Annotated in this window: 27 protein-coding genes and 1 pseudogene; 15 read left to right on the plus strand and 13 right to left on the minus strand. The window is 59.7% G+C overall.

Annotated elements, in window-relative coordinates; all coding sequences use genetic code 11:
• Window positions 1–17 precede the first annotated feature (17 nt).
• From HMPREF9166_RS07390 to HMPREF9166_RS07410, 5 genes are read right to left on the minus strand one after another with little or no spacing between them, the layout of a single operon-like run.
• Window positions 18–770: a PP2C family serine/threonine-protein phosphatase gene (locus tag HMPREF9166_RS07390; protein WP_009753358.1), complete on the minus strand. Its 753-nt coding sequence runs from the start codon at window positions 768–770 to the stop codon at window positions 18–20.
• Entirely contained in the window at window positions 767–1,534 is a 768-nt protein-coding gene (locus HMPREF9166_RS07395) for a VWA domain-containing protein (RefSeq protein ID WP_009753359.1), read from the minus strand. Before HMPREF9166_RS07395 ends, HMPREF9166_RS07390 begins: the two co-directional genes overlap by 4 nt.
• Window positions 1,535–1,549: 15 nt before the next feature.
• Complete coding sequence (locus HMPREF9166_RS11710; protein ID WP_009753360.1) at window positions 1,550–3,745, minus strand: zinc-ribbon domain containing protein; 2,196 nt, start codon at window positions 3,743–3,745, stop codon at window positions 1,550–1,552.
• A complete protein-coding gene (locus tag HMPREF9166_RS07405) occupies window positions 3,745–5,034 on the minus strand; it encodes a hypothetical protein (protein WP_009753361.1) in 1,290 nt (429 codons plus the stop codon). Before HMPREF9166_RS07405 ends, HMPREF9166_RS11710 begins: the two co-directional genes overlap by 1 nt.
• Before the next feature lie 49 nt (window positions 5,035–5,083).
• The gene (locus HMPREF9166_RS07410) at window positions 5,084–5,692 is read right to left on the minus strand and encodes a DUF4352 domain-containing protein (RefSeq protein ID WP_009753362.1); all 609 of its coding nucleotides are present in this window, start codon (window positions 5,690–5,692) and stop codon (window positions 5,084–5,086) included.
• A 363-nt stretch (window positions 5,693–6,055) separates the two neighbouring features.
• Here HMPREF9166_RS07410 and clpX point away from each other — a divergent pair, with 363 nt between their 5' ends.
• A complete protein-coding gene (gene clpX, locus HMPREF9166_RS07415) occupies window positions 6,056–7,351 on the plus strand; it encodes an ATP-dependent Clp protease ATP-binding subunit ClpX (protein WP_009753363.1) in 1,296 nt (431 codons plus the stop codon).
• A 378-nt stretch (window positions 7,352–7,729) separates the two neighbouring features.
• Here clpX and HMPREF9166_RS07420 read toward each other — a convergent pair whose 3' ends face one another.
• The 3 genes from HMPREF9166_RS07420 to HMPREF9166_RS07430 all read right to left on the minus strand — a co-directional run bounded on the left by HMPREF9166_RS07420 (window position 7,730) and on the right by HMPREF9166_RS07430 (window position 12,059).
• A complete protein-coding gene (locus HMPREF9166_RS07420) occupies window positions 7,730–8,482 on the minus strand; it encodes a nucleoside/nucleotide kinase family protein (RefSeq protein ID WP_254655017.1) in 753 nt (250 codons plus the stop codon).
• Window positions 8,483–8,841: 359 nt separating this feature from the next.
• Window positions 8,842–11,106, minus strand: a complete 2,265-nt coding sequence (locus HMPREF9166_RS07425) for an anaerobic ribonucleoside triphosphate reductase (protein ID WP_039981194.1) — start codon at window positions 11,104–11,106, stop codon at window positions 8,842–8,844.
• Between the two features lie 182 nt (window positions 11,107–11,288).
• Window positions 11,289–12,059: a class I SAM-dependent methyltransferase gene (locus HMPREF9166_RS07430; protein WP_172664511.1), complete on the minus strand. Its 771-nt coding sequence runs from the start codon at window positions 12,057–12,059 to the stop codon at window positions 11,289–11,291.
• Window positions 12,060–12,270: 211 nt separating this feature from the next.
• Here HMPREF9166_RS07430 and trpS point away from each other — a divergent pair, with 211 nt between their 5' ends.
• The 14 genes and pseudogenes from trpS (at window position 12,271) to HMPREF9166_RS13015 (ending at window position 33,648) form a co-directional block, all read left to right on the plus strand.
• Window positions 12,271–13,275, plus strand: a complete 1,005-nt coding sequence (gene trpS, locus HMPREF9166_RS07435; protein ID WP_006690867.1) for a tryptophan--tRNA ligase — start codon at window positions 12,271–12,273, stop codon at window positions 13,273–13,275.
• Window positions 13,275–13,994: a phosphocholine cytidylyltransferase family protein gene (locus HMPREF9166_RS07440; RefSeq protein ID WP_039981683.1), complete on the plus strand. Its 720-nt coding sequence runs from the start codon at window positions 13,275–13,277 to the stop codon at window positions 13,992–13,994. The genes trpS and HMPREF9166_RS07440 overlap by 1 nt, the downstream gene beginning before the upstream one ends.
• 104 nt (window positions 13,995–14,098) lie before the next feature.
• A complete protein-coding gene (gene aepX, locus HMPREF9166_RS07445) occupies window positions 14,099–15,394 on the plus strand; it encodes a phosphoenolpyruvate mutase (protein WP_009753368.1) in 1,296 nt (431 codons plus the stop codon).
• Between the two features lie 32 nt (window positions 15,395–15,426).
• Window positions 15,427–16,134: a trans-aconitate 2-methyltransferase gene (locus HMPREF9166_RS07450; RefSeq protein WP_009753369.1), complete on the plus strand. Its 708-nt coding sequence runs from the start codon at window positions 15,427–15,429 to the stop codon at window positions 16,132–16,134.
• Between the two features lie 3 nt (window positions 16,135–16,137).
• The gene (locus tag HMPREF9166_RS07455) at window positions 16,138–17,232 is read left to right on the plus strand and encodes a 2-aminoethylphosphonate aminotransferase (RefSeq protein ID WP_009753370.1); all 1,095 of its coding nucleotides are present in this window, start codon (window positions 16,138–16,140) and stop codon (window positions 17,230–17,232) included.
• Between the two features lie 41 nt (window positions 17,233–17,273).
• A complete protein-coding gene (locus HMPREF9166_RS07460; RefSeq protein ID WP_009753371.1) occupies window positions 17,274–19,382 on the plus strand; it encodes a sulfatase-like hydrolase/transferase in 2,109 nt (702 codons plus the stop codon).
• Between the two features lies 1 nt (window position 19,383).
• Window positions 19,384–21,537 (plus strand): sulfatase-like hydrolase/transferase, encoded by a 2,154-nt coding sequence (locus HMPREF9166_RS07465; protein ID WP_009753372.1) that lies wholly within the window; start codon window positions 19,384–19,386, stop codon window positions 21,535–21,537.
• 30 nt (window positions 21,538–21,567) lie between these two features.
• Window positions 21,568–23,715 carry a sulfatase-like hydrolase/transferase gene (locus tag HMPREF9166_RS07470; RefSeq protein WP_039981685.1) on the plus strand — a complete coding sequence of 716 codons (2,148 nt, stop codon included), beginning with the start codon at window positions 21,568–21,570 and terminating at the stop codon, window positions 23,713–23,715.
• A gap of 27 nt (window positions 23,716–23,742) precedes the next feature.
• The gene (locus HMPREF9166_RS07475; protein WP_009753374.1) at window positions 23,743–25,872 is read left to right on the plus strand and encodes a sulfatase-like hydrolase/transferase; all 2,130 of its coding nucleotides are present in this window, start codon (window positions 23,743–23,745) and stop codon (window positions 25,870–25,872) included.
• A gap of 1 nt (window position 25,873) precedes the next feature.
• A complete protein-coding gene (locus tag HMPREF9166_RS07480) occupies window positions 25,874–28,033 on the plus strand; it encodes a sulfatase-like hydrolase/transferase (protein ID WP_009753375.1) in 2,160 nt (719 codons plus the stop codon).
• A 27-nt stretch (window positions 28,034–28,060) separates the two neighbouring features.
• A pseudogene (locus HMPREF9166_RS07485) lies at window positions 28,061–30,174 on the plus strand (sulfatase-like hydrolase/transferase).
• A 20-nt stretch (window positions 30,175–30,194) separates the two neighbouring features.
• Entirely contained in the window at window positions 30,195–32,306 is a 2,112-nt protein-coding gene (locus HMPREF9166_RS07490; protein ID WP_009753378.1) for a sulfatase-like hydrolase/transferase, read from the plus strand.
• Window positions 32,307–32,321: 15 nt separating this feature from the next.
• The gene (aepY, locus tag HMPREF9166_RS07495; protein ID WP_009753379.1) at window positions 32,322–33,437 is read left to right on the plus strand and encodes a phosphonopyruvate decarboxylase; all 1,116 of its coding nucleotides are present in this window, start codon (window positions 32,322–32,324) and stop codon (window positions 33,435–33,437) included.
• A gap of 85 nt (window positions 33,438–33,522) precedes the next feature.
• On the plus strand, window positions 33,523–33,648 hold the full coding sequence (locus HMPREF9166_RS13015) for a secretion protein HlyD (RefSeq protein ID WP_071586101.1): 126 nt from the start codon (window positions 33,523–33,525) through the stop codon (window positions 33,646–33,648).
• Window positions 33,649–33,709: 61 nt separating this feature from the next.
• Here the strand turns inward: HMPREF9166_RS13015 and csaB are convergent, their stop codons facing one another.
• From csaB to secA, 5 genes are all read right to left on the minus strand, one after another.
• Window positions 33,710–34,807: a polysaccharide pyruvyl transferase CsaB gene (gene csaB / locus HMPREF9166_RS07500; protein WP_039981200.1), complete on the minus strand. Its 1,098-nt coding sequence runs from the start codon at window positions 34,805–34,807 to the stop codon at window positions 33,710–33,712.
• A gap of 373 nt (window positions 34,808–35,180) precedes the next feature.
• On the minus strand, window positions 35,181–37,232 hold the full coding sequence (locus tag HMPREF9166_RS07505) for a DUF5693 family protein (protein WP_009753381.1): 2,052 nt from the start codon (window positions 37,230–37,232) through the stop codon (window positions 35,181–35,183).
• 274 nt (window positions 37,233–37,506) lie between these two features.
• Window positions 37,507–38,181 (minus strand): DUF2993 domain-containing protein, encoded by a 675-nt coding sequence (locus HMPREF9166_RS07510; RefSeq protein ID WP_009753382.1) that lies wholly within the window; start codon window positions 38,179–38,181, stop codon window positions 37,507–37,509.
• Window positions 38,182–38,482: 301 nt separating this feature from the next.
• Complete coding sequence (prfB, locus tag HMPREF9166_RS07515) at window positions 38,483–39,589, minus strand: peptide chain release factor 2 (RefSeq protein ID WP_009753383.1); 1,107 nt, start codon at window positions 39,587–39,589, stop codon at window positions 38,483–38,485.
• Between the two features lie 441 nt (window positions 39,590–40,030).
• Window positions 40,031–42,694: a preprotein translocase subunit SecA gene (gene secA / locus HMPREF9166_RS07520; RefSeq protein WP_039981202.1), complete on the minus strand. Its 2,664-nt coding sequence runs from the start codon at window positions 42,692–42,694 to the stop codon at window positions 40,031–40,033.
• Window positions 42,695–42,811: the final 117 nt, after the last annotated feature.

Below are 42,811 nucleotides of genomic sequence, written 5' to 3' on the forward strand. Positions count from 1 at the left end.
ACTTTTTGTCAACTTTTTTACATTCGCACCATCAGCGCGATGCTGCAGTCATCACCAGTCGCCTGAATAACACTGTTCTCAAAGCTTCTGCGCAGCATTTCCTCCATGTTCGCGCGTTCCTCTCCGCGGGCTGTGTTGAAGACACGGTGCAGGACAGGCGCGAGGGTCTTCTGTCGGCGATCATAGAGGCTCATTTCTGCGCCGTCGGAGAGAAGGACGAAGCCGCATATATCTGCCACATCCCCTTTGACAAGTTTCATGGTGTCCGTCGCCTCAGGCGAGGTGATGAATACCGTGGTATTGATAAACTCACCGTTAAGCGGCTGAGAGAGGACGACGAGCTGGTCTTCGCGTAGGCAGCCAATGACGCCGTCACCAATATGAAGGAGAATGAAGCGATCCCCCTTGACGGCAACAGCGAGCAGCGTAGAGGCAAGAGCATCAACATGACACGCACATTCGTCCGCCCGTGCGGCGAGTGCCGTACGCAGCTGTGTAAGGATCTGTTGTTTGACGAGTGTCCCGTCTATCTCTGCATCAAAGGCATCAAAGGAGCTAGAGAATACCATCGCAATCTCCCGACAAACGGTCTCTGCCCCCTCTTGGGAGAATGCAGCAGAGCCCGCGCCGTCAGCGAGAGCGATGACGGCAGTGCCCCCCGATTCACAGGCATAGGTCTTATCCTGGCACGGCAGGTCTCCGGCACGGTGCCGCCGCCCTGTAACGGCACACTCTGCAAAGTTCCATAGAATACCGCGTTCTTCGCTCAAGAGAGTGTGCTCCAGTCTTTGATACGATCGACATCGAGCTTGATTTTATCTCCTGGTGTGGAGTTCGATACGACCTTGATGCTGCTGCTGAGCCATGCAAAGAATTCTTGGAATTTCAGACCGTCGAGCCGCAGCGGCTCCCATTTCGGCGAGAGTGCAGCAAGCGCGTCCATGCCCGGCTCGCTCCCAATGCCGATAGGGAAGACGGTCAGCTTACCGGCATTCACAAGTTCCGTGACGCGCTGGGTGGCACGGCGCAGCTCAGTAGGATCGCCATTCGGTTCGCCGTCGCTCATGAGGACGAGCCACGGCTGATAGTAGTCGACCCCCTTATCCTGATACTCTTTCTTGCGCTGCGCCAGCAGGTCGAGGGCGAGGTTGACCCCCTCCCCCATCGCCGTGAGTCCATTTGCGTGCAGCTGTGGGACGGTCTGCCGTTCAATGTTGGCGAAGTCAAGCAGACATTTTGCCTCGTTGTCGAAGGTGACGATGCTGATCTCAGCAGAGTCGGCGGCGAGTATGTCGGTACGGATTGCCTCGAAGAACATTTCGATGCCCTTTTGAAGCTCCTGTATGCGGCTCTTCCCGCCCTCGACGATCTGCCAGAGTTTGCCATCTTGGCGGATGGTCTCTCCGGTACCGACGTAGCTGCCCGCCTCGACTGCTGCCATGGAGCCGCTCGTGTCAAGGCAGAGGCAGACGGGTACACGCGGCGTCGGATTGGTGACGAGGTCGTCCATGCGGATGAGGTGCAGGTCTTTCATGGTATTTCTCCCATATTATAATAGAAAATGAACGACGGCATAGGCAATGGCAAGCCCGATGCCGATTCCGGCAACGGTCTCAAATGATGAGCTCTCCTCCGCACGGTCACTTTGCGGGACGGGCGTGCGCGAAGAGGTGTTTTGCTGTGGTGTCGTGAGCCACGTCTCGCGCTCCTTCTTTCGCGCCTCGCGGCATTCCCTGCAGTTCTCGGGCTGAGCCAGCCCCTTATCCACGAAGAAGGCGTGCTCGGCAGCGGTGATGCAGAAACGGCTGCCGCACGTTCTACATTGCTTCCATTCATAAATTTCTCCTCTGCACAAGGAACATACGCCGTGGTCGAGCTGCGTGACCGGCACCTCGCTCTTACAAACGCGGCACGGGCGTTTTTCTGGTGACTTCGACTGCTTCGCTCCAGACTTTGTATGCGGCGTTGAGTGCCCCCATGTCTTCGTTTGCTGCGGGGACTTCGCGTCTGCATTTGGTTCAATGTGCTTGTAGCGATTCGGAAAAATCTCAAGTGAGAGGGCATCCTGCTCCGCATACTTCCCATTCGTGAGGAGGTTCTTGTACTCGCGCAGGTTTGCAAGCCACGCGTTCACATCGAGGCGGTCGCACTCTTCGTAGTGTGCTTCGCCCTTGCGGAAGGTCTGATAAAACGGTTCTTTCATCGCACGGCGCGGGAGATGGCTCCAGATGAATCTCCACGGGCCGTCGGGAGCACGGCGATTCGAGTTCTCTCCGCAGGGATAGGAGAAATCACCGCGTGCAATGTTTTCCTGCAGATCGTTGCCGCCCTGCTGGGAGTAAGGCGTCTTACCCGGAAGCATGATGCGGAAAAGCAGGGTCGCGATAGCAAATGCCTCATTTCCCTTCGTGCGCAGAAAGCTTGAGAACGGTTGTCCCTGCACCTCGGGGGCGGTGTAAACGGGGGTGCCTACGGGACAGGGAAAGCCCTCAATCTGATAACTGTCCGTGTCAACAAAGTAGACCTCGGTCGCGGAAACGACGAGGATATTCTGGTCATTCAGGTCGCCGATGAGAATGTCGTGGTCGTGAAGGTACTTGATCTTCTCAAGGATGGTAATGCAAAGGATAACAAGGTCGACCTTTTTCCAGTGCGGGAAAAATCTCTGCAGCCGCCGCGGACTGAAGACGGCAATCTGCAGGGACTGCCCCTGTGCACGCGGCATTAGATAGCCGACGAAGTTCCCGCTCTTGTCCGAGAGCTCCGCAATGGGCCAGCAGATACCTGCGCAGGAGATGCTGCAGCTGAGCATACGGCGAATCTTTTCCCGCCGCCGTACAGTCAGGCAGTCCCGCGCGTAAATCTTCGCAACGTATGGCGTGCCCGTTTCGTAGATCCTGCCCTCGCCGCCCTTACCGATCTCCTTGCCGAGACGTATGCGCTCCGGCACGCCGTTCTGTACGCGGAAGACAATCTCGCCCTCGATGGGGATGTGTGCTGCAGGCAGCGGATCATCGGCGATGGCCGTGACGACGGTCTTTCGTGCAGTGGTCATGGCGGACGAGCGGCTGTCCGTGCGCTGCGGCGCGGGCCTCTGCCCTGCCGTATGCTCATGCCCACCATGCGGTCGACGGTCACCGTCTGTCTGTGCGCGCGCGGAGTCCGTCCTTTTCGTATGCGGCTTCTTTCCATCCTGCGGGAAAAGGTTGCCGCCGCCATCGATGCGCCGTACATGGATTTTCTTGCCGCGCTGAACGGAACGCTGGTTGACAAGGTTGCGGATGTCCGCGCCGAGGTCTGCATCCTGCGTGATGAGAAGGAGGTTGTACGTCATGCGGTGACGCGTAAACTGCGTGATGAAGACGTTGTCTGCGTGACCTTCCCGATCAACCGGCTCTCCACGAAATTCGAGCAGGTTCTCCTGCTGATACCGTGGCAAAAACTCTGACAAACAGCGTTCCGCATTTCGCACATCCACAGGATCATATACCCCCGCGGCGTTCCTGTAAATTTTCTGCAGTTCGTGAAGCACACGCTCCGGAACGATGACGGGGTTGTTGTACTTCAAAATATAGGGTCTGGCGCGTTCCCAGAACGTCGGCGCAGCCTCCTTGAGCAGACTGCAGGTGTCAATGAACACCTTCCAGTCCTTGAAATACATATCAAGCAGCTTCTCTTGCCGCTCCTTCATGTTGCGTCCCGTCCCTACGCGCACGCGCTCTCCACCCCCTACGTCTTTTCTCATCAGCCGATCTCGTCCCATCCACGCGGCAAAGCACTGCGGTCATGCTCCGGTACGCTGCTCTTCGGCGTGAACGGAGTGCTGTCATTGCTATTATCACCGCATTGCCGGTCCACGAGCTCAGCTGTCGCGACATCGTCCGCTGCGGCGGCGGGTGCGCTGCTCTCTATCATACCTTTCTCGAACGCCCGCATATCCGCTGCCATAGTCTCCAGCTCCGCAGCATCCGGCTCGTCGAAGATAATTACCTCGTCCGAACACGGAGGTATCTCCTCAGCGGAAGGCGGTACACGTTCAATCTCCTCAAGGTTCTCAAGAGGCGCATCGGAGGGTTCCGCAGGCACACCGTCAAGGTCATCCCATCCGATCACCGGTTCCCGCACGTCCGCATCATCCTCCTCGTCTGCATAGGAGGGTATGCCGCAGTCTGCGCCCGAAACCTGCCAGCGATAAAATCCGTGATCGGTCTGATATCCGACAAGGTCGATCTCCGCACCGCCGAGGTGAGCACGATTCAGCAGTGCGATCTGTGCTGCACAGTCAGACGTGTTCGTAAAGAGTACAATCTGATGGGCATTTTTGAATCGCGCAAACACGGAAAAGAAAGTACTGAGCTCCGACCCGTCGTCATCTTCACCGCGCAGGTCGATCAGCCCCTCCTCCTGCAGTTGCACCAAATGCTGCATACCGTGCTTGGCTCTTCTGCGCACGGCATCATCCGTGCTGCGCATATCCCCTTCAAGAGCTCGCACAGTCGCGAGGGAGATGAAGAAAGCACTGCCATGTTCACGCAATGCAGCGATCAGCGGCTCTGCTGCCGCAAAGAAGCCCTCCGATGCGACGACGCTGTGGTCAAGGAAGATGCGGCAGTCCGTCGCGAAGGCATGGTAATCCTCCTCCGTCAGCCAGTCGCGTGTACTGTCCTGTGCATATATATCGAGAGGCGCAGGGAATGTGTCGAGCCACCGCTGTGTGAGTGAGAGCGTACCGAGGTGATCGAAAAGACCTGCGTCCTCAGGTGCGTTGAGTGAGAGAATTGTCTCCATCCGCACGGCAATCTCTGGCCTCTCCCGCACAGCGCCGTCCAACACAGCGGCAATCGCGAGGAACATCGTCGCACCGAGCTCCTCGCCTCCCACCTCGATGTCCGCCATCTCCTGTTCGTGGATCCCCAGTACTGCCGCAAACTGCTTCGCATCCATTCGCAGGAGCCGCCGCAGGTACGGCAGAGATTCTTGCATGGCGGTACACATGAGTCCACGCTGCTCTTCATAATAGGTTCGGATATCCATATCTATTCCTCCTCTATCAGCTGGCTGCGCGCCCCCGCGCAGCCCCGTCCTATAATTTGATCTCCGATATCGGCTGATTCGGCCCATGCGGCTGCACCAGTATCTTTGCGGGAGTCGCTCCCGCGGGCATGGCAAAAACAACACTTGCTGTCATCTGCATCCCTGGTGATATGTTTTCCATGTGGAACGTGGCAACCCTGTTGTGAAAGAGCACGCCCATACCGCTGTCCGAGACTGCATAGCTGTTGCCATCCGTATCAACCATGCGTATGTTAAAACTCACGATGTGGATACTGCTCGAGCCTCGGTTTGCAAGCGTCAGTTTGACGAGAGCAAAAGGCCCCTGCACGGTGCCCATCGAACCTGTCAGCGAGGACGGGCGCGAGATGGACTCCACACGCCCGACAAGCGCAGGCTTCTGTGCAGATGCACTCTGCGCTGCAGGTTGGTCCGTACGCAGAGAGCCCCCCGTGGTTTTCTCGCTGCCCTTCTTTGTGCCGCGCTCCCCATTCTCCTTGGTTTTGGCATCCGTCTTTTCTGTTTGCGTCGCTGTCATCGGCTGTGCAGCAGGCGCATCTTTTTTCCAAAGCCCCAAGCCGGGGCCGAAAAAATAGATGAGCGCTCCCAGAATAAGCCCGAACAGGATCCCCTTCCTCATCTCTCTACGTCCTTTCTCATTGAACGCAAAATCATTTTATCGAGTATGAAATCATTCTACCATAAAACAAGATATGCAGCAGAAAAAATTTTCTATCCATGATTACATTTCCCCAGATGATTGTTCCTTGTTTCTTCCCCCTTCCTGTGGTATTCTATGATAGAATTTATTCTGGGGGAAGTACTGATAAGTTCGGCACGACCATCTTGACGCATCTTTTCGTCTGCTTGTCGTCGGCAAATTCTCCACATAGCCCTTGCTATGCGTCCGGTTTGCTGCCTCAATCGGACAAAAATCTACGCCGATCTGAGAGACTGTTTTATCAGTGATTTCCTAGATGAAATACCCTGAAAGGAATTTGAAATGCCGAAAAATCCGGTCAAGCATCAATGCACCTTCTGCAAGCGCATCATCGACGTGCGCGACCAATACGATATGCCGATCTACGATCCGAACACAGGCTTTGCGATCTGCAAGGACTGCGTGCGTGAGATCAACCGCTACCTCGACGAGCACGACGCATCCGTCTCCTCGGAGGAGCGCACGACGTTCCGCAAGGAGCTGGGCGACGTGCTGGAAAAGACGCGCCCGCACCTCATCAAGGAGTATCTCGACACCTACATCATCAATCAGGACCGCGCGAAGAAAATCCTCGCCGTTGCCGTCTACAACCACTACAAGCGCATGAAATACGGCTACGAAAAGAAAGAGGACGAGGGCACGGAGATCGAGAAGTCGAACGTCATCATGCTTGGTCCCTCGGGCTGCGGCAAAACCGCCCTCCTCTCCCATCTCTCAAAGCTCCTCGATGTGCCGTTTGCCGTGACAGATGCCTCCAGCCTCACCGAGGCGGGCTTCGTCGGCGCGGATGTCGAGGTCGCCGTCCGCAACCTCTACTATGCGGCGGACAAGGACGTGGAGAAGGCGGAGCACGGCATCATCTACCTCGACGAGTTCGATAAAATCGCGCGCAAATCCGGTGCGAACAATTCCATCACTGCTGACCCCGGCCACGAGGGCGTCCAGCAGGCACTCCTCAAGATGCTCGAAGGCAGTGTCGTCGAGTTCACGGCGCGCGGCCAGCGTAAACACCCCGAGGCGCCGACCATCAAGGTTGACACGAAAAACATCCTCTTCATCGTCGGCGGCGCATTCGTCGGCATCGAGAAGATCATCGCCAAGCGTCTCAAGAAAGGCAACGTCGCCATGGGCTTTGGCGCGGAGGTGCGCGGCAAGGATCTCGAAAAGGAATACGACGCACTCATCCATCAGGTCACGCCTGAGGATCTCATGGAGTATGGCATCATCCCCGAGATCATCGGCCGTCTGCCCGTGATCTGCACACTCGAAACCCTCGACGAGGACGCTCTCCTGCGCATCCTCACGGAGCCGATCAATGCACCGGTACGTCAGTACCAGCAGCTGCTCGCGATGGATGGCGTGGAGCTCGTCTTTACCGAGGACGCTCTGCGCGCTGTCGCAAAAAAGGCAATCGAGCGCAAGACGGGTGCACGCAGCCTGCGCGGCATCATCGAGGAGGTCATGCTCGACGTAATGTTCGACATCCCGCGTGAGACCGCCCCGCGCCGCGTCACCGTGACGAAGGAATGCATCACCGAGGGCGCGGCGCCGACCGTGGAGAACGCAGCGGCGGGGTGATAAATTTATCCTTGCAAAACAGCATAAACGTGTTATACTGTGTGTAGAAGTCAACGATGGTCATTGACAACCAAAAGAAAGAAATCCCCTGCGGCTGGTTACCGCAGGGGTCTTTCTTTGCAACTGGTGAGGTCGCATCTGGCTGGTGCCACAACGGCGGTCGCTTCTACCGCCCCAGCCTCTGCAGAATCAGCGCCCCGAGAATACTCCCGAGTACGCTGGTCAGCAGGGAAAGCATAACATCTCCGATGGTCATCGTGACAACCTCCCTTCCTTGCCGGATTGGGTTGGTTGGGCCGTGGCAGCTTCAGTATAACACAACAGACGACAAAACTCCCACTGCGATGCCAGCCGCAGTGGGAGTTTTCATATGGAAATTTATACCCGCACGAAGTCGCCGTCTGCCTCCATACGCCAGATCTCGTCCGCCGCACCTGCATGTGCGGCAAAGCGTTCGACGTTGCGGGCATCGCTCGCCTCGCAGAAGGCGGTCGCCTCCGCCTCGGAGAGTCCCCCCTGCACCTTGCGGGCGATGAGGCGATTCCGCAGGAACGCGGCGGGTGCGTCGATACGGACGGCATAGTCGGCGAGCGGACGGAGGCCGCCCCACGGCTCCTCGTCCAAGAGCAGCCAGTTGCCCTCGACGAGGAGGATCGGCGCATCCGCCGTGACGGCATTGGGCACGACATCGTGAATGCGGCGGTCATAGACGGGGAATGTCACGCTCTCCTCCCGCGCCGCGCCGAGTTTCGCCGCGAGTGCGGCGACGTCAAAGGTCTCGGGTGCACCCTTGATGGATTTCAGGGGGATTTCTTCCCCGCCCTGCCGGATGGTATGCGCCGCGAGACAGCGATTCGGGTAGTGGAAGCCGTCCATGCCGAGTGCCTGCACGGGGGTCAGTCCCTCCTCTGTGTGCGAAAGCCGCTCCAAGAACTGCGCGAGCGTCGTTTTCCCCGTAGCGGGCGGCGCGGCAAGGAAGACGATGCATCGCCGCCCGCTGCGCCGCTGCAGCTCCGTGAGACGACGCAGCAGCGGCAGAAAGAGATGCTCCACCGTGTCGGTACGGTAACGAACACGCTGCGGCAGTCCGTTGACGGTCATCGCGCAGGTACGCCACTCTTTTTCACGCACAGAGATCCCCTCCTCGATGGAATATTTTAGCAAAAGTATGCCCGTGGTTCAACTGTAGACAAGTTTCCATATAAAAAGGACTGCTGAACGAGTCAAGCTTCGTACGGCAGTCCTTTCTTGTGCCCCCACCACCGCTTGCTGACCTGTCCAAGAAGCAAGTCCGTAGGACGAAGCTGATTGGGAAAACAGGTCGTATGCGAAAACGTCCCAAGAACACGAGCGTTAGCGATGTGTGATTGGCTGACGTTGACCGCTCGCGGCCCCCCTCCCCCGTCACAACGGAGGAGGCTTTAGCGAAATCATGGCACAGCAGCTTCCCCATTTGCGACGGAGGCTAGGGAAGCTAAGGATATGCTTGCTCAGTCCTTCATGCGCGGCACGGTCATCGTGCCGAAGGCGGTCTCCTTGCGGTGGCAGTGCGGGCACTCGTTCTCGATGAGTCCCGTGTAGCCGCAGACGGGGTCGCGGTCAACAGGGTGGTTGATGGAGAAGTAGCCCATGTCCGCGTCGTGCATGGCGCGGACGACTTTCTCGAAGGCCTTGACGTTCTTCGACGGGTCGCCGTCCATCTCGATGTAGGCGATATGCCCTGCGTTCTCGAGCGCGTGATACGGAGCCTCGATGCGGATCTTGTCGTAGGCGCTGATGTCGTAGTAGACGGGCACATGGCTTGAGTTCGTCATGTAAGAGCGGTCGGTGACGCCGGGGATCGTCCCATAGACGCGCTTGTTCGCACGCTGGAACTGTCCTGCCGTACTCTCCGCGGGGGTGCCGAACGTCGACCAGTTGCGGTGCTCCGCCTCTGTATACGCGTCGGTACGCTCACGCATGTGACCGACGATCTCGAGCCCGAGTTTCTGCGCCTCCTCGCTCTCGCCGTGGTGCTTTCCGATGAGTGCGACGAGGCATTCGGCGAGTCCGCAGAAGCCGATCGAGTACGAGGCGTGCTTCAGCACTTCCTTGATGGAGTCGACGGGACTCGCCTTTTCGCTGTCGAGCCAGACGCCCTGCCCCATAAGGAAGGGATAGTTGTAGATGTGCTTTTCCTCGATAATCTTCAGCCGATCGAGCAAATAGTCGTGGCAGAGGTCGATGTAGTAATCGTAGAGTTCCCAGAATTTCCCCAGATCGCCCTTGGCCTCGAGCGCAAGCTTCGGCAGGTTGATCGTCGTAAAGGAAAAGTTGCCGCGGCTGCCCGACTGCTCGGGGCCGTTGACGTTGCTCATGACGCGCGTGCGGCAGCCCATGGTCGCAACGCAGCTGTTGTAGTCGCCGGGCTTGTAGTACTGGAGGTTGTACGGCGCGTCGATGTTGACGTAATTTGGGAACAGGCGGCGCGCACTGACGCGGCAGGACTCGATAAAGAGGTCGTAGTTCGGATCCTCGGGGTTATAGTTGACACCCGCCTTAAGCTGAAAGACAGAAATGGGGAAGATTGCCGTCTCGCCGTTGCCGAGCCCCTGCCAGATCGCGCTCAGTACCTCGCGGATAACGAGCCGTCCCTCGGGCGAGGTATCTAGCCCATAGTTGATGGAGCTGAACGGCACCTGTGCCCCCGCACGCGAGTGGAGCGTGTTGAAGTTGTGAATGAGCGCCTCCATCGCCTGATGCGTCTCCTCCTCGACACTCTCGCAGGCGAGCTGGTAGATCGTCCGCACGTCCGCCTCGAGTTCCTGCTCCGCCGGGGTGTCGAATGCCGCACTGTAGACGATGTTCAGTGCACGCATGAGTTCGGCACGGGCGCGCTCCGCACGCGCGTCGTCCTGCTTTTCTGCATAGACGCAGACGGCAAAGTCGAGCTCCGCGCGCAGTGCCTTCTTGAACGCCTCGTGGGTAAAATAACCATGCCCGATGTGGTAGAGCAGTGCCTTCCACGCCTCCTCGAGGATCGCCTTGCGGAAGGACTTCTTTACGCCGTCTGCCATGGCGTAGTCAAACGCGTTGATGCTCTGCCCGCCGAACATGTCGTTCTGGTTCGACTGAATCGCGATGCACGCGAGGCTCGCATAGGCACGGATGGAGTTTGGTTCGCGCAGGAAGCCGTGTCCCGTCGAGAAGCCGCCGCGAAAGAGTTTCAGAAGATCGATCTGGCAGCAGTTGAACGTGATGAGTGAGAAGTCCTTGTCATGGATGTGGATGAAGTTCTCGCGGTCAGCAGTCGCGTAGCGCTCATCGAGGACGTAGTTGTCGACGAAATGCTTCGCCCCCTCCGCACCGAGCTTCAGCATGATGCCCATCGACGCGTCTGTGTTGATGTTCGCGTTGTCGCGCTTGAGATCGGAGTCCACCGCATCGGCAAAGAAGATGTCGCGGTAACTCTCCATGAGGTGCTTCTGCGCGCGGCGGCGCTGGGCATGCCGCTGGCGGTAGGTGATGTAGCGGCGCGCAATGTCATAGTGCCCGTGCGCGAGCAGCTGTTTTTCGACGAGATCCTGGATCTCCTCGACGCTGATCTCCGTGCGGTCGCCAAATGCCTCCTCGACGCTCTTCGTCACCGTGTCGATCTCAAGTGCCGTCATCGGGTGGACGTACTCCTTGCTCGCCGAGGTAATGGCATTGAGGATCTTCGAACGGTCGTAGGGCACCGCATTGCCCGCGCGTTTTGTCACCGTCGTCACTGTCATAGATTTCGCTCCTTTATCCATACATAATACTATATCTTGTGGTTTGCATTTTTGCTACGGAAGATATTGTAACAGAGAGGAAGATTCTTGGCAAGGTATTTTTCACGCAAAAAGGCAGCGGTGCGTCACAATATGACATACCGCTGCCCATGTGCGCAGTGAGGCATCCTCGCTGCTTTTTGTTACTTCTTGCTGACGACGGCAATATAGGAAAACTCTTTGCCATGATCGAAAAAGAAATTGAACATCGTGCGGAAACGGTCGATGTTCTCCGTGCGCAGCCCGTTGCGGATGATCTTCATCGCACCGTCGAACCCCTCGTCGCGCACCAATCCGGCAGGATCGAGCAGCGTCATCCGCCCCGTCTGCACCTCCGTCGTAAATCCCGCCTGTTGAAAGAGCTGCCGCCACATGCCCTCAGAGAGCGGATCGACGTTTACGCGAATCGCACGCGAGATCCCCGCGCGCAGCTCCGCCGCCTGCTCCTCGTCGTCCGTGCGCAGGGCAACGTCATGGGTCAGGAGCACACCGCCCGGCTTCAGCACGCGGAAGTACTCGGCGATCGCCTTTGCCTTGTTCTCGCGCGGCAGCATGGTGAGCATCGCCTCATTGATGACGACGTCGAACGCCGCGTCGGGGAACGGCAGCGCCATGGCGTTGCCCTCGACCACATCGACCACATCGGAAAGCCCGTGTGCCTCGATATTGGCACGCGCCTTCGCGAGGGCGGCGGGATTCATATCGAGGCCCGTGATGCGGCAGCCATGCTCCTCCGCCAGCGCGATCATCGTCGTGCCCATGTTGCAGGCGACCTCAAGGACACGCGTGTCAATGGTAAAATCCACATGGGAAAGGAGCCACTCCGTCGCCTCACGCCCGCCGGGACGCAGGCGCGTCTTGCCAAGACGTGCAAGGAACTCATGGCCCATCTCGTTTTGCTTCTGTTCTGTCATCATAACACCTCCGTTGGTCGATTATAGAACGATTCTCAGCATCATTCTACTGGGTATTGGCAGTCGTTTTCTGTAACGAATGTTACGGGCATAAAATTATTTCCGTATCTTCTATCTCCTTAACGGGAAATTCATTGCTCCGCGGCTTTGCTTATCTTTCTCTCATGAGATATAATGAAAGAGATTCTATGTGTATAAGGAAGGAATATCCATGAACGAAAACGATCCAGCCCGCCGCAGGATCATCCTGAGCGGCATTCAGCCCACCGGCACATTCACCCTCGGCAACTATCTCGGCGCGGTGAAAAACTGGCGCCAGCTGCAGAAGGAATACGACTGCTACTACTTCGTCGCCGATCTCCATGCGCTCACCGTCTATCACGAGCCTGCGATGCGGCGAAAGGCAAGCCGCGCGGCGTTTGCCCTCCTGCTCGCGTGCGGACTTGATCCGGAGGAGAGTCTCGTCTTTATCCAGAGCCACGTGAGTGCACACGCGCAGATGGGATGGATGCTCTCCTGTCTCAGCCCGTTCGGTGATCTCAGCCGCATGACGCAGTTCAAGGACAAGTCGGCGAAGCATCCCGAGGACATCAACGCGGGACTCTTCACTTACCCTGCGCTCATGGCCGGCGATATTCTTCTCTATCAGGCGGACTACGTGCCCGTCGGGGCAGATCAGACGCAGCACCTTGAGTTTACGCGGAACGTCGCCGCGCGGTTCAACCACGTCTACGGCGAGACGTTCCGCCTGCCCGAGGGCTATTTCCCGAAGGCAGGGGCGCGCGTCATGAGTCTCGCCGAGCCGACGGCGAAGATGAGCAAGTCCGACGAGAACGCCAAGGCGACCATCTTCATCCTCGACGATGAGAAGACGATCCTCAAAAAATTCAAGTCCGCCGTCACGGACAGTGATGCCGAGGTCGCATTTCGCGAGGGCAAGGACGGCATCAACAATCTCATGACGATCTACTCTGCCATCACGGGGAAATCCTACGATGCGATCACGGCGGAGTTTGCAGGAAAGGGCTACGGCGACTTCAAGACGGCCGTCGGGACGGTCGTCGCCGATGAGCTGCGCCCCATCCGCGAGCGTTATGCAGAGCTGCTCACGGATAAGGCGTACCTCGACGCAGAGATTGCGCGGGGGGCGGAGCGCGCCGCACACATCGCCGAGAAGACGCTCGCGAAGGCGAAACGCAAAATGGGTCTGTGCTGATGAATGCACATCGTGTGACGCGCGCCGTCATTCTCGCAGCTGGGCGCGGGTCACGGCTCGCACCGCTGACCGATCACCTGCCGAAGCCGCTCGTCCCCGTGAACGGCGTGCCGATCATCGCAACCATTTTAGATGCGCTTAATGCGGCGGGGATTTCGTCGATTACTATAGTACGGGGCTATTGCGGCGCGGCGCTTGACACGCTCAAGGACGCGTACCCGCACATCGCCTTTCTCGACAATCCGGACTGGGCGGCGGCAAACAACATATCCTCCATCGCGCTCGCGGGGCGTGCAGGGCTGCTTGAGGACAGCTACGTCATCGAGGGCGATCTCTACCTCGCGCATCCCGCCATCATCACGCCCACACAGGAGCGCACGAACTACATCGCCTTCCCTGTGGCAGCGACGGACGACTGGTGTTTCGACGCGGATGCCAACGGGAGGATCACGCACATCGCTACAGAGAGCTCACACCCCTGTCACCAGATGCTCGGTCTCTCCTACTGGACGGCAGAGGACGGGCGGCGGCTCGCGGCCTGTGCGGATGCGATGTACCGCGAAGAACGATACCGTCAGCTTTACTGGGACGAGATCATTTTGAAATACAATCCCGACACATGTGATGTGTATATCAGGGAGTGCACGCGCGAGGACGTGTGGGAGATCGACACCGTGGCGGATCTGCGGGCGCTGGAGGCGCGGATAAGACATAATTGAGCACCGTCTGCTGGATGCCCGTCTGCGGGGACGTCCGAAGCGAACGCCTCGTCAGATCACAAATAAACACTCCTCCAACGAAATCAGGGAATAGAGGGAAAGATATGAAGAAAGTCTACACCTGCTTCTGCACGGACATCATCCACGCGGGGCACAAGAATCTCCTGCGCGCGGCGGCAGAGCTCGGCCGCGTCACTGTCGGCGTCCTCTCCGACGCGGAGATGGTGCGCTACAACCGCTTTCCGACGAAAACGCTCGAGGAGCGCATGGCGATGCTCAGCGAGCTGCCCGAGGTCGCGGAGGTCATCGTACAGGATCACATCATGTACGACGAGGTACTGGATCGTCTGCGCCCTGACTACGTCGTCCACGGGAGCAACTGGGCACAGGGTCCCGAGTCCTCCATCCGCAAAAACGTCCTCGCGGCGCTCGCGCGCTACGGCGGAAGACTGATCGAACCATCCTATACCTATAATGACGAGGTGCGCAAGATCGACTGGCAGATGCGCGAGCAGCTCGCCATGCCCGAGGCGCGCCGCGGCCGTCTGCGCCGTCTCCTCGATATTGTCCCCATCGTCAAGACCATCGAGGTGCACAACGGCCTCACGGGACTGATCGCGGAGAAAACCGTCGTCGAGAATGACGGCGGCCTCGACCAGTTCGACGCCATGTGGGTCTCCAGTCTCTGTGACTCGACCTCACGCGGCAAGCCCGACATCGAGCTCGTCGACCTCTCCGACCGCATCCAGACCATCAACGAGGTCATGGACGTCACGACGAAGCCCATCATCCTCGACATGGACACGGGCGGAACGGCAGAGCACTTTGCCTACGACGTCCGCACCCTCGAGCGCATCGGCGTCTCCGCCGTCATCGTCGAGGACAAGACGGGCGCAAAGCGCAACTCCCTCTTTGGCACGGAGGTCGCGCAGACGCAGGACACGATCGAAAATTTCTCCGAAAAGATCGCGGCGGGCAAATCAGCGCAGCGCACGGAGGAGTTCATGATCATCGCGCGCATCGAGAGCCTGATCCTCGAAAAGGGGCAGGAGGATGCCCTCGCACGCGCCGAAGCGTATGTCGCGGCGGGTGCAGACGCCATCATGATCCACTCGCGCGCCAAATCACCCGATGAGGTCATCGCGTTCTGCGACGCCTTCCACGCGAGCCACCCGGACGTCCCCATCGTCGCCGTCCCCTCCTCCTACAACACGATCACGGAGGCGGAACTCGCGGCACATGGCGTCCGCATCGTCATCTACGCAAACCAGCTCACGCGCGCGGCATTCCCCTCCATGGAGAATGCGGCACGCTCCATCCTCGTCCATCACCGCGCCCACGAGATCGACAAGGAGCTCCTGCCGATCAAGGACATCATCCGACTGATCGAGGTCGTCTGAGTACTGCGTCATCTGTATGGGAGGAAGGTCACATGGACAGCAAGTGGAAAGCCGTTTGGAACCGACGGCAGGCAAACGAAGCTGCTCTTGCCGGCAGCTGGCAGGATATCTTCCTCGAGCTCAAGCGCATGAACGGCTTCGACGTCATGGAGGGCGGCATCTCTCTGGACGCATGGCTCGAACTGGATGCCGAGATCCAGCATCGGCTGCGTCTCACGCATGGAGACCGTGCCTTTGAGGTCGGCTGCGGTGCAGGGGCAAACCTCTACCTGTTGCAGCGTGCGGGGATAACGGTCGGCGGAACCGACTATGCCGAGGGTCTTGTCGCGATTGCGCGAGCAGTCCTTCCCAATGCCATCGAGCTCTACGCCGGTGAGGCGGACGCCATTGATACAACGCAGAAATACGATGCCGTATACACAAACAGCCTGCTCCACTACTTGCCCAATCTGGGATATGCGGAGCATGTCCTCTTGCGTATGCTCGAAAAAACGACCGGCACGATTGGCCTGATTGACGTACACGATCGTGACAAAGAAGAAGAGTTTCATGCCTACCGCCGCACCGTAATCCCTGACTACGACGAGCGCTACAAGGGACTCAGCAATCTCTTCTTTCCGCGCAGTTTCTTTGAGGACTTTGCCCGCGCACATGACCTGCACATCGTCTTCACGCCAATGCAGCTTAGGGGCTACTGGAACGCGCCGTTCAACTTCAACGTGTTCCTGTATCGGAGGTAAATTATGAACATCCAGCGCAACGTCCTCCTCAACCCGGGACCTGCGACCACGACGGACACCGTCAAGATGGCGCAGATCGTCCCCGACATCTGCCCGCGCGAGCGTGAATTTGGACAACTCATGCGCGAGCTCGGCACCGACCTCCTGAAGGTCGTCCACGCCGATGCAGCGGACTGGGCGGCCGTTCTCTTCTGTGGGTCGGGCACGCTCTGCATTGATTCGTGCGTCAGCTCGCTCGTCCCCGCCGGGAAAAGACTCCTCATCATCAACAACGGCGCCTACTCCGCACGCGCGGCAGCCGTCGCACGCGCCTACTCCGTGCCGCACATCAACCTGACCTTCCCGGCGGACGGTCTGCCCGACCTCGATGCGGTGGAGAGCACGCTCGCAGAGAATCCCGACATCGCCGCCGTCTACACGACGCATCAGGAGACGGGCACGGGCATCCTGAACCCCGTGCGCGAGATCGGTGCGCTCGCCCACGCGCATGGCGCGGTCATGATCGCCGATACCATTTCGACCTATGCCATGATCCCCTTCTCCGCCGACGAGATGAACGTCGACGTCTGCATGTCCTCGGCGCAGAAGGGCATCCAGGGCATGACGGGGCTCTCCTTCGTCATCGCCAAAAAATCCCTGCTCGCGGCGGCAAAGGACTATCCCGTGCGCTCCTACTATACGAACCTCGTCATGCAGTACGAGGGCTTCGAGGAGACGGGCGAGATGCGCTTTACCCCGCCCGTGCAGACCGTATACGCGGCAAAGCGCGCGCTCGCCGAATACTTCGCCGAGGGAGAGGCGAAGAAATGGGCGCGTCATACACGCACGATCAATGCCATCCACGAGGGAATCGCCCGTCTGGGGCTCACCGAGACCATCCCGCGTGCGATCCAGTCGGGACTCGTCGTCGCCGTCAACTATCCGTCGGCAGACTTTGATTTTACCCGGGTGCACGACTACTGCTACGAGCGCGGCTACACCATCTATCCCGGCAAGATGCAGACGGCATCGACCTTCCGCCTGTGTGCACTCGGCGCGATCGATGTGCCCGACATCGCGGCGTTCTTCCGCGTATTCGAGGACGCACTGAACGCATAGCAACAGGAGCCCTATCGCGGCTTTGAGGAAAGGGATCCACCATGCAGGACGACGATTTCAGCACATTTTGGCGCAATAACGAGCAGGCTTCTGCGCTCTTTTATGATCTCCTCGCACGAGCGGAACAGGGCGCCTACGACGACGACTTTCTCATCCAGCTCGCTACGTATCGTAAGGCGGGTGGGGATGCGGCACACGCCGACATCTTCGCGGCGCAGTATCTCCTCGCAAATGGAGATGCAGAAAGCGCCGTCATCTGCGCGGAACGTGCCTTTCGCCTGCGCTCTGTCGAGCCTGCGGTCTGGGCGGTGCTTCGCCGTGCGTACACAGCGACGGCACGCTATGCCGATGCGCTTGTCATGCAGGCGTATACGGCGAAACTGCTGGACCATCCGCTCACGCTCCCGGCGGATATTCCGCGCAGTGCGCTGACGCCCGAGGTGCTCGATCGCCTGTCTGTTGCCATGGGCTCACCATCATTTGCCCCGCTGGCGCTCAGCCGTATCAGCTGCGATGGGGAACATGGTCTCTGCGCATCTGAAGGCGTTTTTGCGGGTGAATACATTCCCGCACCGCACGCTTTGCACCCCCCCTACTACGTTGCTACGTATACCGAGCAGGAACAGCAGGGGGACAAAGCCTGGCTGCTGCAGACGATTCAGGATGCAGCGGGGTTTGCCTACAATGTCGGCGGAGGGTTCACCTATGAACTCATTCGCGCCAGCCGTGCTCCCGGGTACGCCGAGATTCACTGCACAGGAGAGACCGTTTTCCCCATCATCGGCGTATCAGCCTTTCAAAATCTCCATATAAAGACCTCATCGGTGGATCAGGACACGCCTCTTGCGCCCGCAACACCGAATTTTTTCCGTCTGTGTGAAGACACCCAGCTGTCCTCGGATCATGATTTTCTCGTCGGCGTACCGATCGCAATCGGGCACAGCCCGACGCGCCGTCCGCTCGTGCTGAACATCCTCACCGATGCACTCTCATGGGAGGTTGTGCGTACTCACTTTGCCGAATGGATGCCGAATACGGCCCGCTTCTTCGCGCGGAGAACGATCTTCGATCAACATTTCTCCGCATCGGAGTATACCTATCCGTCTCTCTCGACCATTGAAACGGGGATGTATCCGCACCACAATCAGATCTTCAACGATACGCTTGCCGTCCTCCTCAACCCTGAATATATCCCGCTCTCCGAGCGCATGCGTACATGCGGATATGCCACGGCGAATCTCATGGGGGAGGGCAGCGGAGTCTATAACGGGGCAACGCGCGGCTTTGACCGGCTTGTGATCGCGCCCTATCACCTGTTCGCCTACGAGGCTGCGGAACGAACCATCCGCTATTTGGAGGGGCTCCGCGACGCCGATCATTTCATCTACCTGCACACATTGGATGTGCATCCATGGCCTTATCCGCGCTTTCAGATCACTGCGAGCACGCAGGCACGTCTGCCGCTCGAGGATCGTCTGTCGGGGGCAAGGAGCACCTCTCCCAGTCCCTATCTCCAGTCCACAAAACTGAGCATGGCTGCCTATATCCAGGGCATCCGTGATCTCGACCGGGCTCTCGGCACACTCTTTTCCTATCTGGAGCAACACTACACACCGGATGAGTACCTCGTCAGCCTCTACTCCGACCACGGCGTTCCCATATTCAGCAAGCACCACTACATCGTCAGTCCGGACATGACACACACTGCATGGATGATGCGCGGGGCAGGCGTTCCCGCGGGGATCACGGTGAGCGAAATGACCAGCACGGTGGACATCTATCCGACACTCGCATACCTTCTCCATTTCCCTGTCGGAGAACATGTGGATGGCGTCCTACCGCAGATCTTTGGCGGCAGAGGACGTGAGATCGCGTTCAGCAACTCGCTCTACCCCGGACGTACCTACTGCCTGCGCGCACGTACGCGGGCGCATACATTTCACCTCGAGTCATCAGATGCTCTCCTGCCGAATGGGACGGTGGATCTCGCCCGTGCTGTCACAGCATTCTATCCACGCGGCGAGGAGGGGATCGCGGGACGTGAAATTGACGATCCCGTACTCCGTTCCTTCTTCTACCCGCGTGTGCGGGATTTCCTAACGGGCATCGCAAGCAATGGGGAGGTATTCCCGCCGCCGAAGGAGGTATGAGATGAACGACGATTTCAGCATATTCTGGTACAATGATGAGCACGCACAGGGGCTCTTTTATGATCTCCTCGCACGGTCGGAGCAAGACGCCTACGACGACGAATTTCTCGTGCAGCTCGCCGCGTATCGTGAGGCAGCGCCCGCGAGTGAGCGCGCCGATATCTTTGCGGCGAAGTACCTGCTCCATCACGGCGATGCGGAAAACGCCGCCGTATGCGCAGAGCGTGCCCGCGCAAGGCGCCCGCTCAACGCCGAGATCTGGAAGCTCCTCGCCGCCGCCGATAAGGCCCTCGGCCGCGAAAGCGATGCGGCCGCCATGCAGGGCCATCTCTACGGCCTTTACGGCGCGCCGATGCCATCGCTGGATATGGGATCACCATCGCTGACAGAGGCACTGGATCGACTCTCCCTCGCCATGGGAACATGCCTCAATATACCGACTGCCACGAGCCGTGCCTACGTGGAAAACGGGGAGCTTTTATTTCGTCCCGATATATTTGTCGGTGAGGCACTCCCCCTCACCATGCCGGAGGGAAGCGCATCCTTTTGGGGTGGGATCTACGCCGAGAATGCCTGTCTGTCGGATCAGAGTCATGTGCTGACCGATCTGCGGCATGAGCGTTCCTTCTGTCGTCATGGCTACCACGACTTCTTCTTCGATCTGCAGAAGGCGCAGGAGGTCCGCGGCACGGTGTCCATCCAGCTTCCGCCGGGGGAGGAGGCGATCATCCCCATCGCGGGCACGGCACCGGAGCAGCCGCTCGCCGTAACAACGGCATCCGACGGCACACAGGAAACCTGTTTGGGCAAATGGTCGTTTAATTTCTTTCGCTTCAGTGAAAATGCCACCCTGCACGCGCCTGCGGACAGCCCCTATACCGTCGGCACGCCGATCCGCCTTGGGCACAGCCCGCGGCGCAGAAAGCTCGTCCTGAGCATCTTTGTCGATGCGCTGTCATGGGCCATCGCACGCCCCTATGCAGAGACACATCTGCCGAACATCATGCGTTTCTTCTCGCGCGGAACAATCTTTGATCAGCAGTTCTCGAGCTCTGAGTATACCCTGCCCGCCTACCCCGCCATCGAGACCGGATACTATCCGCATCATACAAATATATTTAATCTGCGCGTCGGATACGAGCTGCCGCTCCGTATGCCGACCATCGCAGAGCGGATGAAAGGACTCGGCTACCACTGCGCTGCCCCCATGGCGACGACACAGGGGATCGCACACGGTCTGCTGCGCGGGTTCGACCGTGTCATCGCCGCCGGATGGACGCTGCACACGGCGGTCGGCGTGGACTCCGTCCTCCGCCACATCGACGCCTTTGACGAGACCGATCAGTTCCTCTTCCTCTATCTGCTGGACGTGCATCCGTACAATGCACGCTGGTTCAAGTGCGATACTGCCGTTGAGGCACACCTGCCGCTTGCGGAACGGTTCTTCCCGCATGACTCTGATGTAGCGAGTGTCCGTCTGCCCAATCTCCGCATCTACCAGGAGCAGTATCTGGAGCAGATGCGGCAGACGGATCGCACGCTCGGGCTGCTGTTCTCCTATCTGGAGCAGCATTTTAACGAGGATGAGTATCTCATCAACCTGTATTCGGATCACGGGATTCCCATGTTCGGTGATACCATCGGCGGCAGCATCGACATCCTCAGCGAGCGCTCCACCAGTGCCACGTGGATGATGCGCGGTGCGGGCGTCCCCGCGGGCACCGTTGTTCACGATCTCACGAGCACGGTAGATATCTACCCGACCCTAGGGCATCTCTGCGGGTTCCCCGTCAATGACGATATTGACGGCCGTCTCCCCGCTCTCTTCGGCGGTTCGCCGCGCGACGCGGTATACAGTGCATCGCAGTATCCCGGACAGACATATAAACTCGCCGTGCGCACCCACGATCACACGATGCGCGTTGAGACACAGGATCCCGTCGATGAGGACGGCACGGTGGACTTTATGATTACGCGCGCCGGTATCTATCCGCGCGGCCATGAGCTCGAGGCAGGCTGCGCTGTTGACCAAGAGGATTTGAATGCGTTCTTCTATCCGCGTGCCCGTAACTTCGTCCGCGAGATCGCGAACAATGGGGAGTTCTGGCCCTCGATGCGCGCCGCACGCCCGGAGTGGTTCGGTGGACAGCCCTAAAAAACGCAGCCGAAAGAGGAAAGAGATATGATGAGCGACGATTTCAGCGTGTTCTGGCGCAATAACGAGCGGGCATCTGCGCTCTTTTATGATCTCCTCGCACGCGCGGAGCAGGACGCCTACGACGACGACTTTCTCGCGCAGCTCGCCGCCTATCGGGAGGCAGAGCCCACGAGTGAGCGCGCGGATATTTTCGCGGCGAAGTACCTGCTCCATCACGGGGATACGGAGAATGCGGCGGTCTGCGCGGAACGTGCCTACCGCAAGCGCCCCGTCAATTACGAAGTTTGGCTGCTGCTGGCCGATCTCTATGCACGACTGAACCGCCCGATCGACGTGCTCATCATGCAGGGATACGCTTATGGTCTCTACGATGCGCCGCAGTTCTCCTTTCACCTCGACGAGGATCAGCTCCGCGAGGGGTTGGGGCGTCTGTCGATTGCACTGGGCATGGGCAAAGGGGCTCCCTTGGCAAAGGTGCGCGCGGTCATCAGAGAACAGGGGCTCCAGTTCTCTACGGATCTTTTCATCGGCGAGCCGCTCCCTCTCACCATGCCGCCGCATTACTCCAGGTTTTGGGCGGCATCCTATACGGACTACTATCTCTCCGACCAGGGCATCATGCTTGACCACAACCGCCACACGGACGCATTCAGCACATACGGCTACCGCGCCGCTTCGTTCCAGCTGCAGCAGGCAGAGGAGGTGCGCGGTCCATCGGAGATACAGATCCCGGCAGAAACAACCGCCATCGTTCCCATCGCGGGCACAAGCCATCTGCAAAAGCTGACCATCACAAATGCAGGAGCCTCCCATCCGCTGTACTTTGGAAAATGGGCGTTCAGTCTTTTTCGTCTGGAGGGATCCGCGCACATCACCCCCGCGGATGACCGTCCTTACGCCATCGGCACACCCATCCCACTGGGACACAGCCCCGCACGGCGAAAGCTCGTGCTGAACATTCTCGTCGATGGACTTTCCTGGGGCGTCATCCGTACATGTTTTGCCGAATGTATGCCGAATACCGCCCGTTTCTTTGCACGCGGCACGATCTTTGATCAGCATTTCTCCGTATCGGAATTCACATATCCCTCTTTGCCGACCATCGAGACGGGACGTTATCCGGCGCATACGCAGGTATTTAACGAGAACGATAGTCACGAACTGCCCCTCGACATCAAGACGCTCTCGGAGTCGATGGCGGATCTCGGCTACTATACCGCCGCACCGCTGGGTGCAGCGGACTGCATCTACAGTGGAGCCATGCGCGGCTATCGGACGCTCAATGCAGAGCCATGGACGCTGCCAAGTGCCGATATGGCGGAACGTACCATCCGCCAGATCGAGGCATTTAACGAGACAGATCAGTTCCTGTACCTGCACACAACAGATGTTCACCCATGGAACCCCAAGGGGTTCAAGTTCTACCCGGCGACAGAAACACACCTCCCACTGACACAGCGCGTTTTTGAGGTGGATGAAAATGTGACGAGTGTGCATCTGGCGCAGCTGCCCGTCTACCAGGATCATTTTTGGCGCAGTCTTTCCTGTGTTGACCGCCACCTCGGTTATCTGTTCTCCTACATTGAGGCGCACTTTGACGAACGCGATATCCTCGTCAGTCTCTACTCCGATCATGGGAATTCGGTATTTACCATGCCTGTGAACGGCAGTGTGGACGTCATCGCCGAAAATGCGACGCACGCTGTATGGATGATGCGCGGTGCGGGTGTCCCCGAGGGACACATCGTAAGCGAGTTGACCAGCTCGGCAGATCTCTATCCGACGCTCGGGACGCTCTGCACCTTCCCCGTCGCAGACGACATCGACGGCAATCTGCCGGCGGTCTTTGGCGGAAAAGAACGCGATGCTGTATATAGTATGTCGATGTTCCCGGGACAGACCTATAAGCTCGCCGTGCGCACCCACGACCATGCGCTGCGCCTTGAGACGCAGGAAAAAGTCGATGAGGACGGTACGGTGGATTTCGCAGATGCGCGTGTGGGGATCTATCCGCGCGGCCATGAGCTCGATGAAAACTATGTCGTGGACAGTGCGGAGCTGCAGGCATTCTTCTGCCCGCGTGCCCGTGACTTCGTCCGTGAGATCGCGAACAACGGGGAGTTCTGGCCCTCGATGCGCGCCGCACGCCCGGAGTGGTTCGGTGGACAGCCCTAAAAAACGCAGCCGAAAGAGGAAAGAGATATGATGAGCGACGATTTCAGCGTGTTCTGGCGCAATAACGAGCGGGCATCTGCGCTCTTTTATGACCTCCTTGCGCGAGCAGAGCGTGGTGCCTACGACGACGACTTTCTCGCGCAGCTCGCCGCGTACCGCGAGGCGGGCGGGGATGCGGCACACGCCGACATCTTCGCGGCGCAGTATCTTCTCGCGAATGGAGATGCAGAGAACGCCGTTATCTGCGCGGAACGCGCCTTTCGTCTGCGCCCGCTCCAAGCGCCGATCTTCGAGGTGCTCTCGCGCGCCTATAAGGCGCGCGGCCGCTATGCTGACGCGCTCCTCATGCAGGGCTACACCAACCGGCTCACCGATACGCCAATCACCGTGGATGACTATCCGCATGAATCGATCACACAGGAGGCACTTGACCGCCTGTCCGTCGTCCTGTCTCATCCTTCGTTCGTGCCGCTCGCCACACGCGCGTCCTATGATCCAGAGGCGGGCATCACCACGATGGACGGGCTCTTTGCCGGCGAGTTTCTCCCCGCATCCGAAAACCACGACCGTGCCTACTATGTCGGTGTCCACGCGGAGCAAGGGCAGCAGGGCGATAAGGCATGGCAGCTGAAGAACATCCGTGATGCACAGGGCGTCGGTTACTTCGCTGCAGGCGACTTTGTCTTTGATCTGATGCGCGCGCAGCGTGCCCCCGGGGCAGCACATATCGAGCTCGCTCCCGGACAGGAGGTCGTCCTCCCCATCATCGGCACCGTGCTCCCCGCTGTCGGCGTGTGCCAGCCACAGCAGATCCACGTGCATTCTGCATCGGTCGACGCGCCCGGCTGGCTGAACGTTGCTACACCCAATTTTTATCGGCTTCGTGAGACGACTGACTTCTCCTCCGATCACGCATTTCTCGTCGGCACCCCGATCCAGATCGGACATCATCCACGACGCCGCCGTCTGGTACTGAATATCCTCGTCGATGCGCTCCCCTGGGAGATCGTCGGCAGCTGCTTCGCAGAGATGATGCCGCAGACGGCACGCTTTTTTGCGCGCGGGTTGATCTTCAATCAGCAATTCTCTGTCTCCGAGTACACCTATCCGTCGCTGGCGACCATCGAGACCGGGCTCTATCCACACCACAGCAAGATGTTCCACGACAAGATCCCCGTGGAGCTCTCCTCTAGCATCGCAACGATCTCGGAGCGTGCACGGGACCACGGCTATGCAACGGCACAGCTGATGGGATTCGGCATGGGGCTGTACGACGGGTGCATGCGCGGCTATGATCGCCTCATCGCAGCAATGTACCGTACGCCTGCCTACGAGGGGACAGAGCGCATCATCCGCCATCTGGACGGCATGCCCGACGCAGATCACTTCATCTATTTTCACACGGCAGATGCCCACCCATGGCCTGCGCCGCTCTTTCAGCAGGCAGCTACAGTGCAGGCCTCGCTGCCGCTTGCCGCACGTATGACGGATGAGATTCACGCGCCGCATAGCCCCTATCTCCGTCCGAGCCCCATCAATCAGGCATCGTTCCGCTATGGGGTGCGCAGTACGGATCGGGCTCTTGGCACACTGTTTTCCTATCTGGAGGAACACTATGCGCCGGAGGAGTACCTCGTAAACCTCTACTCCGACCACGGCGTCTCCATCTTCAGCCCAACGCCCTGCATCGTGGACAGCCCGCTGACCCATACGGCATGGATGATGCGCGGCGCGGGCATTCCCGAGGGGGTTATCACCGAGGAATTGACCAGCACGGCAGACATCCATCCGACGATGGCGCATCTGCTGGGTTTCCCCGGCGATGCCGATGTGGACGGCGTACTCCCGCACGTATTGGGCGGCCCAGGACGGGATGTTTCATTCAGCAACTCCCTCTACCCCGGCAAACCGTACTTTCTCGCGGTCCGCTCGGCATCGCATACGCTCTGCCTCGAAACAGAGGAACCGGTCCACACCGACGGCACCGTCGATCTCGCACGGGCAAACCTCGCCATCTATCCGCGTGAGCACGAGCGGGAAAATGGATATGAAATCGACGACCCTGCCCTGCGCGCATTCTTCTACCCGCGCGTACGGGATTTCCTAAAAGGCATTGCAGATAACGGGGAGATATTCCCGCCGCCAAAGGAGGCATGAGATGAGAGAAGACAACCGCGTATTCTGGCGCAACAATGCGCAGGCTTCTGCGCTCTTTTATGGTCTCCTCGCACGGTCGGAGCAGGATGCCTACGACGACGACTTTCTCATGCAGCTCGCCGCGTATCGTGAGGCAGCGCCCACGAGTGAGCACGCGGATATCTTTGCGGCGAAGTATCTCCTCCATCACGGTGACGCGGAGAATGCGGCGGTCTGCGCGGAACGTGCCTACCGAAAGCGCCCCGTGAACCGCGAGATCTGGCTGCTGTTGGCCGAGTCATACGCCCGGCTGGATCGTCCCGTCGATGCACTCACGATGTATGGATATGCCTATGGGCTCTATCTCTCCCCTGAGATTCCCATGGAGCTGCTCATGCGCGGCGGAAAGGACGGTCTTGACCGGCTCTCCGTCGCCGCAGGCATCGGAACAGGTGCCCCGATGACACAGAACCGCGCCTTCCTCGCAGGCGCAGATCATGCACTGGCGTTTCAGCTCGACGCCTTCGTGGGAGAGTATCTCCCGCTCACACCGCCCGAGGGAAGTGCACGCTACTGGGTCGCTACCTATGTCGATAATGCGTTCCTCTCGGATCAAAGTCAGCTGATCGAGAAAATGCGGCATACCGACGTCTTCGTCGATAAGATGCAGCGGGATTACCCGTTCTGTCTGCAAAGGGCACAAGAGGTACGCGGCCGTGTGACGATCGAAGTGCCGGAGGGGGCGGAGGTCATTCTCCCCATCGCAGGGACGGAGCCCCTGCAGGAGCTGACCCTCGCATCCAAGTCCCAACCGCCGGCATCCGCCTTTCTCGGCAAGTGGGCGTTTAGTCAGTTCCGCCTCACGGAGACGACCGAGATCACGCCTGCCTCTGATGCCGTCTATGCTGTCGGCACGCCGATCCGCCTTGGGCACAGCCCCGCGCGGCGAAAACTCGTGCTGAATATTCTCATCGACGGGCTCGCGTGGAATATCGCGCGCACGCACTTTCCCGATGCGATGCCGAACATCGCACACTTCTTCGCGCGCGGCACGATCTTCGACCAGCATTTCTCCACATCGGAGTGCACCTATCCATCCCTCCCCGTGATCGAGACAGGACGGTATCCGATTCATACGCAGGTATTCAACGAGCGGGACAGCCACGAAATCCCGCTTGCCTTTATGACGCTCTCGGAGTGTATGACGGATCTCGGCTACTATGCCGCCGCTCCGATGGGGGCAAGCGACAGTCTCTGCTGCGGTGCTCTGCGCGGCTATGATCAGCTGAATGTGACGGCGTGGAAGCAACCCTCGGCGGAGTGTGTTGACCGCACCATCATGCAGCTCGAGACGTTCGACGAGACGGATCAATTCCTCTATCTGCATCTCTCCGACGTGCATCCGTGGAATGCCAAGGGGCTTAAATTCCACCCTGCCGTAGAATCGCATCTGCCGCTCTCAGAGCGACTGTTTGAGATCGATGAGCATATTGCCAGTGTGCGCCTGCCCAAGCTCAAGATCTATCAGGAGCAGTTCTGGCGGAGTCTTCGCCGCGCGGACCGCAATCTGGCACAGCTGTTCACCTACATCGAGGAGCACTACGCAGAGGAAGAGTATCTTGTCAGCGTCTACTCCGATCACGGCAACTCGATCTTCAGCGCGCCCGTGAACGGCGTGATGGACGTGATTGCCGAGAACTCAACGCGTGCCCTCTGGATGATGCGCGGTGCCGGTGTCCCCGAGGGGCGCATCGTAGACGAGCTGACCAGCTCGGCGGATCTCTATCCGACACTCGGTGCGCTCTGCGGTTTCCCCGCGGCAGAGGACATCGACGGCAATCTGCCGGCGGTCTTTGGCGGAAAAGAGCGTGATGTGGTATATAGTATGTCGATGTTCCCGGGACAGACATATAAGCTCGCCGTGCGCACCCACGACCATGCGCTGCGCCTGGAGACGCAGGAGAAGGTCGACGAGGACGGTACGGTGAATTTTGCAGATGCGCGTGTGGGGATCTATCCGCGTGCCCACGAGCTCGAGGAGGACTACGCCGTCGACAGCGCGGAACTGCGCGCATTCTTCTACCCGCGTGCACGCGGCATTGTCCGCGCGATCGCGAACAACGGGGAGTTCTGGCCCGCAATGCGCGCCGCACGACCGGAGTGGTTTGGCGGACAGCCCTAAAAAGAGCAGTCGAAAAAGGAAAACGATATGACAAGCGACGATTTCAGCGTATTCTGGCACAACAACGAGCGGGCTTCTGCGCTCTTTTACGATCTCCTCGCACGCGCGAAGCAGGACGCCTACGACGACGACTTTCTCACGCAGCTCGCCGCATATCGGGAGGCAGGCGGGGATGCAGTGCACGCCGATATCTTCGCGGCGCAGTATCTTCTCGCGAATGGAGATGCAGAGACCGCTGCCGTATGCGGAGAACGCGCCTACCGCAAGCGCCCCCTAAATCCTGCTGTATGGAATGTACTGGCCTCGGCCGATGAGCAGCGTGGCGACGGCCTGAGCGCTGCGATTTTTAGAATCTATCTCCATCGTTTTACACATACGCCGCTCCCCGCTTCCCTGCCGCAGGGACTGAATGCGGCTGCCCTTGCCCGGCTCACACGCGCGATGAACGGTGCGCTGAATGCACCGCTGGCAAAGTCTCGTGCCATGTGTGATGGCGGTGTACTCGTATTTCGTCCCGATGTCTTTGTCGGAGAATACGTCCCGATCACCACGCCGGAGGGAAGTGCTAGCTATTGGTGCGGGACCTATGCCGACGGCGGTTTTCTCTCCGACCGCTCCTATATGATGGCAGACGCACGTTCAAAGGATTGGTTCCAGGACAATATCTGCCGCGATTTCCCATTTGATCTGCAAAAAGCGCAGGAAGTACACACGACGGTGAATATCGACGTACCAGAGGGACGTGAGGTACTCCTGCCCATCGCAGGAACAAAGCCGCTGCAGGAGCTCATCATCAGCACGCCCACCCACGCAGATCAGCTCGCCTATCTCGGTCAATGGTTCTACAGCTATATGCGTCTCTCCGCCCCTACGACGATCACCTGTGAGGAGCCCGCGCCATTCGCTGTGGGAACGCCGATCCTCCTCGGGCACAGCGCGCGGCGGCATAAACTCGTACTGAATATCCTCGTCGATGCTCTGCCATGGAATATCGTGCGTACGCATTTTTCCGAATGGATGCCGAATATCGCGCGATTTTTTCCAAGGGCACGATTTTCGATGCACATTTCTCCACATCGGAGTACACGTACCCCGCACTCCCCGCAATCGAAACGGGACGATACGCCCACCACACACAGCTTTTTCAGGCGGATGCCAGTCACGAGCTCTCACGCGCGTTCCTGACGCTGGGCGAATGCATGAAGGATCTCGGGTACTACACCGCCGCCCCCATACTGACGACAGACAGCATCTACAACGGAACCATGCGCGGCTACGACCGGCTGATTTCAACGGTATGGAATCAGCCCTCCGGCATCGGTGCAGAGCGAGCCATCCATCACATCGAGGCATTTGGCGAAGCGGATCTCTTCACCTTTCTCCATTTCTCTGATATCCACCCGTGGGATGCGATGGGGTTCAATTTCCATACGGCGGTCGAGACGCATCTGCCGCTCGATCAGCGCCTCTTCGCTTGGGAGAAGGCGACGGCGAGCGTCCGCCTGCCGGATTTTGAGATCTACAAAGCGCAGTTCCGGGCAGGTCTGAGGGATGTTGACCGCAATATCGGTATGCTGCTTTCCTATATCGAAAATCACTACGAAGACGATGAATACATCGTCAGTCTCTACTCCGATCACGGCAGCTCTGTCTTCACCCCGCGCCGGGATGAGGATCCGCTCGACATCATCGGAGAGAACTCGACCATGGCGGCATGGATGATGCGCGGGGCGGGCGTGCCAAGAGGCGTGATCGCAAACGAGCTGACCAGTGCCGTCGATCTCTATCCAACCCTGGGGGCTCTTTGTCATTTTCCCGTCGCCTCTGACATTGACGGAAATTTGCCCGCTGTCTTCGGCGGTACGGCACGCGACGCTGTATACTCTTTCTCCCTTTACCCAGGGCAGACGTTCAAGCTCGCTGCACGGACAGCCACGCACGCGCTGCGGCTGGAAACAAAAGATGTCACGCAGCCGGACGGTACGGCGGATTTTGCGGAGGCATGCGTCGGGATCTATCCGCGCGGGCATGAGCTCGCGGCGGGCTGCTCCTTAGACAGCGCAGAACTGCAGGCGTTCTTCTACCCCCGCGCACGGGATTTTATCCGCGAGATCGCAAACAACGGGGAACTCTTCATGTGACTTCCACGAAAGGGATATGTATGCCAAACGAGCTCACATCTTTCTGGCGCAACGATGAATATACGCAGGGGCTCTTTTACGGTCTCCTCGCACGCGCGGAGCAGGACGCCTACGACGACGACTTCCTCATGCAGCTCGCCGCATACCGCGAGGCGGGCGGGGATGCGGCGCACGCCGATATCTTCGCGGCGCAGTATCTTCTCGCCAATGGGGATGCGGAGAATGCCGCCCTATGCGGGGAGTGCGCCTTTCGGATGCGTCCCGCTGAGCCTGCGGTCTGGTCTGTCCTCAGCCGTGCCTATCTGGGGGCAGGACGCCATGCAGATGCTCTCGTCATGCAGGGCTACGCACTGAACTTCTTTCACGTCCCGATCGCACTTAACATCCCTGCATCGGTGCTGACACAGGAGACACTCGACCGTCTGTCCATCGCGGCCGGAAAGGCGAACTACGCCCCCTATGCGCTGAGCCGAATGCACTACTCGCCAGAGACGGGGCTGGAGGCTGAGTCCTCCGTGTTCTTTGCGGAGTTCCTGCCCGTCTCCCAGCACATCACGCCTGCGTACTATGTCGGTGCCTACGCAGAGCAGGAGGTGCTCGGAAACAAGCACTGGCTGATGAACGCCATGCGCAATACGCCCGGCCTTGCCGAAAATGTCGGCGGGGATTTCACCTTTGACATCATGCGCGGTACGCGTGCGCCAAAGGAGGCAGCGATTCACGTTGCGCAGGGGACGGAGATCATTGTCCCCGTCATCGGCACGGCAGCAGGGCAGACACTCTGTGCGCAGACGACGACGGTCAGCGACGTTGCGCCGCTCAATCCCGATGCGCCGAACTATTTTCGGCTGAATGAAGACACGGCGCTCTCATCGGAGGAGGACTTCATTGTCGGCACACCGATTCATATCGGTCACAGCCATACGCGCCGAAAGCTCGTGCTGAACATTCTCCTCGATGCGCTCCCGTGGGAAGTGATGGAGGCTTCTTTCGCGGATGATATGCCGCACACGGCGCATTTCTTTGCACGCGGCACGACATTTCACCAGCATTTTTCCGTTCACGAGTATACCTATCCCTCACTTTCGACCATTGAGACGGGGATGTATCTGCAGCATACGGGAATATTCAGTGAGTGGCAGGCCATCGAGCTGCGTGAGGAGATCATCACCATCGCAGAGCGCGCACGCAGCGCGGGATATGCGACGTCGAACCTCGTCGGCGATGCCATCGGAATATACAACGGTGTGACGCGCGGCTATGACCGCCTCGTCGTTACGCCCTATTGTACCTTCGCCCACGATGGGACGGAACGAACCATACGCTGTCTGGAGGGCTGCGGCGATGCAGATCACTTTATTTTTCTGCACCTGAACGATATCCATCCGTGGAACAGTGGACTTTTTCAGATTCCTGCTGCGGCACAGATGCGCCTCCCCCTCGTGGATCGTCTCCCTGAGGCCAAGGCACACGTCCCCAGTCCCTATCTGCGTCCGAGCGGATTTTACCAAGCAGCGTTCCGGCAGTCCGTGCATAGCGCGGATCGTACGCTCGGCATGCTGTTCTCCTATATCGAGGAGCACTATGACCCCGCTGATTATCTCGTGAGTCTTTACTCCGACCACGGAGTATCCATCTTTAGTCCGAACCCCTATATCGTCGATGCCCCGCTGACGCATGCCGCATGGATGATGCGCGGGGCGGGGGTGCCCGAGCGTGCGGTTGTGGACGACCTGACCAGTGCCGTGGACATCTACCCGACGCTGTGTGCGCTCCTCGGGTTTCCCGTCGATGCCCCGGTGGACGGCATCCTCCCGCGTGTCTTCGGGGGAGCAGGACGGGAGATTGCATACAGCAACTCCATCTTCCCTCGTAAGGAATACTTTCTCGCGGCGCGCAGCAGGGACTACACCCTCTGTCTGGAAACACCGAATGTCGCCTCCGTCAGTGGGACAATCGACCTGCAGTATGCCAAGGCGGAGATCTACCCCCGTGCACACGAGAAAGAGGCTGGATATGAAATCGACGATCCTGCCCTGCGAGCCTTCTTCTACCCGCGCGTGCGGGAGTTCCTAAAGGGCATCGCGAGCAACGGGGAGGCATTCCCGCCGCCGAAAGAATCAAACGCATGATAACAGGAGGATACGATGAACGCAAACGATCTCATTGCCGCCCTTGGAGCAGAGTTCTTTACGGGCGTGCCCGACTCGAAGCTCCGCCCGCTCGTCGACGCTCTGATGGATACCTACGGGGCGAACAGCCCGTCACACATCATCGCGGCGAATGAGGGGAATGCGGCGGCACTCGCGGCGGGCTATCACCTCGCGACGGGCAAGGTGCCGCTCGTCTACCTGCAGAACAGCGGGCTCGGCAACATCGTCAATCCCCTGCTCTCCCTCCTCCACGCGGGGGTCTACGGCATCCCGTGCATCTTTGTCATTGGCTGGCGCGGCGAGCCAGACCTCCACGACGAGCCGCAGCATCTCGTACAGGGGCGCCTCACGCTGCCGCTCCTCGAGACGATGGGCGTCAAGACGATGGTGCTCACGGAGGCGTCCCAGCCGGAGGATGTCTCCGCGTGGATGGAGCAGATCCGCCCGCATCTCGCTGCCGGCGGACAGTGCGCGCTCCTCGTCCGCAAGGGAGCGCTCACGCATCCGAAACACAAATACGCAAATAAAAATCCCCTGCGGCGCGAGGATGCCATCGCACGGATCCTCGATGCGGCACAGGGCGCTGTCGTCGTCGCAACCACGGGGAAGACGGGACGCGAGCTCTTTGAGCTGCGCGCGGCACGCGGTGAGGAGCACGCCCATGACTTTCTCACCGTCGGCTCGATGGGGCACGCGGGGGCGATTGCTCTCGGCATCGCCCTCCACCGCCCGTTGCAGCGCGTCTTTCTCCTCGACGGAGACGGCGCTGCCCTCATGCACATGGGGGCGATGGCGACCATCGGTGCCGCCGCTCCGCCGAATCTCGTCCACGTCCTCCTCAACAACGAGGCACATGAGAGCGTCGGCGGCGCACCGACAGCGGCGCATACGGTGGACTTTCCCGCCGTCGCGCGTGCCGTCGGCTACCGTCTGGTGCAGACGGCGGCGGATGCGGCAGCGCTCGCGCAGGTACTCCCTGCAGTAGGGAGGAGTGATGCGCTCACCCTTCTTGAGGTGCGCACCGCCATCGGCTCGCGCGCTGACCTCGGCCGTCCGACAACAACGCCGACGGAGAATAAGGAAGCTCTGATGCGGGCACTACGGGAATAAAAAAAGAGCATTGCATTGGCGAATCACCCGTGCAGTGCTCTTTTAAGGAATCGCTGATAAAATGAGGTCTGCCATATTGACGTAGATTTTTTGTCCGATTGAGGCAGCAAGCCGGACGCATAGCAAAGGCTATGTGGAGGATTTGCTAACGAAAAGCGGGCGAAAAAGATGCGTTAAGATGGTAGCGCCGAATTTATCAGTGCTTCCTTAATATGTGATGTTGTTAATAATCAAGTTGGAACGTCCCAGCAAAGAGGCTTTGTTTTTCCCCATTACTGTTTCCCGTGAATTAGTCCCAATGCGAGCTCGGCGTTGCGTGCGGCGAGGCTGCGCATCTGTGCGAGGAGGTCCGCGTTCGCCGCCGTAAATTCGCTGCGTGCCGCCCATTTGCGGCGGACTTCCTTGAGGACGCTCGCGGTGGTGATATCCTGCAGGTCGTTGACGGGTTTTTCCCCGATGGAGCGCAGGAAGCGGTCGACCTTCGGATCGTAGGAGATGCCGATCATGGGGACGCCCATGACACCTGCAAAGATGAGGGCGTGCAGGCGCACGCCGATCATGAGGTCCATGTTCGCGACGAGGGAGAGGAGCTCTGCGGTCGTGTATTCGCCCGTGAGGACGGTGCAGTCCTCCTTTGTCCATGCGGCGACGGTCTCCGCCGTCCGCACGTCTTCGGGGTACTGCATGGGGAGAAAGATGACGCGTGCATCGAGCTCGCGGACGATGGCGTCGCTGATCTCGGCAAGGATTTCCTTGTAGTGCTGCCAGCCCTGCCAGTCGCGTACGGAGATGCCAACGACGGGGCGCGCGCCGTCCGCTCCGCAGGCAGCGAGGATGGCGCGCCCTGCCTCGCGCCCGACGGGATGGATGCCGAGTACGGGGTCGGCGGTGCACTCCATCGGCGGACGGCGGATGCCGAGGCGGCGCAGCTCTGCCATGGAGCCCTCGTCGCGCACGGTAATGAGGGAGACGCGGTTGCCGAGCCAGCGCATGCAGCGGCAGGCGAATTTCCCCGTGACGGGACCGATGCCCTGCGCGTAGAGCATCGTGCGTTTGCCGAGGAGGAAAGCCAGCAGGATGACCGCCATGTAGTAGTAGAGACTGCGGCGGCTCGTGACGTTCTGGAGCAGGCTGCCGCCGCCGCTGATGAGGAGGTCGGCGTGCCGCATGGCGCGGAAGATTCCGCGCGCGTCAAGCGAGCCGACCGCATGGACGCCGTGGCGCCGCTCAGTGTCGGCAGGGTTGGCTGAGATGACCGTGATATGAAGTTCCGGGTCCAAATCTCCGAGCACCTCGAGCATCGCCGCGAGCATGGCCTCATCGCCCGCGTTCTTCGCACCGTAGTACCCGGATACAACGATCCGCTTCATCAGGTAAAGCGCCCTCCGTTCCGTTTTCCCATTCCTATGACGATTTTCCTGCGCCGCCCATGGCGCCCCTTCCACCATGCTCCGCATGGTCCCCCTCCCCCGTGTCGCACGGGGGAGGCTTTTGTTTCACCGTAATCGCAGCCATGCAGTACTCCGTAGCAAACCCTAGTGGAGCGAGCGGAAGAGAGGGCACGTTCTGCCCCCCTGCGGATTTTAACCGTTCAAGCGAAGCGCGTTTGGAATCCGCAGGTATTTAGGCAGATAAGTGCCCGACCGCTTGCGTAACGAGGGTTCTGCGAGGAGTAGCAGGGCACTCATACACGGATGCCGAGCGAGGTCCTCTCGCAGGGGAGGCTTCGTTTACGGCAGCAGTTCAACCAGCCCGCTTCACCCGCTCCAAGAGTCCATTCCACGCCGCGACGAGGGCGACGAGGACGGCACCGATCGCACCGCCGAGGAAGATGCCGCCGATGCCGCGCACGAGCGACATCTCGATCGGCGTGCGCATGTGTGCGAACGTCTCGACCATGGAGCCCTGTCCGATGGTTGCCACGAGGACGAGGGCAAAGATGATCCACGTCCGCCACCGCCGTACCGCCGCGCAGAGTGCGAGCAGGAAGGCGGGGTGTCCGATCATGAACTCCTTCGTGCGCGGACGTGCGTAGAAGAGCTGCTCGAGCGCGGCACGCATTTTCAGCTCGATCCCGGGCACGGGCATTCCTGAGGTGTGCCCACTGCGCAGGACGAGGACGATGAGCGCGCCGATGAGGACAAGGCCGCCGAGGAGCGAGCCGATGCGCACGGGGGTCGCGAGTATCTCGCGCACCTGTCCGAGGACGCCCGCCGACGCGTCGAACTGCCCATCAAAGATATCAAAGCGCTGCATGAACGCAATCGCCACGAGCACCATCGGCAGGACAAAGGTCAGCTTGATCCCGCGGAAGATGTCGAACTCGAGGAGATAGCGCGTATCGACGAGTGAGCCTGAGAGATAGCCCGCGCCGACGAGGGAGAGCGCACTCGTGATGCCGAGGAGCACCCAGCCCGCGACGATGATGCGCCATGTGGGCGTATCCTTTGCGAAACGCCGTCCGCCGAGGAGATCGAGCAGCCCCGTGATGGCGAGTGCCGGAAAGAGGTTCGCGCTCGCGAGTGCCGCGAGCATGCGGATCTTGCTCCCCGCGCCGAGCAGGACGGGCATCATACCGATGAGCGCAAGCACGACGAAGGCGAGGAGCACTGCACGACGGCGGCGGTTCAGCGCCGGAATGACGAGCGAGAGATAGAGCACGCCCGCCGCGGCGACACCCATGATGACGAGTGCGCGCAGGAGGCGGGACGGCGCGTAGTCCGCAAACGTCCCCGCATGGCCAATGGCAAAGCCGTGTGCCTCAAGTGCCTTGCGCGTATCGGTGAAGTACTTCATATTCGTCTCAAGGAGAGACATATTGGGCGCAGGCGTATCATAGATGCGCAGGAGATTGATGCGGATGTTGCGCTCCTCATCCGTCGTCACCCAGCGCTCGACCGCCTCGGCGATCTTGAGTTTTTTCTGCTCATCGGGCGGGATGGCGTAGAGACGCGCGACGTGCTCCTCTCCGAGCCCCTTTGCGATCTCGTCCATGCCCTGCTGACGGTAGAACTGCAGCTGCGTGATGCCCTCGATCAGGCCGAGCGTCAGGCGGCGCTCCTTCATCTCGTCGATGGTCGTCTGCAGTGCCTTCGGCGCACCGAGCGTCTCCTGTCCCGAGAAGACAATGGCAGAGACGCGGATGCCCTCCATGCGGTCAAAGACGGCGCGCACATCGTCCGGCGTGCAGTCGTGGTAGTTCGACGGGCGCGCGAGTACGTCAAAACCTGCTGCGTTGACGGCGCGCATCTCGTCTGCCGGCATCCCAATGTTCTGTTTCAGGAACGCCTCGTAGAACGCCTTGACCGCGATGACCTCCTCGTCGCCGACCGTATCGACGGTGACGCGATCCGCACCGAAGCGGCGCAGGAGGTCATCCTTTAGCTGTGCGTAGGTCTCGGGGTCGCTCCCCACGACGTAGACCTCCGTGCCGACGATCTTCCCCTCGTCCACCAGCGTGCGCCAGCGCGGATCCATGAGCATCCCGCTGTGATAGCGCGCGAGGATGTCCGCACCCGAGAGGACGGCCGCCTTGCCGTTCGCGTTGAACTTCTTGAACGTCGTCTCATAGACGGCGAGCGAGGTGATGCCCACCTCCTTTGCCTGAGCGAGCACCTCATCGGCGGGGAGCCCCTCGCGCTGTGCGAGCTCCAAAAGCCCCTCGTAGTCGATGGCGAGCTCCACCGTGCGCGAGTTCACCTCGACGGCGTGCCGCTGGAAGCCGATCACGACACTCGCGACAAAGCCGATGAGAATCGCCGCCAGCAGAATCGGATGATAGTAAAATTTCTTCATCTAAAATAAGTCCTTCGATATAATGCAGCGTCCATGCTGCGCGCTCTGTACCAAATAAGTGTGAAAATGAGGGTGAAAAATAATGGTATCTATTCCCACGCAGGCTGCGGTGACAGCAGCAAACCCTAGTGGAACGAGCGAGGAAAACGTGCGGTACCCCCCGACGAATTTCTTCGTCCAAGCGAAGCGCGTTTAGAAATTCGTCGGTATTTAAGTGTACAAGCACGTGATCGCTCGTGCAACGAGGCGTTTGCGATGTTACCGCACCGAAGCCTTACTTTCCAGCCGTCAGCACCACCACGCCGTCCCGCGCCTCGACGCTCTCAAAGGCGAGCCCGAGAGGCAGACTGTTGGCACGCGCGACAAGAATGTCGGGGAGGATGCTGTCGAGGCTCAGTGCATTCAGTCCGAGCCCGCGCGCGGAGATGCGGCGTGCCTTGTAGTAGAGATCGCCGTCCGCGACGCTGAACGCGCCGTCGATGGTCACGTCAAACGTCTGCCCGAGCGCCTTCGTCTCTGCCGTTGCGAGCACCTTGCCGGGCTCCACCTTCACCTCGACGCCCTCGAACTTGCCCGAGGAGCTGCCGATCAGCTCGCGCACGGCATCGGCATCGACGACGCCGCGCATCTGGACGCTGTCGGCGGAGGTGAGTTCCACCTTGTGCTCGCGCAGGAGGGTCATCATATCCACCTTGAGTCCCGTGCCGCTGACGGTAAGCTCTCGCACGAAGAGCTTACCGACGCGCCCCTGCCGCATGACGCCGTCGACGGCGCCGATCTCGCCGAAGACAAGACGCGGGCTGTCCGTAATGGAGATCTGCACATCCTCCGCCGCCGTCTGCTGCTTCAGCGCATCGACGATGTGCTCCTCGACGACGGTCGGCAGGACGAATACCGCTCCCGCCGCAATCAGCGCGAGGATGAGAATGGCCGTGACTGCCTTCCACATGATGAACCCTCCTGTCAATAATCGCCTCCCCTGCCACAGCGGGGGAGGGGAACCGCGCAAGCGGTGGAAGGGGCACCTCAGACGACTGCAATGATGCGTCTGCATCGATGCAGATGTTCCTCAGGCACCGGCGCCCCTATCGGCACGCGAAGCGTGCCACATACTGACCTGTCCGAGAGGCAAGTCCATCGGACGCAGCCGATTCGGGTAACAGGTCGTACGGGAAAACGTCCCAAGAGTATGAATACGATTGGTCGACGTTGACCGCTCCCCCATTGCGATGGGGGAAGCCAAACTTCTCTTAAAACTCGTGATTTGCCTTGGCGTTGAGATACGCGCGGATGAATGGGTCGAGTTCGCCGTCCATGACCGCCTGCACGTTGCCCGTCTCGGCGTTCGTGCGCACGTCCTTCACCATCGTATAGGGCTGGAACACGTAGGAGCGGATCTGGCTGCCCCACTCGATCTTCTGCTGGACACCCTCGAGCTTTGCGATCTCCTCTTCCTTTTTCTCCTGTTCGAGCTCAAAGAGCTTCGCGCGGAGCATCTTCATGCACTGCTCCTTGTTCTGGAGCTGTGAGCGCTCGTTCTGGCACTGCACAACGATGCCCGTCGGCTCATGCGTCATGCGCACGGCGGACGAGGTCTTGTTGATGTGCTGTCCGCCCGCGCCGCTCGCGCGATAGTAGTCGACGCGCACATCGTCCATGTTGATCGGCACCTCGACCGCGTCGTCGATCTCGGGCATGACATCGCACGCGGAGAACGACGTGTGTCGCCGTGCCTGCGAGTCAAACGGCGAGATGCGCACGAGACGGTGAACACCCTTCTCCGACTTCAAAAAGCCGTAGGCGTTGTGCCCCTTGATAAAAAGCGTCGCGGACTTGACGCCCGCCTCATCGCCCGGCTGCAGGTCGGCCGTCTCCACGGTAAAGCCGTGTCGCTCCGCCCAGCGTCCATACATGCGGAGGAGCATCTGCGTCCAGTCCTGCGCCTCCGTTCCGCCCGCGCCAGCATGGAGCGTCAGGATGGCATCGTTCGCATCGTAGTCGCCCGAGAGCAGCACCTCGAGCTGCAGGGTCTCAAGTCCCTCCGCGATGAGATCGAGCTCGGCGCGGATATCGTCCTCCATGGACGCATCCCCCTCCTCGATGCCCATCTCGTAGAGCGTCTCGGCATCCTCGTACTTTGCCATAAGCCCCTTGTAGGTATCGACGCCGCCCTTCAGCGCGGCGAGTTCCTGATTCAGCTTCTGCGCCGCCGCCGCGTCGTCCCAAAAGGACGGCTCGCCCATCTTGTACTCGAGCTCTGCGATCTTCTCCTCCTTCGCGGGGATCTCGAGCGAGATGCGCATCTGATCGAGCTTCTCGCCCAGATCATTCAGTGTCGGTTTCAGATCTTCCAGCATAGTTTATTCCTTAAAATGTAAATCCCTATTTCCTGTTCAACGTGATATAACAGCGGACCGTTCAAAGCGCCCCCACCGGCTCACTCCGTTCGCCACCTCCCCCGTACCGACGGGGGGAGGCTTTCGTATTCAGTAGAATGCGGCAGGATGCTCATAAGCAAACCCTAGTGGAGCAAGTGAGTAAATACTGACCTGTCCAAGAAGCAAGTCCGTAGGACGAAGCTGATTGGGAAACAGGTCGTATGGGAAAACGTCCCAAGAACACAAGCGTCAGCGAAGTGTGATTGGATGACGTTGACCGCTCGTGCGACTCGCCCCCGGCGTACTTCTTTCGTTCAAGCGCAGCGCGTTTAAGAAGTGCGCCGGTATTTAGGCGAACGAGCACGCGATCACTTGCGCAACGAGGCGTTTGCGTTGAGCATCCGTCGCAAAGCCTAATCATCATTTATCCTTCCCGTGGCAGTTCTTGTACTTCTTGCCGCTGCCACAGGGACACGGATCGTTGCGCCCGATCTTTTTGCCGTCCTCATTCTTCTCCGCCTTTGCCTCGGCAGGCGCAGACTCATCGCCGTGCGAGACGCGCGCGTTCATGAGATGGTTCTCGAGCTTCGAGCGCTCGCGTGCGAGCAGCTGCTCGGCGCGCTGCTGTGCCGCCGCATCCACGACGGGCGCGGGCAGGGGCGCTGCCCCCTCCGCCGCAGCCGGCGCACTGCCGTCCACCGTGCCCTCCTGTGCGGGCCCAACCGGCGTGACGATGCTCACATGGTACATGAGCGAGGCGATCTGATCCATGATCGCCGCCTCCATCTCCTCGAACATCGTGAGTGCCTCAATCTTGTACTCGACGAGAGGATTGCGCTGGCCGTAGGCGCGCAGGTTGATGCCCTCGCGCAGCATGTCCATGTGATCGAGGTGATCCATCCACTTCTGATCGACGACGCGGAGCATGACGACCTTTTCGAGCTCGCGCATATTCTCCTCGCCGAACATCAGCTCGCGGTTCTTGTAGCCCTCCTCGGCGACCTTCTCCAGTTCCTCTTGGATCTCGTCGCGTGCGAGTGCCTCGAGCTCCGCCTTCTTGAGGCGGCCCTTCGGGGCGTAGACCTTCTCCGCGTCCTCGATGAGGGCGTCGAGCTGCCATTCCTCGGGATAGAGTTTCTCGTTCGCGTACTGCGCCATCTCGTCCTTGATGATGTGTTTGACCATCGCGAGGATGTTGTCGCGCAGGTTCTCACCGAGCAGGATCTTCTTGCGCTCGCCGTAAATGACCTCGCGCTGCTGATTCATGACGTCGTCGTACTCGAGGACGTGTTTGCGGATGTCGAAATTGCGTGCCTCGACCTTTTTCTGCGCGTGCTCCACCGAGCGCGTGATGATCGCATGCTCGATCGGCTCGTCCTCGTCCATGCCGAGGCGATCCATGATGCCCGCGATGCGGTCGGAGGCAAAGAGGCGCATGAGATCGTCCTCCAGTGAGAGGAAGAACTTCGACGCACCGGGGTCGCCCTGACGGCCCGAGCGGCCGCGCAGCTGGTTGTCGATGCGCCGCGACTCATGCCGCTCCGTGCCGATGATGTAGAGGCCGCCGAGCTCCTCGACGCCCTCGCCGAGCTTGATGTCCGTGCCGCGGCCCGCCATGTTGGTCGCGATCGTGACCGCGCCCTTTTGTCCTGCATTGGCGACGATCTCGGCTTCCTTTTCATGGAACTTCGCGTTCAGCACGACGTGCGGGATGCCGTTTTTCTTCAGGACGTGCGACATCTCCTCGGACTGCACGATGGAGGTCGTACCGATGAGGACGGGCTGCCCCGTCTCGTGGATCTCCTTGACCGCCTGTCCGACGGCGCGGTACTTGCCCGCCTTGGTCTTGTAGATGACGTCCGGCTCGTCGACGCGACGGATGGGCTTATTCGTCGGGATGACGATGACTGGCAGCTTGTAGATCTTGAGGAACTCGTTTTCCTCCGTCTTTGCCGTGCCCGTCATGCCCGCAAGTTTGTCATACATGCGGAAATAGTTCTGGAATGTGATGCTCGCGAGCGTCTGCGACTCGCGCTGGATCTTGACGCCCTCCTTCGCCTCGATCGCCTGATGGAGACCGTCGGAGTAGCGGCGCCCCTCCATGAGGCGGCCCGTGAACTCATCGACGATGATGATCTCATCGCCCTTCACAACGTAGTCGCGGTCGCGGTGCATGAGTGCCTTGGCGCGCAGTGCTGCCGTAAAGCAGTGCGAGAGCTCGATGTTCTCGGGGGCGTAGAGGTTCGAGATGCCGACGATCTTCTCGATCTTCGGAACGGCGGAGTCCGTCGGTGCGACGGTCTTGGCCTTCTCATCGACGGTGTAGTCCTCGCCCTCCTTCAGGTGGCGGACGGCCTCCGCCATGACGCGGTAGTTGTCCGTCGACTTCGTGCCGGGGCCCGAGATGATGAGCGGCGTGCGCGCCTCGTCGATGAGGATGGAGTCCACCTCGTCGACGATCGCATAGTGCAGATCCCGCTGCACCATCTGGCTCTCGGAAAGCACCATGTTGTCGCGCAGATAGTCAAAGCCGAACTCGTTGTTCGTGCCGAACGTCACGTCGGCGGCATACGCCGCCTTGCGCTCGGGGAAGTCCATGTTATGTGCAATGAGGCCGACCGTCAGCCCGAGGTAGCGGTAGAGTTTGCCCATCCACTCGCTGTCGCGGCGTGCAAGGTAGTCGTTGACCGTGACCATGTGGACGCCCTTGCCCGCGAGTGCGTTGAGGTAGACCGCCGTCGTCGCGACGAGCGTCTTGCCCTCGCCGGTACGCATCTCGGCGATGCGCCCCTCGTGGAGGCAGATGCCGCCGATCAGCTGTACGTCAAAATGCCGCATGCCGAGCACGCGGCGCGAGCCTTCGCGCACGACCGCAAACGCCTCGGGGAGGATCTCCTCCATCGTCTCCCCCTGCGCGAGCCGCTCACGGAATTTCTGCGTATAACCCGTCAGTTTGTCATCCGTGAGGTTCACCATCGACGGCTCGAGCGCGTTGATCTGCTCCACGATGCCGCGGTAGCGCGCGATCTCCTTGTCGTTGTTGTCGCCGAGGAATCGCTTGAGAATCGAAGATATGCCGAACAAATATTTCACACTCCTGTGCTGCTGGTCACCATAAACCGATTGAAAGACAGTATTCGTTTCATTATAGCACACGGTAACGTCTTTGCACAAGAAATCTTCAAGAGCCCCCGTTCGTGG

This window comes from Selenomonas sp. oral taxon 149 str. 67H29BP, assembly GCF_000146365.1.
GTDB classification, from domain to species: Bacteria; Bacillota; Negativicutes; order Selenomonadales; family Selenomonadaceae; genus Centipeda; species Centipeda felix.

Coding starts and splice junctions, on each gene's coding strand:
- HMPREF9166_RS07490 (WP_009753378.1), top strand. CDS start 30,195: ATGCCAAACGAGCTCACATCTTTCTGGCGCAACGATGAATATACGCAG.
- HMPREF9166_RS07460 (WP_009753371.1), top strand. CDS start 17,274: ATGCAGGACGACGATTTCAGCACATTTTGGCGCAATAACGAGCAGGCT.
- HMPREF9166_RS07505 (WP_009753381.1), bottom strand. CDS start 37,232: ATGAAGAAATTTTACTATCATCCGATTCTGCTGGCGGCGATTCTCATC.
- HMPREF9166_RS07510 (WP_009753382.1), bottom strand. CDS start 38,181: ATGTGGAAGGCAGTCACGGCCATTCTCATCCTCGCGCTGATTGCGGCG.
- HMPREF9166_RS07455 (WP_009753370.1), top strand. CDS start 16,138: ATGAACATCCAGCGCAACGTCCTCCTCAACCCGGGACCTGCGACCACG.
- HMPREF9166_RS07475 (WP_009753374.1), top strand. CDS start 23,743: ATGATGAGCGACGATTTCAGCGTGTTCTGGCGCAATAACGAGCGGGCA.
- HMPREF9166_RS07425 (WP_039981194.1), bottom strand. CDS start 11,106: ATGACAGTGACGACGGTGACAAAACGCGCGGGCAATGCGGTGCCCTAC.
- HMPREF9166_RS07395 (WP_009753359.1), bottom strand. CDS start 1,534: ATGAAAGACCTGCACCTCATCCGCATGGACGACCTCGTCACCAATCCG.
- HMPREF9166_RS07470 (WP_039981685.1), top strand. CDS start 21,568: ATGAGCGACGATTTCAGCGTGTTCTGGCGCAATAACGAGCGGGCATCT.
- HMPREF9166_RS07465 (WP_009753372.1), top strand. CDS start 19,384: ATGAACGACGATTTCAGCATATTCTGGTACAATGATGAGCACGCACAG.
- HMPREF9166_RS07480 (WP_009753375.1), top strand. CDS start 25,874: ATGAGAGAAGACAACCGCGTATTCTGGCGCAACAATGCGCAGGCTTCT.
- HMPREF9166_RS11710 (WP_009753360.1), bottom strand. CDS start 3,745: ATGAGAAAAGACGTAGGGGGTGGAGAGCGCGTGCGCGTAGGGACGGGA.
- HMPREF9166_RS07440 (WP_039981683.1), top strand. CDS start 13,275: ATGAATGCACATCGTGTGACGCGCGCCGTCATTCTCGCAGCTGGGCGC.
- prfB (WP_009753383.1), bottom strand. CDS start 39,589: ATGCTGGAAGATCTGAAACCGACACTGAATGATCTGGGCGAGAAGCTC.
- HMPREF9166_RS07450 (WP_009753369.1), top strand. CDS start 15,427: ATGGACAGCAAGTGGAAAGCCGTTTGGAACCGACGGCAGGCAAACGAA.
- aepY (WP_009753379.1), top strand. CDS start 32,322: ATGAACGCAAACGATCTCATTGCCGCCCTTGGAGCAGAGTTCTTTACG.
- HMPREF9166_RS07410 (WP_009753362.1), bottom strand. CDS start 5,692: ATGAGGAAGGGGATCCTGTTCGGGCTTATTCTGGGAGCGCTCATCTAT.
- aepX (WP_009753368.1), top strand. CDS start 14,099: ATGAAGAAAGTCTACACCTGCTTCTGCACGGACATCATCCACGCGGGG.
- trpS (WP_006690867.1), top strand. CDS start 12,271: ATGAACGAAAACGATCCAGCCCGCCGCAGGATCATCCTGAGCGGCATT.
- HMPREF9166_RS07430 (WP_172664511.1), bottom strand. CDS start 12,059: ATGACAGAACAGAAGCAAAACGAGATGGGCCATGAGTTCCTTGCACGT.
- HMPREF9166_RS07405 (WP_009753361.1), bottom strand. CDS start 5,034: ATGGATATCCGAACCTATTATGAAGAGCAGCGTGGACTCATGTGTACC.
- csaB (WP_039981200.1), bottom strand. CDS start 34,807: ATGAAGCGGATCGTTGTATCCGGGTACTACGGTGCGAAGAACGCGGGC.
- clpX (WP_009753363.1), top strand. CDS start 6,056: ATGCCGAAAAATCCGGTCAAGCATCAATGCACCTTCTGCAAGCGCATC.